The organism is Streptomyces sp. NPDC101234, from assembly GCF_044767525.1.
Taxonomy (GTDB): domain Bacteria; phylum Actinomycetota; class Actinomycetes; order Streptomycetales; family Streptomycetaceae; genus Streptomyces; species Streptomyces sasae.
This window is the reverse complement of the sequence record NZ_JBIWOA010000057.1, coordinates 1-45,019: the sequence shown is the minus strand read 5'-3', so window position 1 is coordinate 45,019 and position 45,019 is coordinate 1. Positions and strand designations below refer to the sequence as shown.

41 protein-coding genes and 1 tRNA gene are annotated in these 45,019 nt (G+C 70.3%); 10 read left to right on the top strand and 32 right to left on the bottom strand.

The window, feature by feature from the left end; all coding sequences use genetic code 11:
• Window positions 1–131: 131 nt before the first annotated feature.
• The 3 genes from ACIRR9_RS51665 to ACIRR9_RS51655 all read right to left on the bottom strand — a co-directional run bounded on the left by ACIRR9_RS51665 (window position 132) and on the right by ACIRR9_RS51655 (window position 4,510).
• Complete coding sequence (locus ACIRR9_RS51665; protein ID WP_403767689.1) at window positions 132–773, bottom strand: IclR family transcriptional regulator; 642 nt, start codon at window positions 771–773, stop codon at window positions 132–134.
• A gap of 358 nt (window positions 774–1,131) precedes the next feature.
• On the bottom strand, window positions 1,132–2,940 hold the full coding sequence (locus ACIRR9_RS51660) for a DEAD/DEAH box helicase (protein ID WP_403767686.1): 1,809 nt from the start codon (window positions 2,938–2,940) through the stop codon (window positions 1,132–1,134).
• Window positions 2,941–3,061: 121 nt separating this feature from the next.
• Window positions 3,062–4,510: an MFS transporter gene (locus ACIRR9_RS51655; RefSeq protein ID WP_403767683.1), complete on the bottom strand. Its 1,449-nt coding sequence runs from the start codon at window positions 4,508–4,510 to the stop codon at window positions 3,062–3,064.
• A 173-nt stretch (window positions 4,511–4,683) separates the two neighbouring features.
• On the opposite strand from ACIRR9_RS51655, the gene ACIRR9_RS51650 reads away from it, so the two are divergent.
• A tRNA-Cys gene (locus ACIRR9_RS51650) sits at window positions 4,684–4,755 on the top strand.
• Window positions 4,756–4,831: 76 nt separating this feature from the next.
• On the opposite strand, the gene ACIRR9_RS51645 is transcribed toward ACIRR9_RS51650, so the two are convergent.
• Window positions 4,832–6,190 carry a beta-1,3-glucanase family protein gene (locus tag ACIRR9_RS51645; RefSeq protein WP_403767680.1) on the bottom strand — a complete coding sequence of 453 codons (1,359 nt, stop codon included), beginning with the start codon at window positions 6,188–6,190 and terminating at the stop codon, window positions 4,832–4,834.
• Between the two features lie 426 nt (window positions 6,191–6,616).
• Between ACIRR9_RS51645 and ACIRR9_RS51640 the strand changes: the two genes are divergently transcribed.
• Genes ACIRR9_RS51640 through ACIRR9_RS51630 form a run of 3 tightly spaced genes read left to right on the top strand, consistent with a single transcriptional unit; the run spans window position 6,617 to window position 9,335 of the window.
• Window positions 6,617–7,453: a lysostaphin resistance A-like protein gene (locus ACIRR9_RS51640; RefSeq protein WP_403767677.1), complete on the top strand. Its 837-nt coding sequence runs from the start codon at window positions 6,617–6,619 to the stop codon at window positions 7,451–7,453.
• Window positions 7,450–8,664: a sensor histidine kinase gene (locus ACIRR9_RS51635; RefSeq protein ID WP_403767674.1), complete on the top strand. Its 1,215-nt coding sequence runs from the start codon at window positions 7,450–7,452 to the stop codon at window positions 8,662–8,664. Before ACIRR9_RS51640 ends, ACIRR9_RS51635 begins: the two co-directional genes overlap by 4 nt.
• Window positions 8,661–9,335, top strand: coding sequence for a response regulator (locus tag ACIRR9_RS51630; RefSeq protein ID WP_403767671.1), 675 nt, complete (start codon window positions 8,661–8,663; stop codon window positions 9,333–9,335). The genes ACIRR9_RS51635 and ACIRR9_RS51630 overlap by 4 nt, the downstream gene beginning before the upstream one ends.
• 28 nt (window positions 9,336–9,363) lie before the next feature.
• Here ACIRR9_RS51630 and ACIRR9_RS51625 read toward each other — a convergent pair whose 3' ends face one another.
• The 11 genes from ACIRR9_RS51625 to ACIRR9_RS51575 form a co-directional block, all read right to left on the bottom strand.
• A complete protein-coding gene (locus ACIRR9_RS51625; RefSeq protein WP_365337935.1) occupies window positions 9,364–10,533 on the bottom strand; it encodes an SUKH-4 family immunity protein in 1,170 nt (389 codons plus the stop codon).
• A 170-nt stretch (window positions 10,534–10,703) separates the two neighbouring features.
• Window positions 10,704–11,237 carry an AAA family ATPase gene (locus tag ACIRR9_RS51620; protein WP_403767667.1) on the bottom strand — a complete coding sequence of 178 codons (534 nt, stop codon included), beginning with the start codon at window positions 11,235–11,237 and terminating at the stop codon, window positions 10,704–10,706.
• A gap of 4 nt (window positions 11,238–11,241) precedes the next feature.
• On the bottom strand, window positions 11,242–13,548 hold the full coding sequence (locus ACIRR9_RS51615; protein WP_403767664.1) for a xanthine dehydrogenase family protein molybdopterin-binding subunit: 2,307 nt from the start codon (window positions 13,546–13,548) through the stop codon (window positions 11,242–11,244).
• Complete coding sequence (locus tag ACIRR9_RS51610) at window positions 13,545–15,386, bottom strand: 2Fe-2S iron-sulfur cluster-binding protein (protein ID WP_403767661.1); 1,842 nt, start codon at window positions 15,384–15,386, stop codon at window positions 13,545–13,547. The genes ACIRR9_RS51615 and ACIRR9_RS51610 overlap by 4 nt, the downstream gene beginning before the upstream one ends.
• Complete coding sequence (locus ACIRR9_RS51605; RefSeq protein ID WP_123976604.1) at window positions 15,383–16,276, bottom strand: xanthine dehydrogenase family protein subunit M; 894 nt, start codon at window positions 16,274–16,276, stop codon at window positions 15,383–15,385. The genes ACIRR9_RS51610 and ACIRR9_RS51605 overlap by 4 nt, the downstream gene beginning before the upstream one ends.
• 272 nt (window positions 16,277–16,548) lie before the next feature.
• Window positions 16,549–18,168: a beta-N-acetylhexosaminidase gene (locus ACIRR9_RS51600; protein ID WP_403767658.1), complete on the bottom strand. Its 1,620-nt coding sequence runs from the start codon at window positions 18,166–18,168 to the stop codon at window positions 16,549–16,551.
• Between the two features lie 13 nt (window positions 18,169–18,181).
• Window positions 18,182–19,027 (bottom strand): carbohydrate ABC transporter permease, encoded by an 846-nt coding sequence (locus ACIRR9_RS51595; RefSeq protein ID WP_384556208.1) that lies wholly within the window; start codon window positions 19,025–19,027, stop codon window positions 18,182–18,184.
• A gap of 5 nt (window positions 19,028–19,032) precedes the next feature.
• Window positions 19,033–20,013 carry a carbohydrate ABC transporter permease gene (locus ACIRR9_RS51590; RefSeq protein WP_403767655.1) on the bottom strand — a complete coding sequence of 327 codons (981 nt, stop codon included), beginning with the start codon at window positions 20,011–20,013 and terminating at the stop codon, window positions 19,033–19,035.
• A complete protein-coding gene (locus tag ACIRR9_RS51585) occupies window positions 20,010–21,308 on the bottom strand; it encodes an extracellular solute-binding protein (RefSeq protein WP_403767652.1) in 1,299 nt (432 codons plus the stop codon). The genes ACIRR9_RS51590 and ACIRR9_RS51585 overlap by 4 nt, the downstream gene beginning before the upstream one ends.
• Before the next feature lie 243 nt (window positions 21,309–21,551).
• The gene (locus ACIRR9_RS51580) at window positions 21,552–21,830 is read right to left on the bottom strand and encodes a DUF3039 domain-containing protein (RefSeq protein ID WP_384556046.1); all 279 of its coding nucleotides are present in this window, start codon (window positions 21,828–21,830) and stop codon (window positions 21,552–21,554) included.
• Between the two features lie 29 nt (window positions 21,831–21,859).
• Window positions 21,860–22,432, bottom strand: coding sequence for a YqgE/AlgH family protein (locus ACIRR9_RS51575; RefSeq protein WP_185149302.1), 573 nt, complete (start codon window positions 22,430–22,432; stop codon window positions 21,860–21,862).
• Between the two features lie 251 nt (window positions 22,433–22,683).
• On the opposite strand from ACIRR9_RS51575, the gene murA reads away from it, so the two are divergent.
• A complete protein-coding gene (gene murA / locus ACIRR9_RS51570; protein ID WP_365337924.1) occupies window positions 22,684–24,024 on the top strand; it encodes a UDP-N-acetylglucosamine 1-carboxyvinyltransferase in 1,341 nt (446 codons plus the stop codon).
• Between the two features lie 265 nt (window positions 24,025–24,289).
• On the opposite strand, the gene ACIRR9_RS51565 is transcribed toward murA, so the two are convergent.
• The 6 genes from ACIRR9_RS51565 to ACIRR9_RS51540 all read right to left on the bottom strand — a co-directional run bounded on the left by ACIRR9_RS51565 (window position 24,290) and on the right by ACIRR9_RS51540 (window position 31,540).
• On the bottom strand, window positions 24,290–24,571 hold the full coding sequence (locus tag ACIRR9_RS51565) for an HU family DNA-binding protein (RefSeq protein WP_046733427.1): 282 nt from the start codon (window positions 24,569–24,571) through the stop codon (window positions 24,290–24,292).
• A 317-nt stretch (window positions 24,572–24,888) separates the two neighbouring features.
• A complete protein-coding gene (locus tag ACIRR9_RS51560; RefSeq protein ID WP_365337922.1) occupies window positions 24,889–26,292 on the bottom strand; it encodes an NAD-dependent malic enzyme in 1,404 nt (467 codons plus the stop codon).
• A 341-nt stretch (window positions 26,293–26,633) separates the two neighbouring features.
• The gene (locus tag ACIRR9_RS51555) at window positions 26,634–28,979 is read right to left on the bottom strand and encodes a HelD family protein (RefSeq protein ID WP_403767646.1); all 2,346 of its coding nucleotides are present in this window, start codon (window positions 28,977–28,979) and stop codon (window positions 26,634–26,636) included.
• A 246-nt stretch (window positions 28,980–29,225) separates the two neighbouring features.
• Window positions 29,226–30,050, bottom strand: a complete 825-nt coding sequence (locus tag ACIRR9_RS51550; RefSeq protein ID WP_403767643.1) for an anti-sigma factor family protein — start codon at window positions 30,048–30,050, stop codon at window positions 29,226–29,228.
• Window positions 30,050–30,571, bottom strand: coding sequence for a sigma-70 family RNA polymerase sigma factor (locus tag ACIRR9_RS51545; protein WP_010039908.1), 522 nt, complete (start codon window positions 30,569–30,571; stop codon window positions 30,050–30,052). The genes ACIRR9_RS51550 and ACIRR9_RS51545 overlap by 1 nt, the downstream gene beginning before the upstream one ends.
• 366 nt (window positions 30,572–30,937) lie before the next feature.
• Window positions 30,938–31,540, bottom strand: coding sequence for a CGNR zinc finger domain-containing protein (locus ACIRR9_RS51540; protein ID WP_403767640.1), 603 nt, complete (start codon window positions 31,538–31,540; stop codon window positions 30,938–30,940).
• A gap of 280 nt (window positions 31,541–31,820) precedes the next feature.
• On the opposite strand from ACIRR9_RS51540, the gene ACIRR9_RS51535 reads away from it, so the two are divergent.
• Entirely contained in the window at window positions 31,821–32,360 is a 540-nt protein-coding gene (locus ACIRR9_RS51535) for a peptidoglycan-binding protein (RefSeq protein ID WP_403767637.1), read from the top strand.
• Here ACIRR9_RS51535 and ACIRR9_RS51530 read toward each other — a convergent pair.
• The 5 genes from ACIRR9_RS51530 to ACIRR9_RS51510 all read right to left on the bottom strand — a co-directional run bounded on the left by ACIRR9_RS51530 (window position 32,342) and on the right by ACIRR9_RS51510 (window position 37,247).
• Window positions 32,342–32,848, bottom strand: coding sequence for a helix-turn-helix domain-containing protein (locus tag ACIRR9_RS51530; protein ID WP_403767634.1), 507 nt, complete (start codon window positions 32,846–32,848; stop codon window positions 32,342–32,344). The two genes, ACIRR9_RS51535 and ACIRR9_RS51530, sit on opposite strands and share 19 nt — an antisense overlap.
• A gap of 279 nt (window positions 32,849–33,127) precedes the next feature.
• Entirely contained in the window at window positions 33,128–33,427 is a 300-nt protein-coding gene (locus ACIRR9_RS51525; protein WP_403767631.1) for a hypothetical protein, read from the bottom strand.
• A 10-nt stretch (window positions 33,428–33,437) separates the two neighbouring features.
• Window positions 33,438–34,610, bottom strand: coding sequence for a uroporphyrinogen-III synthase (locus ACIRR9_RS51520; protein WP_403767628.1), 1,173 nt, complete (start codon window positions 34,608–34,610; stop codon window positions 33,438–33,440).
• Between the two features lie 88 nt (window positions 34,611–34,698).
• Window positions 34,699–36,066 carry a nitrate/nitrite transporter gene (locus ACIRR9_RS51515; RefSeq protein WP_403767625.1) on the bottom strand — a complete coding sequence of 456 codons (1,368 nt, stop codon included), beginning with the start codon at window positions 36,064–36,066 and terminating at the stop codon, window positions 34,699–34,701.
• Window positions 36,067–36,233: 167 nt separating this feature from the next.
• On the bottom strand, window positions 36,234–37,247 hold the full coding sequence (locus ACIRR9_RS51510; RefSeq protein WP_403767622.1) for a hypothetical protein: 1,014 nt from the start codon (window positions 37,245–37,247) through the stop codon (window positions 36,234–36,236).
• A gap of 311 nt (window positions 37,248–37,558) precedes the next feature.
• Between ACIRR9_RS51510 and ACIRR9_RS51505 the strand changes: the two genes are divergently transcribed.
• The 4 genes from ACIRR9_RS51505 (at window position 37,559) to ACIRR9_RS51490 (ending at window position 39,697) form a co-directional block, all read left to right on the top strand.
• Complete coding sequence (locus tag ACIRR9_RS51505) at window positions 37,559–38,350, top strand: helix-turn-helix transcriptional regulator (protein ID WP_403767619.1); 792 nt, start codon at window positions 37,559–37,561, stop codon at window positions 38,348–38,350.
• A 7-nt stretch (window positions 38,351–38,357) separates the two neighbouring features.
• The gene (locus ACIRR9_RS51500) at window positions 38,358–38,540 is read left to right on the top strand and encodes a DUF397 domain-containing protein (protein WP_403767616.1); all 183 of its coding nucleotides are present in this window, start codon (window positions 38,358–38,360) and stop codon (window positions 38,538–38,540) included.
• Window positions 38,541–38,557: 17 nt separating this feature from the next.
• A complete protein-coding gene (locus ACIRR9_RS51495) occupies window positions 38,558–38,884 on the top strand; it encodes a hypothetical protein (protein WP_403767613.1) in 327 nt (108 codons plus the stop codon).
• A 177-nt stretch (window positions 38,885–39,061) separates the two neighbouring features.
• Window positions 39,062–39,697, top strand: a complete 636-nt coding sequence (locus ACIRR9_RS51490) for a hypothetical protein (protein ID WP_403767610.1) — start codon at window positions 39,062–39,064, stop codon at window positions 39,695–39,697.
• A gap of 105 nt (window positions 39,698–39,802) precedes the next feature.
• Here ACIRR9_RS51490 and ACIRR9_RS51485 read toward each other — a convergent pair whose 3' ends face one another.
• Genes ACIRR9_RS51485 through ACIRR9_RS51460 form a run of 6 tightly spaced genes read right to left on the bottom strand, consistent with a single transcriptional unit; the run spans window position 39,803 to window position 44,512 of the window.
• The gene (locus ACIRR9_RS51485) at window positions 39,803–40,399 is read right to left on the bottom strand and encodes a hypothetical protein (protein WP_403767607.1); all 597 of its coding nucleotides are present in this window, start codon (window positions 40,397–40,399) and stop codon (window positions 39,803–39,805) included.
• Between the two features lie 3 nt (window positions 40,400–40,402).
• Window positions 40,403–41,005 (bottom strand): hypothetical protein, encoded by a 603-nt coding sequence (locus tag ACIRR9_RS51480; protein WP_403767604.1) that lies wholly within the window; start codon window positions 41,003–41,005, stop codon window positions 40,403–40,405.
• A 19-nt stretch (window positions 41,006–41,024) separates the two neighbouring features.
• On the bottom strand, window positions 41,025–42,461 hold the full coding sequence (locus tag ACIRR9_RS51475) for a putative T7SS-secreted protein (protein WP_403767601.1): 1,437 nt from the start codon (window positions 42,459–42,461) through the stop codon (window positions 41,025–41,027).
• Window positions 42,458–42,781, bottom strand: a complete 324-nt coding sequence (locus ACIRR9_RS51470) for a hypothetical protein (protein WP_403767598.1) — start codon at window positions 42,779–42,781, stop codon at window positions 42,458–42,460. Before ACIRR9_RS51470 ends, ACIRR9_RS51475 begins: the two co-directional genes overlap by 4 nt.
• Window positions 42,782–42,821: 40 nt before the next feature.
• The gene (locus tag ACIRR9_RS51465; protein ID WP_403767595.1) at window positions 42,822–43,859 is read right to left on the bottom strand and encodes a hypothetical protein; all 1,038 of its coding nucleotides are present in this window, start codon (window positions 43,857–43,859) and stop codon (window positions 42,822–42,824) included.
• The gene (locus tag ACIRR9_RS51460) at window positions 43,847–44,512 is read right to left on the bottom strand and encodes a hypothetical protein (RefSeq protein ID WP_403767592.1); all 666 of its coding nucleotides are present in this window, start codon (window positions 44,510–44,512) and stop codon (window positions 43,847–43,849) included. Before ACIRR9_RS51460 ends, ACIRR9_RS51465 begins: the two co-directional genes overlap by 13 nt.
• Window positions 44,513–45,019 lie beyond the last annotated feature (507 nt).

Genomic DNA, 45,019 nt, shown 5'->3' with positions numbered 1-45,019 from the left:
GGGGGGGGGGGGGGGGGGGGGGGGGGGGGGGGGGGGGGGGGGGGGGGGGGGGGGCCCCCCCCCCCCGCGGGGGGGGGGGGGGCGCCCCCGGCCCAGCGCCGGTAAGCGACACCCCCCGCCCCCACCGCCCCCTACCTCAGCGCGTCCGCGACCTCCCGTGCCGCGTCCATGACCCGTGTCCCCACCCGCTCGGGCACGGAGTCGGCGAGCATCACGACGCCGACGCTCCCCTCGACCCCCGTCACCCCTAGCAGCGGCGCCGCCGCCCCGCTCGCCCCGGCCTCCAGCTCGCCGTGCGTCAGCGTGTAGCCGGGGTCGGCCCTCGGCGAGTGGCGCGCGGACAGGATCGCCCTCCCCGCGGCCCCCCGGTCCAGCGGATGCCGGAACCCTGCCCGGTAGGCCACGTGATAGTCGGTCCAGGTCGGCTCGACGACCGCGACGGCGAGGGCCTCGGTCCCGTCGACCAGCGTGAGATGTGCCGTCGCCCCGATGTCCTCGGCCAGCGAACGAAGCGCCGGCAGGGCCGCTTCCCGTACGAGCGGATGCACCTGCCGCCCCAGGCGCAGCACGCCCAGCCCGACCCTGGCTCGCCCGCCCAGGTCGCGCCGTACCAGCGCATGCTGCTCGAGTGTGGCGAGCAACCGGTACACCACGGTCCGGTTCACGCCCAGTTTGTTGGAAAGCTCGGTGACGGTCAGCCCGTGGTCCGTATCGGCCAGCAGTTTGAGGACGCGCAGTCCCCGATCGAGCGTCTGAGAGGTCTCCGCGGTCACGACGCCCACTCCTTAAGTGGTGAGGTCGGCAACCTCCGACGCGGCGGATGCGTCGCCGAGTCCCGTCAGCGACGCGCTTCAGAGGCCGCCGATCGGCATGGCGGCCCGGCGGCTCCGGGCCCAGTCGCTTCACGGCTGCGCTCCGCGGCGGCGCTGCCACGGGGCGTGTGCGTAGCCGGACAGTAGCGAAGGGGGTTCGCTGAGCGGAAGCCTGCGTCCAGAATCCGGTCATGGACCGGTACGGACTACTTCGGTATGTGCCGTTATATACAGGGCCCAGCTATATACAGAGCCACTTCCGGGGCCACCGTGTACAGGGCCCCTTCCGGGGTCACCGCGTACAGGACCCCTTCGGAGGTCACCGCATCCGGGTGGCCCACTCCTGCACCTTGGCGATCCGCTGCCGCAGCTGCCCCGCCGTGGCCTCCGCGCTCGGCGGCCCGCCGCACGTCCTGCGCAGCTCGGTGTGGATCACCCCGTGCGGCTTGCCGCTCTGGTGGACATACGCGCTCACCATCGTGTTCAGCTGCTTGCGCAGCTCCATCATCTCCTTGTGGGAGACGACGGGCCGCCGTTCCGCCGGCAGTTCCAGCAGGTCCGCCTCGGTGTCCGGCTTCTTGCGGCTGTGCGCGATCTGCCGGGCCTGCCGCTTCTGCAGCAGCATCTGCACCTGGTCGGGTTCGAGGAGCCCCGGGATGCCGAGGTAGTCCTGCTCCTCCTCGCTTCCCGGGTGGGCCTGCATGCCGAACTCGGCGCCGTCGTAGAGGACCCGGTCGAAGACGGCCTCGGACTCCAGCGCCTCGAAGGCGAACTGCTCCTGCTCGCCGGTGTCCTCGTCCTGCTCCTTGTTCGCCTCCTCCATCTCCTTCTCGGACTCGGCGTACGGGTCCTCCTCGCCGTCCTTCTTGGGCTTGTCGAGGGCGTGGTCGCGCTCGACCTCCATCTCGTTGGCGAAGGTCAGCAGATCGGGGACGGTCGGCAGGAACACGGACGCGGTCTCGCCGCGCCGCCGGGACCGCACGAAACGGCCGACGGCCTGGGCGAAGAAGAGCGGTGTCGAGATGGTCGTCGCGTACACCCCGACGGCCAGCCGGGGGACGTCGACGCCCTCGGACACCATCCGGACCGCGACCATCCACCGGTCGTCGCTCGCGCTGAAGTCGTCGATCCGCTTGGAGGCACCGGTGTCGTCGGACAGGACGAGGGTCGCCTTGGTGCCGGTGATCTCGCGGATCAGCTTGGCGTAGGCGCGCGCCGACTCCTGGTCGGAGGCGATGACGAGGGCCCCGGCGTCCGGGATGCCCTTGCGGACCTCGGTCAGCCGCTGGTCCGCGGCGCGCAGCACGGCCGGCATCCACTCACCGCGCGGATCGAGCGCGGTCCGCCAGGCCTGGCTGACGGCGTCCTTGGTCATGGGCTCGCCGAGCCGGGCGGCGATCTCGTCACCGGCCTTGGTCCGCCAGCGCATGTTGCCGCTGTAGGAGAGGAAGATGACCGGGCGCACGACATGGTCGGCGAGCGCGTTGCCGTACCCGTACGTGTAGTCGGCGGACGACCGCCGGATCCCGTCCTGCCCCTCCTCGTACGTCACGAAGGGGATGGGGTTGGTGTCGGACCGGAACGGCGTACCCGTCAGGGCCAGCCGCCGGGTCGCCGGCTCGAACGCCTCCAGGCAGGCCTCGCCCCAGGACTTGGAGTCACCGGCGTGGTGGATCTCGTCGAGGATGACGAGGGTCTTGCGCTGCTCGGAGCGGTTGCGGTGCAGCATGGGCCGCACGCCGACACCGGCGTACGTCACCGCCACCCCGTCGTACTCACGGCTGAGCGGTCCGGCGCTGTACTCGGGATCGAGCTTGATCCCTATCCGCGCCGCGGCCTCCGCCCACTGCTTCTTCAGATGCTCGGTGGGGGCGACCACGGTGACCTGCTGCACGACATGGTGGTGCAGCAGCCAGGAGGCGAGCGTCAGCGCGAACGTCGTCTTTCCGGCGCCGGGCGTGGCCACGGCGAGGAAGTCGCGCGGCTGCTCCTGGATGTACCTCTCCATGGCCCCCTGCTGCCAGGCGCGCAGCCTGCTGGCGGTACCCCAGGGCGCCCGGCCCGGGAAGGCCGGCGAAAGGTGGTGGGACGACGAGGAAGCGGAAGCAGAAGCGGCGGTGGTAGTCACGATCTCCGTAGTAAGGGGGTCGGGCGGCTACGTATGACAACCGGGCCACCCTACCGGCGCCGTACGGCTGTCAACGCGCGGACAAGGCCGCCTCACCCCAGGGTGGGACCCACGTCACAGATCACGAAGCGGTGCGGTCACCGGGACCGTGCAGCCGCGTCGTCACCCAGGCTCCGACGAGCGCGACGCCCGCCATCGGCAGGAACACGGCGGCGAAGGCGGCGGGATGGGCTCCGGAGCCGGCCGTCCCCGTCATGCTGCCGCCGCCAAGGGCGGAGAAGGCCGCACCGGTCGCGGCGAGCAGCACCACATTGGACAGGGCGTCGGAGATCTGGAGGGCGGCGGAGTTGGCACCGGCCTCCTCCGGGGCGGAGAGCCGGAGCATCAGGACGCTGGCCGAGGCGATCACCAGCCCCATCCCGAAGCAGCCGAAGCTCCAGGCGACGGCGACGACCCACACCGGCACGGCGGACACCAGCACGCTGGGGGCGGCGGCTATCGCGCCGGCGACGAGCACCATCCCGAGGGTCATCAGCCGTTCCCGGTACGGCTGTGCGCCCGGCCGTGCCTGCACCCAGGAGCCCAGCGCCCAGGTCACCCCGCCGGCCGCCAGCGAGAACCCGGCGAGGGTGGGCGACAGACCGCGCTGGGTGACGAGCATCAACGGCACGAAGGACTCGGCGGAGACCAGGGCGCCGGCCGCGACACCGCGCAGCAGCACGACCGAGGGCAGGCCGCGGGCCGCGCGGTAGGTGCCGCGGGGAAGCAGCCCGAGCACGGCGGGTACGAGCAGGGCCGCACCGAGCAGTCCGGGTATCAGGGACAGCCACCGCAGATCCTGGGCGGCGTACTGCAGCAGCCCGGCGCCGAGGGAGATACCGAAGGCGAGCCGGATCCGCCGCCGGTCGAAACCGGCGTCCGCACCTCCCTGGACGGGGCCGCCGGCCCGCCGCCGTATCTGAGGCAGCGCAAGCGCCACCGGAAGGAGCACGAGCACCGGGATCCCGAGGAACACCCACCGCCACCCGAGGTGCTCGGTCACCGCGCCGGAGGCGAGCGGTCCCACGATGGACGGTACGACCCATCCGGCGGCGAAGGCGGCCATGATCGCGGGCCGCAGCCGCTCCGGGTAGGCCCGTCCCACGACGACATACAGCGCGACGATGACCAGCCCGCCGCCGAACCCCTGCACGGCCCGCCCCAGGATGAACACCCACATGCTCTGGGCGGTCCCGGCCACCACGAGCCCGGCGGCGAAGGAGCCGATCCCGGTCGTCAGCGCCCCGAGCGGCCCCCTGCGGTCCGACCACTGCCCGGCCAGCACCATCCCGAACAGGCTGGTCGTGAAGTACCCGGAGAAGGCGAACGCGTACAGCGACAGCCCGTCCAGCTCCCGGGCCGCGACCGGCATCGCCGTCCCGACCGCGGTCGCCTCGAAGGCGATCAGCAGCACGACGGACACGATCCCGACGCTCAGCGCCCGGTACGACCGCCCCAGCACGCCCTCGTCATCGGCCCTGTCGGCGGTCTCATCTGCGACAACGGAGTCGCTCGGTTCAAGGGCGGTCATGCAGACCACGGTAAGTCCCAAGCCCCCCTTTGGCCCCTGTCGCGAGCCCCACCCCGCCTCGGACCTTGGTCGTACACCCCCCTTTCGTGAACGCCGTATGGCAGTCGCATTGCAGCCCCACCGATTCCCTTGAGCCCCTCCCCCACCCCGTCATACCTTCGACTCACCGACAAGGCCGTGTGCCCGAGTGGCTTAGGGACTCGCCTGCAAAGCGGGTTACGCGGGTTCGATTCCCGCCATGGCCTCTGCTTGCCTGACCAGGCAGAACGGAAGGGCGGCACCCTCAGGGGGTGCCGCCCTTCCGGTGTGTTCCGGGGTCGGCTACCAGCCGACGGCGACCAGGAGCCATTGCGGGTCGGCGTGGGAGATGAAGGAGGACTGGCCTGCCACGTCGTCGTAGGGGAAGCCGTAGGCGAGGTGGTTGATGGCGTTGTCGTGCCAGAACTTGGCGTAGTAGTTCGCGGGGGCCGCCGTGTAGAACTGGGCGGGGTCGGACTGCTGGGAGGCCGGCAGGGTGGCGACGTGGCGGTTGAGGGCGGCGCACATGTTCGGGTCGGCCGCCAGGGAGGCGGCGCAGCCGAAGATGTCGGAGGTGGCCGCGGTCACGCCGACCGACTGGGCGTACGAGGTGAGGTAGTTCGCGTTGGCGCCGCCCGCACGGAAGCTCGGGTCGCTGCCGGGCGCGATGATCCGGTAGGGGGCCTGGGTCTGGGCCAGCACCTTGAACTGGCTCGGGACGGCGTCGGTGAAGCGCTGGAAGGTGGTGGCGCGGTCCTCGGCGAAGGTCTGCCGGTTCTCGCCGACCTCGGTGTCGTAGCCGTCCTTGCCGTGCAGGCGCATGGCCAGTTTCAGGCCGAAGGCGTCGACCCGGGTCGTATTGCCGTTGAAGACGTTGTTGCCGACCGTGAACTCGATGAAGTCGCAGTACGGGCTGGTGGGTGAGCCCAGGTAGAAGTACATGCGGCCGGCGGAGTTGGCCGGCATGTCGAGGTAGGGCTGCTCGGCGATGGAGTGCGTCTGGCCGTTGAAGCTCCAGTACACCTGACTGTCGGGGTACTTGCCGTTGGTGCGGTTGAGGATCTTCACCTCGACGGCGTTGTTCGCGGCGGGGATGTCGCTGGTGCTGCCCCAGAAGTCGTCCGGCGGGGTGGTGGTGCCGGGGCCGTAGACCTGGAACTCCCAGAGGGAGTAGCCGTACTGGGTGCCGCGTGCGGTGCCGTAGAGGCGGACGTAGCGGCCGCTGCCGGTGATGGTCGGGTTCTGGGAGCCGCCGGTGGCGGTGGTCGTGGAGTAGACGGTGGTCCAGGTGGTGGTGTCGGTGGAGGTCTGGATCTGGAAGGCCTTCGCGTAGGCGGCCTCCCAGTTCAGGGTGACGCTGCTGAGCCGCTGGACGGAACCGAGGTCGACCTGGAGCCACTGCGGGTCGGAGAAGGCCGAGGACCAGCGGGTGCCGGTGTTGCCGTCGACCGCCGCGCTCGCGGGGAAGGAAGCGTTCTCGGTCGAGGAGGCGGTGGCCGGTCTGCCCTGGGAGAGCAGCTGGTCGGCGGCGTGCGCGGGCGACGGTGCGAGGACCGCGAGGAAGGCGGCGATCAGGACGACGACCAGGCCGAGGGCCGTGCGCGGATGGACGGTGGCCGACGGTGGTCTGCGGGTGGGGGGCACGCTGACGGAACTCTGCATGCGGGTCTCCTCAAGCCGGTTCGGCGTGCGTGGGGATGGAGCGACAGCAGACGTGAGAGCGTTCCTTCGGGTTGTAGACCCGCGGATGCCGGCCGTCAACAACTGAAGCCGAAATCAGCGGGGTTGGAGATCCGTGGGCGACCCGGTGCAGGTCCTGGCAGTGACATCGCGCGCGAGGTCTCAGATGCCTTCGGCTTCCGACTGCTCGGGCGGCCCGAAGCCGGGCCTTTTCTACAACCCTTGACACATCTGGTACGGACCTGGAGAGGGGCGGCTGCCAGGAACGACCGGTCCGTCCGGCGGACTTGTCCCCCGTGCGAGCTACGCGCAGGTGTCCACCGCGTGGTGACGATTCCCGGGCCGCCGGTCCATAGCGTTCGGACCGGTCGCGGCGCTTCGGCCGCGCATCCCTGGAAGGAAGTCATCATGAGGCTGGTCTGGCAGCTCCTGGCCGTCGCGGCCGTCTCCTTCGCCGGCGGGCAGGCGCTCGCGGCGGTGGACGGAAACTGGTTTCTCACTCTGCTCCTCGGCCTGCTGACGGCCGTGGTCGCGGTGCCCGTCTACAGGTGGGTGGTACGGCGGACCGAGCACCGGGCGAGCGTGGAGGTGGGGCGGGAGGACGCGCGGGCGGCGTTCGGGCGCGGGGCGCTGATAGGCGTGGCGGCGTTCACGGGGGTCATCGTGAACATCGCCGTCCTCGGGGACTACACGGTCCACGGCCTGGGGTCGGTGACGAGTGCGGTGGGACTGGTCGGGTCCATGGCCGCCGCCGCTGTCACCGAGGAACTGCTGTTCCGGGGCGTGCTGTTGAGGATCGTCGAGGAGCGCTTCGGGACGTGGATCGCGCTCACGTCGACCGGCGCTCTGTTCGGGACGATGCATCTGCTCAACAAGGACGCGACCGTCTGGGGTGCCCTCGCCATCGCGATCGAGGCCGGCGGCATGCTCGGCGCCGCCTACGTCGCCACCCGCACCCTGTGGCTGCCCATCGGCCTGCACTTCGGCTGGAACTTCGCCGAGTCCGGCATCTTCGGCACCGAGGTCTCCGGCAGCGGGGCGCAGAAGGGGCTGCTGGACGCCACGACCTCGGGGGCGCGGCTGATCACCGGCGGCGAGTTCGGGCCGGAGGCCAGCATCTACTCGGTGCTGCTCGGGGTGCTGGTGACGGTGGTGTTCCTGCGGCTGGCCCGCCGGCGCGATCACCTGATGCCCCGTCACCGTCGGGACGCCAGGGCCGACTCCGTCGCTACACTGCCCCGGTGATCAGTCCTCGGCAGCTGTCCGGGTGGTGGCAGCGGCTCGATGTCCGGGTCCGGGATCTGCCGCTCGGGCTGCTGCTCCTGGCCGGGTCGTTCCTGCCGGCGCTGCACGGCAAGGGGACGGAGGTCGGGAATCTGCCGACCCGTCCGTTCGACGCTCTGGCACTGCTGGCGCTCGGTCTGGAGTGCCTGCCGCTGGCCGTGCGCCGGCGGTGGCCGGCCGTCTGTCTCGCCCTGGTGTCGGCCGGCTTCGCCGTCGACCAGCTGCGCGGCTACCACTCGGTCGCGGGCACCGCGCTGCCCCTCGCGCTGATCAGCACCGGGGCCCATCTGGAACGGCGCCGGCGGGCCGCCGCGCTCGTGTTCTCCGCGGCCTATGTGCCGTTGGCGGTCGCGCTGTACCGGCTGGGGGCGGGCGGCGAGACGGTCACCGGGTTCGTGACGTTCTATCCGGTGCTGGTGCTCGCCTGGGGCGCCGGGGCATGGCTGCGGGCCAACCGGATCGCGGAGGCCGAACACCGGCGGCGGGTCGCCGACGACACCCGCACCGCCGAACGCAGCCGGATCGCCCGCGAGTTGCACGACGTGGTGACCCACCATGTGACGGCGATGGTGGTGCAGGCCGAGGCGGCACGGTATCTGACCGCCGCGCCCGAACGGCTCGACCAGACCCTGACCGCGGTCAGCGACACCGGCCGACGGGCCATCGCCGACCTGCGCCATCTGCTCGACCTGCTCAACCCCGACCACGGCGACGGCCTCGGCACGGACAGCCACGGCACAGACCGCCTCGGCACCGGTGCCAGGACACCGCACACGGGCGGGCTGCTCACTCTCGTGGAACAGACACGGCAGGCCGGGCAGCCGGTGGAGTTCACCGAGGAGGGCACACCGACGCAGTCGGCCGGCAGTGCCGACCTGGTGGCCTACCGGGTGGTGCAGGAGGCCCTGACGAACGCCCTCAAGCACGCCCGTGGCAGCCGCACTTCGGTCCGGGTGCGGCACGGCGGGAAGGAGATCACCGTGGAGGTCGGCACGGACGGGTCCGGCAAGGACGGGTCCGGCTCGGCCGCGGCGTCCCCCGGCGGCAGCGGGCGGGGGCTCGCCGGTCTCCGGGAGCGGGTGGCCGTCCTGGGCGGCGAGTTCAGCGCGGGGCACGCACCGGACGGCGGTTTCGTCGTCCGGGCCCGGATACCCGCGGGGAACCCCACGTGACCGCCGCGGGTGAGGCACCGCTGCGGGTGCTGGTCTGCGACGACCAGGTGCTGATCCGTACCGGGCTGGCGACGATCATCGACGCCCAGCCCGACCTGGAGGTGGCGGGCGAGTGCGGGGACGGGCGGACCGCGGTCGACCTTGCCGGCCGGCTGCGCCCGGACGTCGTGGTGATGGACGTCCGTATGCCGGTGCTGGACGGCATCGAGGCCACCCGGCTGCTGGCCGGGGCCGGGGTGGCGCAGCCGGTGAAGGTGCTCGTGGTGACGACGTTCAACCTGGACGAGTACGTCTACGAAGCCCTGCGCGCGGGCGCCAGCGGCTTCCTGCTCAAGGACGCGCCGCCGGACCGGCTGCTGCACGGCATCCGGACCGTGGCCACGGGCGCGGCCCTGCTGGACCCCGAGGTGACCCGTCAGCTGGTGGGCCGGTACGCCGCCCGGATCCGGCCCGCCGACGGCGGCACCCCGCACGACATCCCGCTGACCCCGCGCGAGCTGGAGGTGCTGCGGCTGATCGCGGACGGCCGCTCCAACGGCGAGATCGCCGCGGCCCTCGTGATCAGCCAGGAGACCGTGAAGACCTTTGTGTCCCGCATCCTCACCAAGCTCGGCCTGCGCGACCGCGTCCAGGCGGTCGTCTACGCCTATCGCCAGGGCCTGGTGACCTGACGGCCCGGCCCCCTCACCGGTCGCCCCCTTACAGCACCCCGCCCGCCTCGTCCTGGAACAGCTCCGTCCAGTAGTGCCAGTCGGCGTCCGTCGTCACGGGGGTGGGGTCGATCGTCGCGAGGGTGTGGAGCATGGTGGCGGCGAGCTGGTCGTAGGCCTCCGTGGTGAGTTCGTGGCCCAGGTGCTCGTCGATGGTGCGCTCGTGGTGGAGGAGCCAGAGGGTGTAGGCGAGGGTGGAGATGTCCGTGTTGAGGGGGTAGAGGGTGGCCTCGGGCAGGGAGAAGTTGAGGATCGCGCCCGTGGTGCCGTCCACGACCAGGCTGTTGTCCTCGACCAGGTAGCCGAGGCGTATGAGGCGGTCGGCGTGCGGCGGGAGGTCGTCGAGGGGGAAGCCGCCCGGGTGGACGTCGGTGAAGTACTCCCGGAGGGTGGGGAGCGGGGCGTCCGGGTCGAGCTGGAAGAGGACCGCGTCCTCCGGCAGGCCCGTCTCGCGCAGGAAGCGGCGGGTCGGCTCATGGGTGAGCGTCGGCGGGAAGTCGACCTCCTCGAACCGGGCCACCCGGCCCTGCCCGAACTCCTGGTCCAGCAGCCGGACCGGCAGGTCGACGGTGAGCCCGGAGTCCGTGCCGGGTCCGGCGACCAGGCTGAGGGGGCGGATCAGGGCCGTCGCCTTCCAGTACGGCGGGACCCGGCCGTCCGTGCCCTCCTCGAAGAGCTCCAGGAGCTTGCGGGACGCCTCGGTGGCCGCCTTGGTGCCGTAGATCCCGGCGAGGGAGGCGAAACGGCCGCGCAGGCCCGTCAGTTCCTCGGTGACCGCGGCGAAGCGGAGCAGCGTCTCCAGCGAGGGCGCGAGCGGGCGCGGGTCGGTGGGGTCGATCAGGTAGGCGGTGGTGATCTCGCCGGTGCCGCCGTCGAGGAGGATGGACTCGGTGTCCAGGCCGGCCGGGGCGAGCAGTTCCCCTATCACCAGCCGGTCCCGGAGCTCCTCCGCCAGGCGGGACGGGCCGTCGGTGACGTCCGCGAGCGTGCGCAGGCCGGCCGTGCGCAGCGGCTCGAACGTCAACAGGCCGCCGGTGTCGGGCAGTCCGCGGCCGGTGAGCCAGCTGCGGGTCGGTTCGTGCGTGATGTATCGGTCCATTTCAGCCTCGGTCAGCGTGATCGTCGCCGCACCGCTGCCGGTCGTGCTGATCGTGCTCATCGCTGCCCCCGCGATCAAAGAGTTCAAGAAGTGCAAAGTGGGTCGATCGGTGCGTCGTACGTCGTCCTGAGCAGGGCATGGTGTGCCGTTCGGGCTTCCCCTCCGAAACGGCCGTCCCCACTGCCCAGAACACTACGCCGCACCACTGACAACGCCCCGCTGAGGAGACGTCAGGCGACCCTGGAACGTTCCGTCCCGCGGAGAATCGCCTCCACCGTCTGTTCCACGGTCAGCTCTGAGCTGTCCAGCCACAGGCCCGACGGGGCCGTGCCCGTCCGCAGCCCCGCGTCCAGATCGGCCACCGTCCAGGCCCCGTACCCGGTCTTGGACCGCCCCGCCTCCCGCGCCGCCACCGTCTCCGGACTCGGGGCCAGGACCACGACGTGCAGCGGGCGGGCGCGGATCAGTTCCACGTACGACGTCAGCTCCGGGCCCAGCAGCACGTCCTGGACGACCGCGGTGAAGCCGGCCGCGGCGTACGCGTCCGCGGTCGCCGCCGACAGCCGGTGGCGGAGCCGGAGTTGGGCCGTGGCCTCGGGTGAGGGTTCGGGGGTGTAGTCCTCCCGGCCCGAGACGATCATGCGGCGGAAGAGGTCGCCGCGGACGTGCGCCGCCCGCGGCAGGGCCTCGGCGAGCGCCTGCGCGACCGTCGACTTGCCGGACGCCATCACTCCCGTGATGACGACGACCCCCCGCAGAGTCATGCGGTCACTGGGTGACCACGGCCGCCTGCGGGCGGATCGGGAGGCGGTTGACCGGGCGGCCGGTCGCCGCGCGGACGGCGGAGGCGATGGCCGCGGGGGACGTCACGACCGGCACCGCGCTGACCGACTTGGCGCCGAAGGGGGCGACCACGTCCCGCTCCTCGACCAGCTTGACGATCCGGATGTCCGGGGCGTCGAGGGCGGTCGGCAGGGCGTAACCGGTGAGGTCGGGGTGGCGGATCAGTCCGCGCGGGGTGCGCAGGTTCTCCGTCAGGGCGATGCCGACGCCCTGGGTGACCCCGGCCTCGATACGGGCGTTGAGCTGCGCCGGGTTGAGGATCCGGCCGACGTCCTGGGCGACGGCCAGCTCGACGACCCGTACCGAGCCGAGCTCGATGTCGACGTCCACCACCGCGCGGATCGCGCAGAAGGCGAGGCCGACGAAGGCGTCGCCCTGGCCGTCGGCGTTCAGGGGCTCGGTCGGATGCGGGCGGCACTGGGCGGTGGCCCACAGCTCCTTGCCGTCCAGCGCCTCGGTGACGGTGGTCGACAGGACGCCGTCGTACGACGTGATCTTGCCGTCGGTGATCTGGAGCAGCTCGGTGGACATGCCGAACTTGTGGGCGAGGGGCTGGAGGAGCTGGGTGCGGACCATCTTGGCCGCGCGTTCGACGGCACCGCCGGAGACCCAGGTGTGGCGGCCGCGGCAGCCGGGACCGGCCGGGGGCTGGTCGGTGTCGACGGGGGCCACGTGGACCTCGTCGATACCGAGGGTCTCCTGGACGATCTGGCGGGCCAGGGTGGTGAAGCCCTGGCCGGACTCCACGGCCGCGCAGAGCACGGTCGCGATGCCGTCGTGGACCTTGACCGTGGCGGTGGAGACCTCGTCGGCGCCCTCCGCACCGAGCATGTGCACCATGCCGAGGCCGTAGCCGACGCCCCGGCGCACCGCGCCCGGTTCGCCCGCGCCCTCGGGGCCGCCGGGCAGCAGCCACTCGTCCTCGGGGGTGTCCTTGGGGAGCTGCGGGAGCGGGAAGTCCCGTACCGCCTGGAGGAGCTCGGCGACGGGGGCCGGGCAGGTCACCGTCTGGCCGATGGGGAGGACGTCGCCGGTGGCGAGCGCGTTGCGCAGGCGGATCTCGGCGGGGTCCAGGCCGAGCTTCTTGGCCAGCTTGTCCATCTGCGCCTCGTAGGCGGCGCAGACCTGCATGGCGCCCTCGCCGCGGACGTGGCCGGAGGGCGGGTTGTTGGTGCGCACGGCCCAGCCCTCGATGAAGGCGTTCGGGACGACGTACGGGCCGCAGGCGAAGGAGACCGCGGCGGCCAGGGACTCGGCGGAGGTGTCGGCGTAGGCGCCCGCGTCCAGCAGGACCTGGGCCTCGACCTTGATCAGCTTGCCCTCGGCGTCGGCGTGGTGCCGGTAGCGGAGCAGGGTGGGGTGGCGGTGCGCGTGGCCGAGGAAGGACTCCTCGCGCGTGGCCGTGAGTTTGACCGGGCAGCCGGTCTTCAGGGCGAGCAGGCCGAGGGGGAGCTGGAAGCCCTGGTCCTCGCGGTCGGCGGTCGCGCCCGGCACGCCGGTGACCACGATCTTCACCTGATCGAGGGACAGGCCGTAGCAGGCGGCGGCCGTGTTGCGGTCGGTGTGCGGGTCGGTGGAGGCCAGGTACAGCTCGACCCCGCCGTCCGGGCGGGGCACGGCGAGGCCGGCCTCGGCGCCGATGGGGGCGGGGTCGGCGCGGCCGATGCGGTACTGGCCCTCGACGACGATCTCGCCGGTCGCGTCCGGGTCACCGTGCTGGAGCGGGATGTGCCGGATCAGGTTGCCGTCGGGGTGCAGCGGCTCGGCCTCGAAGGACTGCTCGGGGTCGATGACCGGGTCGAGGATCTCGTACTCGACGATGACCGCGGCGGCGGCCATGCGGGCCGTGTCGGGGTGGTCGGCGGCGACGGCGGCGATGGGCTCGCCGTGGTGGCGTACGACCTCGGAGGCGAACACCGGGCGGTCCGGGGTGCCCCGGCCGTGGCGCGGGGTGCCGGGCACGTCCTCGTGGGTGATCACGGCCCGTACGCCGGGCATCTCGCGCGCGTGGCTGGTGTCGATCGACACGATGCGCGCGTGCGGGTGCGGGGAGCGCAGGACGGCCGCCCACAGCAGGCCCTCGGCCCACAGGTCGGCCGCGTACGGGAAGGTGCCCTCGGTCTTCGCGCGCGCGTCGGCGGCCGGCAGCGACACGCCGAGGCCGTGCGGGGGCTCCGGAGCGGAGGCGGCGCTCTCCGCGGCGGTGGTCGTGGTGACGGTCTCGTTGGTCACGCCTGGCCTCCGTCCGGGCCGTAGGACTGGTCGTCGTAGCTCTGGCTCTGATCGCCGAACGTCTGGTTACCGCCGAACGACTGGTTACCGCCGAAGGACTGATCCCCGCCGAACGACTGGTTACCACCGAACGACTGATCCCCGCCGAAGGACTGGTTTCCGCCGAACGACTGGTCGTACGTCTGCTCGTGCGGGATCCGGATGCCGGCCCCGAAGGTGCCCGGGGAGTCGAACGCCGACACCTTGACGCCACCGGCGCCCGGTCCCGCCTGATGGGGAATACGGGCCTCGTCGCCGTCCGTCTCAGCGTCGGCGGCGGCGTGCGCCTCGCGTTCGGCGACGACCTCCTGGACGGCGTCCAGGACTCCCCGGTAGCCGGAGCAGCGGCAGAGGTTGCCGCACAGCGCCTGGCGGGCCTCCAGCTCGGTCGGAGCCGGGTTGCCTTCCAGCAGGTCGTGGACGGTCATCGCCATGCCGGGGACGCAGAAGCCGCACTGGACCGCTCCGCACCTCGCCAGCGCCCGCTGCACGTCGGAGGGGTGGCCGTCCTGGGCGAGGCCCTCGACAGTGCGGACCTCGCTGCCGGCGGCGGTCACCGCGGGGACCAGGCAGGAGGCCACCAGCCTGCCGTCGACCTGGACGTTGCAGGCGCCGCACTCGCCCTGCGAGCAGCCGTCCTTGGCGCCCGCGAGGCCGAGGCGTTCACGGAGGACGTAGAGCAGGGACTCGCCGATCCAGGCGTCGGTGACGGGTCGGTCGGTGCTGTTGACGCGGAGGACGTACGAGGCGAGGGGGTGGTCGTCGATCGCCTCGGCTTCGCCTTCGGCGTGTTGCTCCCCGCCGGCACCGTCCGTGCCGCTGTCGTCGTCGGGTGCGGGGGGCCCCTGCGGGGCGGACTCGCCGTCGGCGGCCTGCGGGTCGGAGGCGGGAACGGGGTGCGGGTGCGGTGCGCCGTGGCCGTCGGCGGCTCCGCCGTCTCCGGCCCGCTCGCCGATACCCGCCGGGCCACCCGCCACGCCCGGCTCGCGGACACCCCCCGACCTGCCGCTCACTGCCGCTTCGCGGGCGCCCGTCGGCGCGCCGTCCGGGGACGGCTCATGGGTGTCGATGTGGCCGGTGTCCATGGACGGGCGGCCGGCTCCGGAGGGGTCGCCCACCCGGCGGAGTTCGCCGGTTCCGGCCGGATCGCCCGGTTCGCCCGCCGCGCGCCCCGCGGGCCCAGGCGGCGCGCCTGCGGGCCCGGAGGCGGGAGTTGCGGATGGAGTGACACCGCGCCCCGGCGAGGCCCCTGCGGGCGTCCCAGGGGCCTCCGCGGGGTGTTCCCACGCCTGGGCCTCCGTCGCCCACGGCGCGGCCGCACCGCCCGGCAGGGTCGACGGCGGTGTGCCGCCCCACTGCTCCATGAGTGCGGATGTGGTGAACTCGCCGGATTCGTCCGGAACATCCCCGCGCGCGACCGGAATCGACCACTGGCCGGTCACCTCGTGACCGGGTGCCGGCGGAGGCTCTTCGTACGTCCACTGCTGGGTCGTGGCGGGGTTGTACGTGAACCGGTCGTCGGCGGGCTGCCCCTGGGGGACCGCGTTCGGGTCGGGCCACTGGGCGCCGTCGGCCGGCGCGCCCCAGGTCTCGGTGCCGGGGGCGACCGCTATCTGCGGCGGCACATAGCCGTGCCCGGGCGCGGCCAGCGGGCTGTTGCCGGCCAGCAGGGCCTCGATGCCGCCCTCGGGGAGCTTCACGAACGCGGTCGCACCGTCGTCGTAGTCGCCCTGGGGCAGCGGGTCCCAGCGGCCGCCGCCGCCCGAGGGCGCGCCCTCCGCGTGCTGGTCGTCGGTCATGACAGCGCCCTCCCCAGTGCTCGTCGGGCCAGCGCGGCGACGGTGCGCCGCAGGTGCAGTACGGCGGGCGGAAGCGCCGCCACGGTGCCGTCGGGGTCCGGTGCCGGGTCGGGGATGCAGGCGGCCGCGACGTACTCGCCGAAGGCGTGCAGCGCCTCCGGGACGAGCGCGCGGTCGTTGTCCCAGTCGATCAGCCGGGCCACCCACTGCTCGGCGTCCAGCGGACGCAGCGGCATCGGCGCTATGGCGCCGACGGCACATCTGACGCCGCGCCGCGCGGGGTCGAGGACGAGCGCCACGGAGGCCACCGAGCGGCCCGGTCCGGTGCGCCCGGTCGCCTTCAGAAAGACCTGCGGGGCGTGCAGCAGCGGCACCCGCACGAAGCCGATCAGCTCGCCCGCGCGGAGCATCTCCACGCCGGCCAGCAGGTGCGACACCGGGATCTCCCGGCGGGACCCGCCGGGGCCCGCGATGATCAGCGTCGCCTCCAGGGCGGCGAGGACCGGCAGCGCGTCACCCGTCGGCGCGGCCGTGGCGATGTTGCCGCCCAGGGTGCCGGCGTTGCGGATGTGCGGCGGACCGGCGGCCCGCGCGGCGGCGGCGAGCGCCGGGATCAGGGCCGCGAAGTCGGGGCGGCCCATGCGCGCGTGCGTGAGTCCGGCGCCGAGCAGCGCGTTGCCGTCCTGGTACTGCCAGCCGCGGATCTCGCTGATCCGGCCGAGGCCGACCAGGGCGGCGGGCCGGAGCTGCCCGGAGTTGACGGCGGCCATGAGGTCGGTGCCGCCGGCCACGGGGACGGCGGTGGGCATGGCGGTGAGGGCCGCCACGGCCTCGTTCAGCGTCGTGGGCAGCGTGACGGCCTGCGCCGCCTGCGGTGCGTGCGTGGTCAAAACCGGCTGCCCCTTCCCGCTGCCCCACCTGGTCCCACCTGTGTGGCCGTACGGTACGTGCTCACAGGGCGGACGTGGCAACTCTGGCACATCTTCGCAAGCCTCGAACGCACGGGTCCGCTAGGAGGCATTCGCCCACCTCATCGGCGACATGGTCCGTTTTCGTACGGCATCACCAGTGCGTACCGATTGACACTCTTCGGTGACCCTTGAGGTCTTTTTCCATTACGCGTTCGGGGTGGGGAAGCGGCCCGAAGGGGACCGGGGAGGGGCTAGCGGTTCGGGGGCGGGCCGTCGACCGGGCGGCCCGGCACGCCCGGGCGCCGCTGCCACGGCAGTGGTCCGGCCGGCGGCCGGTAGGCCACGCCCAGCGCGTCGAGCCGCCGGTAGTGCGTGGTCATGCGGCGTTCGAAGCCGGCGAAGTCCCGTTCCGGCGGGGCCGGCAGGGCGCTCCAGGCAACCTCCGCGAGGGCGGCGAGCCGGGGGAAGGCCTGGTAGTCCACGCGCGCGTGGTCTTCCATCACCTCGGTCCAGACGTTGGCCTGGGTGCCCAGGATCCGCCGCGCCCCGGATTCGTCGAGCCCCGGTGGAACGGGCTCGAACCGATACACGTCCTCCAGGGTGCGCACGTACCCGATCGGTACGGGTTCGTCCGCGCCGTCCGCCTGACGGTGGTCCAGATACACGTGCTGCTCCGGGCACATGACGACGTCGTGCCCGGCGCGCGCGGCCGCGATCCCGCCGCCGTAACCGCGCCAGGACGACACGGCCGCGCCCTCGGCGATCCCGCCCTCCAGGATCTCGTCCCAGCCGATCAGTCTGCGGCCGCGCGCGGAAAGCCACTTCGCGAAGTGGCCGATGAACCACGACTGAAGCTCGTCCTCGTCGGCGAGCCCGAGTTCCCCGATGCGCGCCCGCGCGGCCGGGGAGGCCCGCCACTGGTCCTTGAGGCATTCGTCGCCGCCGACGTGAATGAACTCCGACGGGAACAGCTCCAGCACTTCCTCGAAGACCCCCTCGTAGAAGCGCAGGGTGTTGTCAGTGGGGGCGAGTACGTTCGGAGAGATCCCCCAGGAGTCCCAGACGGTCAGGGAGGCGGTGTCGATGACGTCGGTGTTGCCGAGTTCCGGATACGCGGCGATGGCGGCCTGCGAGTGCCCGGGTACGTCGATTTCGGGGACGACCGTGATATGCCGCTCGGCCGCGTAGGCGACGATCTCCCTGATGTCGTCCCGGGTGTAGTAGCCGCCGTGCGGCTTCTCCTCCCACAGGGGTGAGGCCCGGTGGCCGAATTTCGTGCGGGCCCGCCAGGAGCCGACCTCGGTGAGCCGTGGGTGACGCTCGATCTCGATGCGCCAGCCCTGGTCGTCCGTCAGATGGAAGTGGAAGACGTTGAGTTTGTGGGCCGCCATGAGATCGAGGTAGCGCAGGACGCCTTCCTTCGGCATGAAGTGCCGGGAGACGTCGAGCATCAGGCCGCGCCAGGGGAATCGGGGGGCGTCCTCGATGATCTGGTGCGGGATTCCGTACCGCATGCCTGGGCGCACGGGCGCACGCCGGAAAGCCTCCGGGCCGAGCAGCTGGCGCAGGGTCTGGGCACCCCAGAAGACCCCGGCCGGACCGCCGCCGCGGATCTCGACACCCCAGCCGGCGATCACGCTCAGCCGGTACGCCTCGGGCTCCAGCGAGTCGTCCAGCTGCAGTCGTACGGAGTCACGGGCGTCCTCGGGCCCCGCCGGCAGCGGCAGGCCGAGCGCGGCGCCGAGAACCGAGCGCAGCCAGCGTTCCGTCCCCTCGGTTCCGGGAGCCGCCCACAGACCGGTGCCCTCGTCGAAAAGAACACCGCACCGCATCGGCCCCTCGACGGCGCGCGGCGCCGGAATCAGATCCACCTCTGAAGTCACCTCAGTCCTTAACCGCTCCGCCCAGCCCGGAGACCAGCCGTCGCTGTACGAGTACGAAGAACACCAGCACCGGAATCGTCATCACCGTGGACGCCGCCATGACCCCGCCCCAGTCCGGGTCGTCCGGCTTGAAGAACACCAGCAGCGCCATCGGCAGCGTGGACTGCGAAGTGTCGCTGATGATGAAGGACTTGGCGAACAGGAAGTCGTTCCAAGCGGAGATGAAGGAAAACACGCTCGTGGCCACCAGGCCCGGCAGGACGAGCGGGAAAAGGATCTGCCAGAGAAAGCGCGACCGGCTCGCCCCGTCGATGTACGCGGCCTCCTCCAGAGCCTCCGGCACCCCTTTGACGAACCCCCGCAGCATCCAGATCGCGAAGGGCAGCGAGAAGGCGATGTGGGGCAGGATCAGCGAGCCCAGCGTGTTCAGCAGACCGAAGTCCCGCATCTGGAAGAACAGGGGGATGGTGAGGGCCTCCACGGGCACCATCTGGGCCACCAGAAACATGATCAACAGGGTGGTCCGGAAGCGGAACCGGAATCGTGTCACGGCGGTCGCCGCGAGAAAGGCGATGAGCGCCGAGACGACCACGACACTGCCCGCGACGACAAGGCTGTTGACGAAGTAACGGCCGAATTCCTGCTGCCCGAAGACCCGCCGGAAGGAGTCCAGAGAGGGCGAGAGGGTCCATGGCCTGGGCCGGTCGGACTCGATCTCGCCGGCCGGCTTGAAGGCGCCCAGCACCATCCAGTACAGCGGAAAGGCGACCAGGACGGCGACGAGCAGCGCCGTCACCTCGGCGGCCGCGCGCCCCGGCCGCCGTACGAAACCGCGCACAGGATTCACCGCGGTCACAGCTCCTCTCCCTGCCGGCGCAGCAGCCGCAGGTGGACCAGGGTCACGGCGAGCAGGACCAGCAGCGTGACGACACCGATGGCGGCGCCGAGCCCGTACTGCGAGGAGGCGAAGGCCTGCTGATAGGCGTAGACGTTCAGCACCAGGTTCTGCCCGGCGATCCCGCCCCCGCCGGTCATCACATAGATCTGTGTGAAGACCTTGAAGTCCCAGATCACCGACTGGATGGTGACGATCATCAGGATCGGTCCGAGCATCGGCGCCAGCACCGACCGCCAGATCCGCCACTGCGAGGCCCCGTCCAGCGCGGCGGCCTCCAGCACCTCGGACGGTACGGAGCGGATCCCGGCGTACACGGTGACCATGACGAACGGGAAGGAGCACCACACCACTTCGAGGAGTACGAGGAGGAACGCGCTGTACCGCCCGTACGTCCAGGAGTGGTCACCGAGCCCGAGCAGCCGGTTGACGGGCCCGAAGTCCGGGTCGAACAGGAACAGCCAGACGGTCGACCCGGTGACGGCCGGCGTCGCCCACGCCCCGAGCGCGGCCAGCATCAGCGCCAGCCGGGGCAGCACCCGCACCCGCGTCAGCAGCACGGCGAGCGCACATCCGACGGCGAGCGTCGACACGACGCAGGAGGCGGCGAAGAGCATGGTGGCCAGCAGGACCGACCAGAACTGATCGTCCCGGAAGACGTCCGAGTAGTTGTCGAGCCCCACGAAGGCGGTCGGTTCCCCACCACTGACCTGAGCCTGGGTGTACCGAAAGACCGAGATCAGCCCGAGCTGATAGATGGGGTAGAGCAGCAACCCCCCGAGAACCACAAGAGCCGGGGCAAGATACAACCAAGGGTGCCACCCAGCGCCCCCGAAGGGGCGCGGGGCTGTGTTGAATCTGCGGCTACCGCCGCGTGGGCGCGACAAGCCCCCACGCACTCGCGCACGAACCGCGACCCCCACCCCATTGGGCGTCATCCGGCGGAGCCGAACGCGTCGTCCATCTTCTTCGCCGCCTCCTGCGAAGCAGCCCCCACACTCTTCTTACCGCTGATGACCTCCTGGAACATCGTCGGCAGCACCAGCGAGGAGTCGACCTGCGACCACCCGGCGGACGCGGGCACGAACTTCGTCCCGCCGGCCAGCGTCGCCACGAACGGCTTCACGAACGGCTCCTTGGCGGCCGCCTGGTCCCGGACATCCTTGAACGTCGGCAGGAACCCCATCGCATCGAACATCGCCGCCTGCGTCGTCTTGGACGTCAGCTCCTCCGTCAGCTGAACCGCCAGCGTCCGGTGGGACGTGCTCTTCAGCACGCCGATGTTGTTGCCGCCCGCGAAGGCCGGCGCGATCGAGCCGGCCGTGACCCCCGGAAGCGGTACGACCGCGTACTTGCCCTTGACGGCACCGGCCTCCACGGCCGCATGGCTGAAGTCGCCCCCGATCGCCATGCCCGCCTTGCCCGCCGCGAACGCGGTGACCGTGTCGTTGCCGCCGAAGCCCGCACACTTGGCGGCCGGGCAGTTGTCGTCGCCGAACAGGGACGTGTACTCCTTGATGCCCTTCTGGGCGGCCGCGCTGTCGATCGCGGAGGTGTACCCCCCGGAGTCACCCTTGGCCGTGGCCAGTTCACCGCCGTCGGCCCAGATGAAGGGCATCGCGCCGTAGGTGTAGGCACCGCCGACGACGAGGCCGTACAGGTCCGGCCTGGCCTTGCGGACCGCGTGGGCCGTGGACACGAGTCCGGCGAGGGTCGTCGGCGGTTTCAGGCCGAGTTCCCTGAAGACGTCCGTGCGGTAGTAGAGGGCGCGGACACCGACGTAGAAGGGGGCGCCGTAGATCTTGCCGTCGACGGTCACCGACTGCTTCGCCGTCGGGTCGGTGTCCTTGGCCGCGGGCCACGCGCCGAACTCCTCGGTGATGTCGAGGAGTCCGCCGTCGTGGACGTAACCGGCGGTGTCGGTGTTGCCGTACTCCATGACGTCCGGAGCGGACTTCGGGTCGTTGAACGCGGCCTTGACGCGCTGCGCGCGCGTGTCGACCGGGATGTACTCCACGTCGACCTTGGTGTCCTTGTGCGCCTCCTCGAAGGCGGTGACGACCGAGTCGACGACCTTCTGCTTCGGGTCGTTGCCGACCTCCTGGAAGAGCCAGACCCGCAGGGTGCCGTTCTTGTCGTCCTTGTCGGACGCGGAGTTGGAGGAGGTCTGCGGGGCGCAGGCGGCCAGGAACAGGGCGGCGACGAGGAATACGGGAGCGGGGAGTTTCTTCATGGAGTGACCCTCCGGGGGCGCGCTCAAGCGACGAGGACGTGGAAGACACGACAAGGCGTTGCAACATGTGCAACGACTGTTTCGCTCTGCACAACACCACGGAGGTTAAGGACAACATGAGCATGCCGACAAGAGGTCTCGACCACTCCGTGACCGGCGGACGCACTCCGTGCAACGCGCGAACACGACAAAGGCCCCGGAGCACGCCAAAGCGTGCCCGGGGCCTTCAGAACCCAGCGGGTGTTACTTGTCCTTGCCCTCGCCGTCGCCGCCGCTGCCCATGGAGTCGAAGATCTCCTTGCACATCGGGCACACGGGGTACTTCTTCGGGTCGCGGCCGGGCACCCACACCTTGCCGCACAGCGCCACGACGGGGGTGCCGTCGAGGGCGCTCGCCATGATCTTGTCCTTCTGGACGTAGTGGGCGAAGCGCTCGTGGTCGCCGTCGCCGTGGGACACCTGTGGCGTCGGCTCTACGAGGGTCCCCGTACCAGTCCCGCGCTCGGGCTCAAGAGTGCTCATGCCGCCAAGGGTACCGAGGCCCGCGCGAATCAGTTGAGCGTAGGGTCGTCCGGGTATGTGGCCACCATCGCGAGCTCGCTGCGCTGGCGGCGCAGCACCTCGCGCCAGAGTCTCTCGGGGGACGGGGAGGAGACGTCGCCGGGTTCGGACTCGACGACGTACCAGGCGCCCTCGACCAGTTCGTCCTCCAGCTGGCCGGGCCCCCAGCCGGCGTAACCGGCGAAGATCCTCAGGGAACCCAGGGCCGAGGCGAGGAGCTCCGGCGGGGCCTCCAGGTCGACCAGGCCGATCGCGCCGTGCACCCGGCGCCAGCCGAGCGGGGCCCGGTCGCCGTTCGCCCCGCCGGGGATGACCGCCACGCCGAGCGCGGAGTCCAGTGACACCGGCCCGCCCTGGAAGACGACACCGGGCTCACCGGCCAGGGATGCCCAGCCCTCCAGGATGTCGCCGACGTCCACCGGGGTGGGACGGTTGAGGACGACACCGAGGGAGCCCTCCTCGTCGTGGTCGAGAAGGAGCACCACCGCACGGTCGAAGTTCGGGTCCGCCAGGGCGGGCGTTGCCACGAGCAGCCGCCCTGTGAGCGAGGACACCTCGGTCATGCCAGACATGATCCCGCATCTTCCCGTCCGATGGGGAGCCAATCGGGGCCCGGGAGTGAATGCAGCTCAGGGCGGAAGGTAGCGCCCCCGGCGCACGGTGACGGGCGGTGACCCCATGTGCCCGATTAGGAACCGTTCGTGTTGTGACACAGCTATGACGCAGCTGGGTGGTACTTGGGCTTATGGAAGGGGGCCGATAGGCGATTACTCTGTCTCTCCGGCCCTGCCCAACTCCACGGAACGCGAGATTCATGACCGTCAACGACGATGTCCTGCTTGTCCACGGCGGCACTCCGCTGGAGGGCGAGATCCGGGTCCGCGGTGCGAAGAACCTCGTACCGAAGGCCATGGTCGCCGCTCTGCTGGGCAGTGAGCCGAGCCGGCTGCGCAACGTTCCGGACATCCGTGACGTGCGGGTCGTACGCGGCCTGCTGCAGCTGCACGGAGTGACGGTACGCCCGGGTGAGGAACCCGGTGAACTGGTGCTCGATCCGACGTACGTGGAGAGCGCGAACGTCGCTGACATCGATGCCCACGCGGGTTCCAGCCGGATCCCGATCCTGTTCTGCGGTCCCCTGCTGCACCGGCTCGGGCACGCGTTCATCCCCGGTCTCGGCGGCTGTGACATCGGCGGCCGGCCGATCGACTTCCACTTCGACGTGCTGCGGCAGTTCGGCGCGACCATCGAGAAGCGCGCGGACGGCCAGTACCTGGAGGCGCCGAAGGGGCTGCGCGGCACGAAGATCCAGCTGCCGTACCCGTCCGTCGGCGCGACCGAGCAGGTGCTGCTGACGGCCGTGATGGCCGACGGGGTCACGGAGTTGTCGAACGCGGCCGTCGAGCCGGAGATCGAGGACCTCATCTGCGTGCTGCAGAAGATGGGCGCGATCATCGCGATCGACACGGACCGCACCATCCGCATCACCGGCGTGGAGAAGCTCGGCGGCTACACCCACCGCGCCCTGTCGGACCGGCTGGAGGCCGCGTCCTGGGCGTCGGCGGCGCTGGCGACCGAGGGCGACATCTACGTCCGGGGCGCCCAGCAGCGCTCGATGATGACGTTCCTGAACACCTACCGGAAGGTGGGCGGTGCCTTCGAGATCGACGACGAGGGCATCCGCTTCTGGCACCCGGGCGGGCAGTTGAAGTCCATCGCCCTGGAGACGGACGTGCACCCGGGCTTCCAGACCGACTGGCAGCAGCCGCTGGTGGTCGCCCTCACCCAGGCGACGGGCCTCTCGATCGTGCACGAGACGGTCTACGAGTCCCGCCTCGGCTTCACCTCCGCGCTGAACCAGATGGGTGCTCACATCCAGCTCTACCGCGAGTGCCTGGGCGGCTCGGCCTGCCGCTTCGGCCAGCGCAACTTCCTGCACTCGGCGGTCGTCTCGGGCCCGACGAAGCTCCAGGGCGCCGATCTGGTCATCCCCGACCTGCGCGGTGGCTTCTCGTACCTCATCGCGGCGCTCGCGGCCCAGGGCACCTCCCGGGTCCACGGCATCGACCTCATCAACCGCGGCTACGAGAACTTCATGGAGAAGCTCGTGGAGCTGGGCGCGAAGGTGGAGCTGCCGGGCAAGGCGCTCGGCTGACCGCAGCCACCTGCCCCCGGCGCAGGGCAGTGCCCTCCGGCTGGGGGTCCGGGGGCCCGCGGCGGAGCCGCTGATGTCACAGCCCCCGGGTAGACACAGCATGGAGAAGCTCGTGGAGCTGGGCGCGAAGGTGGAGCTGCCGGGCAAGGCGCTCGGCTAGCGCACTCACCGACGAGTACGACGATGGGGCGGCCCCCGGTGGAGGGGCCGCCCCATCGTCGTTGTCACGAGCCGTAGGCCGTCCCGTGGCCTACGGACGCCAGGGTCACTTACCCTTGGCGGCTTCCTTCAGCTTCGAGCCCGCGGAGACCTTCACGCTGTAGCCGGCGGGGATGTTGATCGGCTCGCCGGTCTGGGGGTTGCGCGCGGTGCGAGCGGCACGGTGGGTGCGCTCGAAGGTCAGGAAGCCGGGGATGGTGACCTTCTCGTCGCCCTTGGAGACGATGTCGCCGACGACGTCGGCGAACGCGGCCAGCACGGCGTCGGCGTCCTTGCGAGTCACCTCGGCACGGTCGGCCAGCGCGGCCACCAGCTCACTGCGGTTCATGTTGTTACTCCCGTGTTCTTCTTGCCATTGAGGCGTGCCACGCGGCGGAGCCGCATGTTGGGCCGGGACGCATCCTGCCCCCACCTGCGGCGGGAACGCCAATCCGGGTGCCGCGCCTACCCTACGGCTGGGCCGAAGGGGGGGTTTCACGACGCGCCGGTTGTATGGCGTGGCAAGTTTCACAGTTGTTTGCCTGGGGGCTGCTGCCCCCAGACCCCCGCGTTATGCGGGTGCGTCGCTGTTCGGCTGCCGGCCCGGTGGGGGTTGCGCGCGCAGTTCCCCGCGCCCCTGACGGGGCGCTCCGGCGGGGGCGCCTGTCAGGCGCCCTTCGCCGCTTCCCTGACCGCGCCCGCCACCGCGCCCGCGACCTTCTCGTTGAAGACGCTGGGGATGATGTAGTTCGGGTTCAGCTCGTCCTCGGTCACGACGTCCGCGAGGGCCTTCGCGGCCGCGAGCATCATGTCCGTGTTCACCGTACGGGACTGTGCGTCCAGCAGACCGCGGAAGACACCCGGGAAGACCAGCACGTTGTTGATCTGGTTGGGGAAGTCGGAGCGGCCGGTGGCCACCACGGCGGCCGTCTGGCGGGCGATCGCCGGGTCCACCTCGGGGTCAGGGTTCGCGAGCGCGAACACGATCGCACCGTCGGCCATGGCGGCCACGTCGTCGCCGTCGAGGACGTTCGGGGCCGAGACTCCGATGAACACGTCCGCGCCGCGCACGGCCTCCTTGAGGGTGCCGGTGAGGCTCTCGGGGTTGGTGTTGTCGGCGATCCAGCGCAGCGGCGAGTCGGCCGGGGCGTCGACGAGGTCCTCACGGGCGGCGTGCACGACACCGTGGATGTCGGCGACGACGGCGTTCTTCACGCCGGCCGCGATCAGCAGCTTGAGGATGGCCGTACCGGCCGCGCCGGCACCGGACATGACGACCCGGATGTTCTCAATCGCCTTGCCCGCGACGCGAAGTGCGTTCGTCAGGGCGGCGAGGACGACGATCGCGGTGCCGTGCTGGTCGTCGTGGAAGACGGGGATGTCGAGGGCCTCGCGCAGCCGTGCCTCGATCTCGAAGCAGCGGGGGGCGGAGATGTCCTCCAGGTTGATACCGGCGAACCCGGGGGCGATCGCCTTGACGATCTCGACGATCGCGTCGGTGTCCTGGGTGTCCAGGCACAGCGGCCAGGCGTCGATGCCGGCGAACCGCTTGAAGAGGGCCGCCTTGCCCTCCATGACCGGGAGGGCGGCCTTCGGGCCGATGTTGCCGAGGCCCAGCACCGCCGAGCCGTCCGTCACGACCGCAACGGAGTTGCGCTTGATGGTGAGGCGGCGCGCGTCCTCGGGGTTCTCCGCGATCGCCATGCACACACGGGCCACGCCCGGGGTGTAGATCATGGAGAGGTCGTCACGGTTGCGGATGGGGTGCTTGGACTGCATCTCGATCTTGCCGCCGAGGTGCATCAGGAACGTACGGTCGGAGACCTTGCCGAGGGTGACGCCCTCGATGTGGCGCAGCTGCTCCACGATCTGGTCGGCGTGCGCGGTCGAGGAGGCCGCGATGGTGACGTCGATACGGAGCTTCTCGTGGCCGGACGCGGTGACGTCGAGGCCGGTCACCGAGCCTCCGGAGGACTCCACGGCGGTGGTGAGCTGCGAGACGGCGGTTCCGCTCGCGGGCACCTCCAGCCGGATGGTCATCGAGTAGGAGACGCTGGGCGCCGTTGCCATGGCCGACTTCCTTCGTTTTCACCGTGTCGCGGGTTTTGCCGTCCGATCGTCGCACCTACCGCCGGGTAGGCGTTAGCCGGACCTGGTTTCGTACGTAATGTTCGCGCGAAAAAGAGGCCCACGTCACAGTGTGACGTGGGCCTCTTCCGAGGTTCATGACACCGGCCCGCCATGCTCGCCTCGCGGCAAGTGGTCGCTCGTAGCGACGAAGGTTGGGCCCGGGGGCTTGGATCGAGCCGGTGTCACGACAAGGCTAACAAACGGATCCCGTGCGGCCATTCCCGTCCGGACACTTCACAGGAAACCCCGAGCCGAACGGGTCATGCCCGCAGCCCCTGCCCTCAGTCCCGCAGCAGGTCCGGCACCCCGGCCGCGTCCGGCTCGTCCCGGTCGCCCGAGACCACCGTCAGCTGCTGGGTCGCCCGGGTGAGGGCCACGTACAGCACGCGCAGGCCCGCCGGGGACTCGTCGGCGATCTCCGCCGGCGAGACGACGACCGTCGCGTCGTACTCCAGGCCCTTGGCCTCCAGGCTGCCGAGGGCCACCACCCGGTCGCCGAGCCCGGCGAGCCAGCGGGCGGCCTGGGCGCGCCGGTCCATGGCGACGACCACGCCGACCGTGCCGTCGACCAGGTCCAGCAGCCGCTCGGCCTCCGCGCGCACGGTCCGCTCCAGCGCGTCGCCCACGCCGGTGCCGCCGTCCATGGCCACGAAGCGGGGTTCGACGCCGGTGGAGCGGACGGCCGACGGGGACTTGGAGCCGGGCATGGCGAGGGCCAGCACCTTGGCCGCGAGCTCGGCGATCTCCGCCGGGTTGCGGTAGTTCACGGTGAGCTCGAAGCGGCGGCGCGGACGGGAGCCGAGGGCCTCGTCGCGGGCCTCGGCCGCCTCGTCCGGGTCGGACCAGGAGGACTGGGCGGGGTCGCCGACGACCGTCCAGGTGGCGTGCCGGCCGCGGCGGCCGACCATCCGCCACTGCATCGGGGTGAGGTCCTGCGCCTCGTCGACGATGACGTGGGCGTACTCGACGCGCTCCTGGGCGAGCCGCTCGGCGCGCTCGCGCTGGGACTCCTCGCGGACCGGCATCAGCTCCTCCAGGCCGCTGAGCTGGTCCAGCGGGTCCGCCTCGCGCTTCTTCCGGGGGCGGACGGGGGCGCCGAGGATGGCCTGGAGCTCGTCGAGCATGGCGATGTCGTGCACGGTGTGGCCGTCCCGCTTCAGGGAGCGGGCCACCCTGCGGATCTCGCCGGGGTTGAGGATGCGGCGGGCCCAGCGGCCGAGCCGGCGCTCGTCGGCCATCGCGGTGAGGACCGTCTGCGGGGTGAGCTCCGGCCACCAGGCGTCGAGGAACTCGATGAAGGGGTCCTCCGTGAGGATGTCCTCGTCGAAGGAGGAGCGCAGCTCGGCCGCCAGCTCCGGGTCGGTGTGCCGGCCGGCCGCGCCGGAGCGGTTCCACAGGGCGTCCAGGAGCAGCTTGCGGGCGCGGGGGCGCAGCAGGTTGACCGGGGCGGTGCCGCCGAGGGCGTTGTGTCTGATCCGGTCGAGTTCCTCGGCCTCCAGCTCCACGCGGCGGCCGAAGGCGACGACCCTGAGCCGGGTGGGTGAATCGTTCAGCTCCAGGGCTCCGCGGGCGGCCTTGCGCAGCACCCGGAGCATCCGGGAGGAGCCCTTGGCGCGGGCGGTGGCCGGGGTGTCGTAGAGGGCCGCCTCGGCGCCGTCGACGAGGGAGCCGATGGCGCGGATGGCGACCTGGCCCTCCTCGCCGAGGGACGGCAGGACCCCTTCGGTGTACGCCACCAGCAGCGGGGTCGGGGAGACGATCAGGATGCCGCCCGCGTAGCGGCGCCGGTCCTGGTAGAGCAGGTAGGCGGCACGGTGCAGGGCGACGGCCGTCTTCCCGGTGCCGGGGCCGCCCTCGACGTAGGTGACGGAGGCGGCGGGGGCGCGGATGACCAGGTCCTGCTCGGCCTGGATGGAGGCGACGATGTCCCGCATGGTGTGGCTGCGGGCCTGGCCGAGGGCGGCCATCAGGGCGCCGTCGCCGATGACGGGCAGTTCGTGGCCGTCGAGGCGGGCGGTGAGCTCCGGGCGCATCAGGTCGTCCTCGACACCGAGGACCCGGCGGCCCTTGGAGCGGATCACCCGGCGTCGTACGACACGCCCGGGATCCACCGGAGTGGACCTGTAGAAGGGCGCGGCGGCCGGCGCGCGCCAGTCGATCACCAGCGGCGCGTAGTCCTGGTCGAGGACGCCGATACGGCCGATGTGCAGGGTCTCGGCGATGTCGGCCGTGTTGTCGGCGCGGACGGCGCCCTCGGCGGGCTCCACGGCCGTGTAGGCGCCGTCGGGGCCCTTCTTGCCGTCCTTGCCGAGGAGCAGGTCGATCCGGCCGAAGAGGAAGTCCTCGAACTCGTTGTTGAGCCGGTTGAGGTGGACGCCCGCCCGGAATACCTGGGCGTCCCGCTCCGCGAGTGCGCCGGGCGTGCCTACCTGACCGCGCTTGGCCGCGTCGTTCATCAGGAACTCGGCCTCGTGGATCTTCTCCTCGAGACGCCGGTACACCCGGTCGAGGTGTTCCTGTTCGACGCTGATCTCACGGTCCCGAACGGAGTCCAGGACCGAGTCCTGGACCGATCCCTGTTCCGAGGCGTGAGAGCCGACCGCGGATTGCTGAGCCTGAGCGGCCACCGGGCCCCCTTCTGACGTGCTGGGCAGCCGTCAACCGTACGCGAAGGGGGCCCGCTGAAGCCAGGGCCTGTCCGGCGGACCATGCCGCAGACGCGGGGCGTGGCACGCACATCTGCGGCGTTGTCGTCACTCGCCGACGCTCCGCGTCGACTCCCTCCTCCGCCTTGCAGCTGCACGCACCACGCCCCGCTCACCGGCGTCGGCAGCCACCGCTACTTCCCTGCGACTTGATCCGCCGGACAGGCCCTACGCGCTGACCGAGACCAGCTTCTTCCCGCTGAACGTCATGACCTCGAAGTGGTCGATCTGGCTGGGGGTGAAGGCGGCTCCGCCGTGGACGTAGAGAGGCTCCTTGGCCTTCTCCGTCTTGGCGTCCGTGAGGCCGTATCCCCAGTTCGGAACGGACCAGGAGGTCACCGTCTCGCGCTCGCCGTTCTTGCCCACGGCGATGAGCGAGCACTTGTTCGGGCCGGCGACGTTCTTGAGCTGGAGGACCGCGTGGGTGCCCCAGTCCTTCTTCTCGAGAGCGACGGTCGCGGTGACATGGGTCGTCGGGTCCGTGGCCGTCTTCTTGTCGCTCATGGTCTGGAAGGCCGTCTGGGCGGGCCCCATGGCCATGTCGGTGTTGTTGTTGTCCGAGCCGCTGCCGCCCAGCGCCACGCCGGCCGCCGAACCACCGGCGATCAGCACGATCGAGGCGGCCAGGGCGAAGATGTTGCGCCGACTGCGGACCTTCCGCTTCTCGGCGACCTCCACGACCAGCTTCTCCGCCATCCGCGGGCTGGGCCTGGCGGACAGCGACTCACCGATGGACGGTGTGGATCCGGAGCCCGGCAGATCGGCCAGGGCCGCCAGCATGGGCTCCATTCCGGCCAGCTCGTCGAGCTGCTGGGCGCACCATTCGCACCCGGCCAGATGGGCCTCGAAAGCGGTTGCCTCGGCATCGTCGAGAATCCCCAGCGCATACGCGCCGACAGTCTCGTGTTCATTGGGCACCGGAGATTCCTGCATGGCACCAGACATACCCGCACCACCTGTGCCGAATCCGCCGTGCCCCCCGTACACACTCATCACGCCGTCACCCCCCGCTCCTCCAGTGCGAGCTTCATCGAACGCAGGGCATAGAAGACCCGTGAACGGACGGTGCCGCTGGGTATGCCCAGCGTCTCGGCCGCCTCGTTGACGGTACGCCCCTTGAAATACGTCTCGACGAGCACCTCCCGGTGGGCCGGGGTCAGGTCGTCGAGCGCGTCAGACAGCGTCATCAGCCACAGCGCCTTGTCGATCTCGTCCTCCGCGGGGATGACCTCCAGCGGCGACGGATCGACCTCCTGCGGCCGGGCCTGCCGGCTGCGGTGACCGTCGATGACGATGCGGCGAGCGACCGTCACCAGCCAGGGGCGTACCGATCCGGTCGCTCGATTGAGCTGGCCGGCGTTCTTCCAGGCACGGATGAGTGTCTCTTGCACGACGTCCTCGGCGCGTTGCCGATCACCGGCGACCAACCGGAGGACATACGCAAGGAGTGGTCCGGCGTGCTCCCTGTACAGGGCACGCATCAGCTCCTCATCTGGTTCCGAGGGCTGGGACATGCGATGTCGGGCCCTCGATCCATGTTCATTGGCCACGGCCGCATCCTTGCGCACGCCCACCTCCGGTGTCCGGGGGTTCCCCCAGTCGGTCGCTCCCCCACCGGTACGGAAGTGACTCGCGGTGTGTTCAACAAGACCCCACATTTTTCCGCGAGGTGACATGACGACCGGGACATGAGCACACATTCCCACCGCGTGATCTTTACATTTCCGACACAACGTCGACGGCGCGCGGGTTGCCCGTACTCGCCGGTCACCAAACGGAGTGTTGTCGAAATCACTTCGGCGGAGCTTCGATGAAGATACGACAGAAGCCGTGAAAGGGACAGGAGTTGAGCGACGGGTGCCGAAGAGGCACCGCCGGAATCAGGCGCGGGTCAATGCGGCGCGCCGTCGGTGCCGGGCCACCCGCTCGCGGTTTCCGCAGACCTCGCTGGAGCACCAACGGCGCCTGCGACCCCGCGAGGTGTCCAGATACACGAGGGGGCAGTTGTCGCCCTCGCACTCCCGGACGGCCGCCCGCGCGACGGGGTCGGTGAGCAGCTCCACGGCATCCCGGGCGACGGCGGCGAGCAGCGCGGCGCACTCCGGCGGCTCGGCCAACTCCCGCACGAGACAACCGTCCTCGCCCGGTACGGCGCACGGTGCCGGGGGTGCGGCGGCGCGGGCCAGGTCGTTGACGCGGTCGAGGGCGAGGACGAGATCGTACGACCGGGTCCCCACGGTGTTCCGTTCGCGCACCAACTGCGCCACATGTCCTCTCAGTTCGCGGAAGCCGGGGAGCCAGCCGGTGTCGGTGTGCGCCAACGGGGTGCCCGGCGGGACCAGTCCCGAGCCGTGGATCCAGGCCCGCAACGCCCCGGGCGAGTCGAGCCGTTCGCCGGGATGCGCGGTCGCGAGCAGGTCCAGGCAGCTCCGCCCGGCGTCGAAGCGCAGCTCGTAGGGGGCCGCGGCCGTACCCAGTGCCATGTGCCTGTCACCGCCTAGGACAGCGAACCGTGTCCCTTCACAGTGCCCGGCTCGGCGGGCGGCCGGAAGCCCTCGTACCGGTGTTCCACGAGGTTCCCGTACGACCCGCGCCCGCCGGGGACTGCGGTGCGTACGGCGCGGGCCGTCCCCGTTCGGTCCGGGGACCACCGGCAGGCCTCGCCTCCCCCGCTCCCGGCCGTGACCCTGTGTCCTGCGAACGCACAGCGAGCCGCCCCAGGGGGACCCCGCCGGGGGACGGCGGTTCAGAAGGGAGACGTTCATGAGCATGCACACCCGGGTCGTCGCGATGGCGGCGGCCGTACTGCTGGGGGCCGGCAGCCTGGCCCTGGCGCCGGGCGCCAGCGCCGCGGCGGCGAAGTACCACGGCATCGACGGCGACCGCGGCACCGTGACCGACGACTGGCAGGACGAGGAGAACCTCGGCGTCGACGACTACGCCAAGAGCAACGCCACAGCCCTGTGGCAGACCGTCCTGTGGGCGGACCGCGCCGAGTGGCAGGACGAGGACGGCGACTCGCACACCTTCGAGAAGAGCCAGATCGACGGCGAGTTCGGCCCCGAGACCGAATCGGCCACCCAGTGGTGGCAGGACAACTTCGGCCTGTCGGACAACGACGGCGTCGTCACCGAGCAGACCTGGCGGGCCGCCCAGGTACGTCTCAGCGGCCCGGCCAAGGGCCGCACCGTCACGTACAACGGGGCGCAGAAGGCCAGCTTCAAGAGGATCAGCGACAAGTACCAGGTGCGGCTGAAGGGCACCGGCCCCTTCAAGAACGCGTACTACGACACGCTCGGCTGAGCACGCCGCCGGGGCGGCCGGTCGTCGGGCCGGCCGCCCCGGCGGGGCAGCAGCCACAGCAGCCCGGCCGCCAGCAGCGCGGCGACGGCGGACGCGGTGAGCGCGGCGGTCCGCCACCGCCGCTGCCCCGCGGCCGACTCCGGCACCAGCTCCGCGCTCGCCCCCGGTACCGCTTCCGTCCTCGGCTCCGGTACCGCTTCCGTCCTCGACTCCGGCACGCCCTGCGGCCAGGCCCGTTCGGCCAGCTCCCACAGTGCCAGCAGCCGTGCCTGGTCGCCGCCGCCCAGCCGGCACAGCACCTGCGCCGCTCCCCTCGGCGGCAGCCGGTCCCCGCTCAGATAGCGCTGCCAGGACGACTTGCTGTACGCGGTGCGCCGGGCCAGTCCGGCGAGGCTGAGTCCGGTACGGCCCTTCAACAGGCGCAGTTGCTCGACCAGATGCCGGGCCTCTCCCGGCAGTGTGGCCGGCAAGGGCTGCCAGCGTGTCATGTCCGTCCCCCCGTGTGCCGTGGTCCGGCGTCAGCCTGGCGCCCGCCCGGCGGGATCCGGCAGAGCGCACATGCGCGGACCGGGGCACACACGGCCGCACCTGCGCGTCCGCGCGGGACGGCCCGGCGTGCCCGGGGAGGAACGGACCCGAGTGGCGAGCCGGTGGCCGCCCGCTACGGCCCGCCGCGCGGCAGACGATCCCCATAACGTCGTACGACGCTCAGACGGTCCCCGTAACGCCGTACGCCGCTCGGCCGGTCCGCTGACGTCGTACGGCTCTCAACCGGTCCGCTCGTCCCCCGTGGCGAAGAACCGGCGCACGTACTCGCCCCGGGGCAGCTCGCTCTCCCGCATGAGCGAGAAGACCTCCACGCCCTCGCCGGGCACCTCGTCCAGGAGGAACGCCTGGGCGAGCTCCACGTACTCCACGTCTTCGAGCACCTCGCAGTACTCGCGCGCCTCGGTCTCCGCCCGCACGATCGCCTCGTCGAACGACCGCGCGGTCCACAGCGTCACCCGCTCCTCGTACACACCGAGGGCAAGGTGCCGGAAGACGCATCGCACTCCGTACCACTGCATGGCCGCAGTCTCACACGTCGGCGTACTTCGAGTCCGCCGCCGGGTCCAGCGCGAGCCGGTAGCCGCGCTTGACCACCGTCTGGATCAGCTTCGGCGCGCCCAGGGCCGTACGCAGCCGGGCCATCGCCGTCTCCACCGCGTGCTCGTCCCGGCCCGCGCCCGGTAGCGCGCGCAGCAGTTCGGCGCGGGCCACCACCCAGCCAGGCCGCCGGGAGAGCGCCCGCAGCAGGGACATCCCGGCGGGCGGCACCGGCTTCAGCGCGCCGTCGACGAGGACCGCGTGCCCCCGGATCTCCATCCGGTGCCCGGCGACCGGCAACGCCCGTGCGCGCGAGGGCAGTTCCTGGCAGAGCAGCTGCACGAGGGGGCCGAGCCGGAAGCGTTCCGGCTGGATGGTGTCGACGCCGAGGGCCTGCAGCGGCAGCGCGGTGACCGGGCCGACACAGGCGGGTACGACATCGTGGTTCAGGGCGGCGAGCAGTTCGCCCTGCAGCCCCCGGTGCTCGGCGCGCGACAGCAGCGAGGCGGCGGCGGGCGCGCTGGTGAAGGTGATGGCGTCCACCGAGCGCGACACCACGGCGTCCAGCAGCCGGTCCACCGGCCCGAGGTCCTCCGGCGGCATCCACCGGTACACCGGCACCGGCAGCACCTCCGCGCCGGCGGCCCGCAGCGACTCCACGAACCCGGGCAGCGGCTCCCCGTGCAGCTGTACGGCGATCCGGCGGCCGTCGACACCCTCCTCCAGGAGCCGGTCGAGGACCTCGGCCATGGACTCGGAGGACGGCGACCACTCCTCGGTCAGCCCGGCGGCCCGGATGGCGCCCTTCACCTTGGGACCGCGGGCGAGCAGCTCGACGTTCCGCAGCCTTTGCAGCAGCTGCTCGCCGAAGCCCCACCCGTCGGCGGCCTCGACCCACCCCCGGAACCCGATCGCGGTGGTCGCCACGACCACGTCCGGCGCCTGGTCGATGATCTCCTTCGTGGCGGCGAGGAGTTCGCCGTCGTCGGCGAGCGGCACGATGCGCAGGGCGGGGGCGTGCAGCACGGCGGCACCGCGCCGCTGGAGCAGTGCCCCGAGCTCGTCGGCCCGGCGCGCGGCCGTAACTCCCACGGTGAATCCCGCGAGGGGCCCGTGCTGACCGCCACCGCCGTCGTCCGGTCGCTGCTGTTCCTGCTCGTACATGGCTGCTCTCCTAGCTGACCCGCATGCCGAACGAGCCTGTCAACGGTCCGTGACAGGCTCGGTTCGACTTGATGTCACCAGTGTTACGTCACACCTCGGCGTAGCTGAGCTGCGCCTTTGCCTCGGTGGCGGCTGTGGCCTGCCCCTGTGCGGCGGGCCGGCGAAGGTATACGGCCCAGGTCACGGCGAAGCACAGACCGTAGAAGGCCAGGAAGGCGACGAAGGCTCCGGTGCCGCTGCCGTAGGACAGGTACGACTGCCGGAAGGCGAGGTTGATGCCGACGCCGCCGAGCGCGCCGACGGCCCCGATGAGGCCCATGGAGGCCCCGGACAGCCGCCGCCCGTAGGCCGCGGCCTCGTCACCGGTGAGCCCCTTGGCGAGCGCCTTGGTCTGGAAGATGCCGGGGATCATCTTGTAGGTCGACCCGTTCCCCAGCCCGCTGAGCACGAACAGCACGACGAAGACGGTGACGAAGAACGGCAGCGACTTCTCGATGCTGGCGACGATCAGGAGGCCGGTGGCGGCGGCCATGCCGACGTAGTTCCACAGGGTGATCTTCGCGCCGCCGTACTTGTCGGCGAGCCAGCCGCCGACGGGCCGGATGAGCGAGCCGAGCAGCGGGCCGATGAAGGTGAGGTAGGCGGCCTGCAGCGGCGTACGCCCGAACTGCACCTGGAGCACCTGCCCGAAGGCGAAGGCGTACCCGATGAACGACCCGAACGTGCCGACGTAGAGGAAGGACATGATCCAGGTGTGGGCGTCCTTGGCGGCGTCGATCGCGGCGCCGGTGTCGTTCTTCACGGTGGCGAGGTTGTCCATGAAGAGCGCGGCGAGGACGGCGGCGACGAGGATCAGCGGGATGTAGATGCCGAGCAGCACGCGCGGCCCGCCGCTCGCCCCGATGATCGCGAGGGCCACCAGCTGGATCACGGGCACGCCGATGTTCCCTCCACCCGCGTTGAGCCCCAGCGCCCACCCCTTCTTCCGGAGCGGGAAGAAGGCGTTGATGTTGGTCATGCTGCTCGCGAAGTTGCCACCGCCGATACCGGCCAGCAGCCCGACGAGCAGGAACGTGTCGAACGACGTCCCCGGCTTCATCACCGCGAACGCGGCGACGGTCGGGATCAGCAGCAGCCCGGCGGAGATGATCGTCCAGTTCCGGCCGCCGAAGAGCGCGACGGCGAACGTGTACGGCACCCGGACGACCGCGCCGACCAGGGTGACCATCGACGTCAGCAGGAACTTGTCGGCCGGTGTGAGCCCGTACTCCGGGCCCATGAACAGCACCAGCACGGACCACATGGTCCAGATGGAGAACCCGATGTGCTCGGAGAGGACGGAGAAGACCAGGTTCCGCCGGGCGATCTTCTCCCCCTTCTCCTGCCAGAACGCCTCGTCCTCCGGATCCCACTCCTGGATCCAGCGACTACGGGAAGTAGGGGCTGGGGCTGTCATGACGCCTCCACGGTGCTCCGCGTGCTCGGTCTGCCGACTTCGGATGAGTGACTGAGCCCGAAGGTAGGGAGACGGCGTTTCCGCACTGTGGCTGTGGGTGACCGGAAAGGAACGTTGCTCTCACCCTGCGCGGAGGGCGGGTGAGAGGTCCGGGGAGAGGGGGCGCGTCAGGGGCCGGGGTACGGCGGCTGCTGGGGCTGGTGGGACGGCTGCTGGTGGTAGGGGCCCGGGGCGTAGGGGCCGGGGGGCTGCTGGGGCGGGGCGTAGGGACCGGAGGCAGGCGGGGGCGGGGCGTAGGGACCGGGGGGCTGCTGGGGCGGGGCGTAGGGACCGGAGGCAGGCGGGGGCGGGGCGTAGGGACCGGGCGACTGCTGGGGCGGGGCGTAGGGACCGGGAGCGTAGGGCGCGGGCGGCTGCTGACCGTAACCGGCGGGGGCGGGCTGCCCGCCGTACGGGCCCTGACCGCTCTGCCCGCCGTACGGGCCGTAGGGGCCGGCCTGCTCCTGGTACTGGGGCTGTGGCTGATACGGGGGCTGCTGGACCGGGGCATGCTGCATAGGCACGGGCATCGGCGTCGGCATCGGCATCGGCGTGCCGGGCGGCAGATACCGCACCCGCCCGCCCTCGCCCGTCACCGGCATGAACCCGGCGGCCTGGAGCCGCTGCGCGAACTTGGCGTTGCGCCCGCGCGTGACGAAGAACCCGAGCCCCATGACCGCCATGAGGACGACCCACACGACACCGGCGACGAAGAAGACCCCGACGCTCCCGCCGGCGCGCGCCGCGGCCAGCGCCAGCCCGAGGGTGATACCACCGGCCCCGAACAGCATCCGCCGCTCGGCGTTCCTGCCGGTGAGGTCGAACTGGATACGGGCCTTGAGAAGCTCGACGGCGTCGGGGACGAGCGGCGGCAACGAGACCCCGTCGGCGGCGTTCGGGTACTGCGTCCAGTTCTGCGCGGCGCGGGCCCGCCCCTGCGGGCTGTGGTCGGGCACGATCAGCATCTTGAGCACGTTGTTACGAGACCCGGTGTGGCGGGCGTCGGCGTACTCGTACCCGAACTGCTGGGCGACGAAGGCGAGCCGGGCGAGCTTCTTCACGGAGGACCAGGCGTTGGTGAGCTCGACGGGCTCGCCACTGGCCATCAGCTGGAACATCTTCCGTACCTGCCGTGTGCTCACAGCGTCCACTCCCCGTGTCCCACTCTTCACTTGAGCAACCGAAGCAGTTTTTCACACGGCCGAACCCCCTACGACCGAACCGTCCTCACCCACAGGAAACTTGACCGGGCCTTGGCGCGCTCACCTGAAACGGTGAAACCCGGCCGGTGGTTCCCAGCTCCCTGACCGTGCGACGGCAGACAACGACGCAAATCCGCGCTCGCCACGGATGTGCCCGCCCGCGGTGATCGAATCGGCCTCCTCGACGGCCCGGAGTTCCGTCATCGCCGCCCGGAACGCGGGGTCGTCACGGCTACCGGTGGTGTGCACAGATGCGAGTGCGCGCCGGACTCACCGCCACGGGTGCCGGTGAACTGCTCGGCGTCAATCAGGCACGCGTCAGCATGATCGAGACCGGCCGCACTCCGGTCAGCGCCGACCGGCTGCGCTCCATGGCACGCGCTTACGCCTGCTCGGACCAGGACCTTGTGGACGCGCTGGCCGCGATGACAGGCCGGCGTACTCGCGGCTGGTGGGACGGCTACCGCGACCATCTGCCGATCGGCCTCATCGACCTCGCCGAGTTGGAGCACCACGCAGCGGCGCTGCGTGTCGCCCTGGTGATTCACATCCCCGCGCTGCTCCAGACGACCGACTACGCACGGGCCCTCTTCAAGGAAGCCGTGCCCGCACTGCGGCAGTACGAGATCGAGCACCGAGTCAGCCATCGCATCAAGCGGCAGGAAATCCTGCACCGTGAGAGCCCGCCCCGGTACACGGCGGTGATCCACGAGTGTGCATTGCAGATGGGATTCGGCGGCCCCGCCACGATGCGCGCTCAGCTCAGGCATCTGCTGGACATGAGCGAGTCGGGGCATGTGACTCTGCGGGTCATCCCGTTCGGCAAGGGCTCCTTCCCCGGTACGGGACAGTCCGTCGACTATCTGACGGGGCCGGTTCCTCAGCTCGACACCGTTCAGCTGGACACTCACCATGGGTGTGAATTCCTGGACGCTGAGGCGCAGTTGGGGAAGTACGGTCTGGTGCTCGACCGCATGGAGGAAAACGCGCTCGAACCCACAGAGTCCCGTGACCTGATCCGTAACATCGCCAAGACCATGTGAGGGAACCGTGTCCGAACTCCACTGGCAGAAGTCCACTTACAGCCCCGACGCCTCGAACTGCGTCGAGATAGCCCACACCCGCTCGGCCATCCACATCCGCGACTCGAAGACCACCGACGGCTCCAGCCTCGCCATCAAGCCTCCTGCCTGGGCCCACTTCGTTTCCTACCTGGCGCACCCCAAGCTCTGATCCCCACATACCTGCCCATGACAGCGGAATTCTTCATGGAACTCGACGAGGGTATGGTCGAGTATTTCCGGGACATCGCGAACGAGATGATCTCAAGGTTCGGCATCTCCCGGGCGGAAGCCGTGGCCAGGATCAACGAGCGGTATCACGACACGGAGATCTCGGCGTACCCCGATCTCATGTGCCACGAGTTCCCGGAGTACTGGTCGTACGGCCTGTACTACTACCCGAACGAGTCCGGGCGCCTGCCTACCGGCGATGGGGAAGAAGACGACGGCTTCGACCTGCCCGCCCTGCGCATCCGCCCCGCGCCCTTGAAGGACTCCCGCTACTGGACGCTATAGACCTGAGTGCGGCGTGCGCCGTCCGATCCGTGCTTGGCCCATGTCCGTCGTAGTGGATCCCGTCCAGCCAACCGGTGACGCAGGAGTGGAGGAGTGTGCAGCCGCGCGTCGGAAGACTGCGTGCAGGAGGATGCCCGCTGGAGCGAATGCTGACCGCTTCTTGGCACAATCGGGCTCATGGGAACAGACATCCACGGCTGGGTGGAGTGCCGCACCTGGCGGGAGGGTCTGGACTACGAGGAGACGGCATGGTGCCGAGCGATCAGCCTCTCGGTGCTGGGCCTGCCGAGGGACTACGACGGCTTCGCCTGCCTCTTCGGAGTACGCGACCTCCAGGCCATGTGGCGCCCGGTGGCGGCGAACCGCGGCCTACCGCCTGACACCTCTCCCGAGGTTTGCACGGAACACGCAACGTGGGCGGGCGCGGCCTTCGCGGAGACCTGGCTGACCTGGCCGGAGGCGAGGGCGATCGACTGGACGGAACCGGCGGTCCCCCGCACCACCCGCATCTCCCGCCACCACCGCGCCCCAGACGGCACACTCCGCCTGATCCATTCCCACGACTGGAGCCGGGCCTTCGCCAGAACGAGCGGCATCGACACACTGACGGCCTCCCCGACCGACCTCGCCGACCGCTACCCGGAAGGCACGGAATGGACCACGGACACCACGCTCTACCGAGCCGAACGCTCCCGCCGCCGGGACGCGGTCCCCGAGAACGGCCCATGGGCCCCGGTGTGGACGGTGATGGAGACACTGGCGTGGGTGCACGGCGAGGAGAACGTGCGGTTGGTGGCATGGTTCGACGAGTAACTGCTGCCGCCGGCAGTCTCCCCCTTGCGGTCGAAGTACCGGGCCTTGCCGATCCACGTGTCGCCCTTCTCGGTGATCCGGATGCGGCGGTTGGGCGGGCGGTGGTCACTTCCAGTGCAGTGACTTGGCGACCGCCTCGAACAGGTCGACCAGGGCGTCGGCGAACATGTCCAAGGACGTCGAGAACGTCAGCAGCAGGACGGCTTGGGTGTTCGGCACCTTGACCGCGTAGTCGACGACCGTCACGGGCAGTTGGTTGCCCGTCGAGTCGTCGGTGTCCGGCACGGTACGGGTGCACCGCATGGTCGCGGGTCCCACGAAGGGGAGAACGACGTCGGTGATCTCCTGGGACCGGCCCCTCGCTGCAAGGCGGATGCCCTCCCCATCAGGGGCGACAGTGACGAGGAGGGAAGAGGACAGGGGCACCGGGCCGATCGAGGTCGTCGAGATGTAGAGCTCGACGCCGCCGTTCTCGTAGCCCTCTTCCGCACGAGCACGTACGGCCTTGACGAATTCCCGCTTGAGCAGGACGGCATCGTCCTGGCCCTCGAAGACCCGATCGGCAAGTGCGCGAATCGGAGCCTTCCAGCCGTCGGGTTCGAGCGGAATCCTGAACCAGCCGTCAGGAACGACCAGGCCGTAATCACTCGGCGGCGCGTTTTCTCCGTCGGTACGGCCGCCGTCGGCGACGGCATCCGTCATTCCTCAGCCTTCCTTGATCTCGGCAAGTTCCAACGACTCGGCCAGTGTCTGCGCCAACTCCAGCAGCGCTTCGCCGAAGACGAGGTTCGTCCAGGTCATCCGGAGGACCAGGATGTTGTCGACCTGCGGCGGGATCACCGCGTAAGTGACCGTCTCCGTCATCGTCTTCTTCTTGAAGAGCGACCCCGTCTCGACCGAGAGAAGTTCCTGGACGCGAACACCGGGGCCAGCCGGCAGGTTCACCTCGGTCACACTGCGGCGCTCAGGGGACGAGGGCAGGACGCCCGCCAGGAGATCCTGCAGACGGTCCACCGAGCGGTATCCATCGCCGTCGTAGTCGTGGACCTCGTACACGGCGGTCAACGCCTTCGCCGCATCGATGACATAGGCGTAGGCAAAGGTTGGATCCCCCAGCTCGGACGTGGCCGCCACACGCGCCAACGACGAGGCCAGCTCACGGAGTTCGCCTCGCGAAGCGTCCCCGCCCAGGTAGTTCCGGGCAGTCTGCTTGGACCACTCCCCGAACTCCGTGTCCTGGCCCACGGGAAGTCGGATACTGCCCTCGGGCTCGGCGATCAGACACTGCCACGTCACGTCGTCGTTCACTCGGAAATCCCTCTGCCTGTCACGAGCCCACCGTCCAAGCGGACTTCCACTTGTTGTACGGATTGTTCCATTCCATGAGGCCGTGGAGCTTGTCATTCCCGTCGATGACGGTGGCCGCGACGGTGTATCCGAGCCACCTCTGCCCGGCGGACCGCACATAGTCGGTGTACTTCACACCGCCCATGCTTTCGAACTTCCCGAGAATCGGTACCTCTTTCAGCGCCTTGCTGGACTCGACCCACTCCGGGTTACCGAAGGGCCGGGCACCCCTCCAAGCATCCCTGCCGAACAGTTTCCCGACGTCCTTGAAGTCCTTGAGTCCCTTCACCGCGTCCGCCGTGTCGCTGTAGATCACCTTGGGATTCAGAACATGCTGGAACTCTCGCAGTTTCCCGAAAGCTCCGGGCAAGTCGCCCGCGAGCCTCTGCGACGCTTCTTCGGCGGCCTGATTGGCGACCTTGGTGGCCTTGCCCTTCAGCGTGTTGGCCGCCTTCGCCGATCTGCCGGACAGTGTGTTGGCGGCGAGGAAGTCCGCGCGGGCGGAGCAGCTCGCTGTCTGAACACCCCGCACGCCCGCCGCGGCCGCCTTGCCCGCGCTCAGCGCGGCCCGCCCCAGCCCGAGCGTCAGCAGCGCCACGCCGTCCAGGACCAGGTCGGCGATGCTCGCGTCCCCGGAGAAGACAAGCACCAGGTGGCAGGCGAGGGACACCACCGTTGCAAGGAGAGCGATCGCGTCCAGCACACCCGCCAGCGCCCAGCCGATCACCGGGATCCAGCCCACCAGGAGGGAGGCCAGGGCGCAGGCTGTCGCCACCCAGCCGGCGATGTCCGCGACGCTCTTCAGTGCCCCCTTGATGTTCTCCCAGGTGGAGTCCTTCAGTTTGTCGTGGTCGATGAGCGCTTCCAGGGCACGGGCGGCCTTCTCGCCAGCCCGATTACGGGCGTTCTTCGCGGCGTGCACCCGCCTGATGGCGTCCTGGACACGACCGTCGACCTCGTCCCGCTTCATGGTCAGGTCGTGCTTCTTCTGCTCGTAGTCGTCCGCGGACTTGTCCAGGGCGTCGAGCGACCTTTCGAGTCGGTCCCGCTCCTCGCGGTCGCGTTCGGCGTCGTTGCGGGCCTTGTCCGCCGCCTGCTGGGATGACGACAGGACGGAGGCGTACTTCTCATCCGGCAGGTCGGTCTGCTCGCCCAGCAGGTCGGCAGCCGTCTCGAAGCGGTCCAGGACCTTCTTCAGCCGTCCGACGGTCCCCTCGGCCGTCTTGCGGAACTCGTCGGCCGCGTCGCTCTGCCAGCCTTCCACACCGCAGAGGGCTTCGATGTTGCCTGTCTGCTTCCTGATGGCATCGGCCACCGAACGGAAGCGCCGACCCAGCTTCGCTACGGCATCAGGGTCTCCGGACACCGGGTCGGAGTCCAGTTCGACCGGCGACCAGTCCTTGGGTCGGGACATCATCCGCCTTGCTTCTGAGGCTTCGTCTCCTGCTTACGGACCGCGTTGGCGAGATCGGTGTCTATCTGTTCGTACGCCTCGGCCGCGGCCTTCGTGATCCCCGCGAGCTTGCTCAACTCCCCTTCGAGCTTTCCGCGCTTGTAGTCCCAGTTGCCGGCGAAGTCGTCGAGCCGGTCGGTGAGTTCTTCATGACCGATGACCTCGCGGCTCCAGCCGTACTTGTCCTTGTCGTCGAGCCGCTCCAGTTCATCGACGATCTTCGCGATGCCCGAGGAGACGCTCCTGAGCACGTCGAGATCGTCGATCCGGGTCCTGTCACCCACAGGGGCCTCCTAGACCGGGAGGCCCCGGCCGACGTACCGCTCACCTGTTGACGGACTGGATCTCCTGCACGATGACATCCTGGGTGGCCCCGAAGGTGCCGTCGTCCAGGAGTCCGCCCGACCCTCCCGTACCCGTCCAGCTGATCTTCCAGGTGATCGTGGCCTTGAGCGGGTACGAGCCCGTACCCGAGGACCGCAGGTACTTCACCCCACAGGGTGGCGTCTCGTCGGCCTTCCCCTTAGCGTAGGCCTCACCGATGCTGCCGTTCTTGAACTCGCAGACACCCGAGGCGGGATACGTCTCCGCATCCGAGGTACCTGGGTCGATCTTGAGTGAGTACGGCGTGGCGGTGGTGGTGGCACTGATGCCCAGCACGGGGACGGACGCGGTGACGGAGACCGGCTTGAACGCAGCACTGTCCAGCCAGGCCCAGGTGGGAAGGTTGACCTTCGTGTTGTCCGCCGGGGCCAGGGTCACCTTCGTACCGGGGACGCGGATCTCGTTGTAGGCGAGTTGGGAGAGGATCTCCGGGGTGATCGCCTGGGGGATGTCGGCCGGCGGCTTGTCTCCTGTGTCCACCCAGAAGATGGGCTTCGTGCAGTCGAGCGCACCCGGGTCTCCCTCACGGCCCGACGTGACGTACGAGTCCCACCAGTAGCCCTTGCCCGCCTTGTCCTTGTTGAAGTCCTTGTACGGCTTCCCGTTGACGTAGCGGTCGCGCTGCTGGGCATCCCACTCGTAGCCCGTCGAGTCGGCCTCCCAGATCGGTGTCAGATAGGCCTCAAGCGCATCGGGTGAGTACTTGGGCGCGTAGTAACAAGCCGGCGGGGTCCACGTCGTGGTCGGCGTCACCGCGCCGGTCGACGTCCCGGAACCGTTCTTGGAGAGGTCGTAGACAACACCTGCAGTTGCCGAAATATTACCCTTGCCGTCACTTTTGCCGGAAGTGTGCGTATTGGGGTCGCTGTTCGTGCTGCCCCCGTGCCCGTATCCGGCAAATGCCTGGGCCGGACAGGCCAACAAAGTCACTGCAGCAAGTATGACAACTGCCGAGTTCCGGAACTTCATGGCTGGCATACGGAGCTCCCCCGCTGCGACGTCAGCTTCTCGGTGATCCAGACACCCTGCTTGTTGAGCTGAAGCAGGGTGTTGTAAAGAACGTAGTCGTCCTTCGAGGCCTTGGTGACCTCTGTCTTCCCAGTCTTCAGGCTCTTGTTGTAAGCCTTGGTCTGGTCCTCACAGTAGACAAGGCCTGCAGTCCCGTCGCTGTTGATCTGAACCTTGGCATCGAAGTACCGCTTGGCCCCGGTGATTCGGTCCTTGTAGCTCACAAACTCCTGGATGAACTTCTGGCTACCGGCAGCCGCCAAGCCCTCCGAGTAGAAACGGTAAGCCTTGTCGAGCGGAGCCTGCTTGGCGATCGCCATGTCCACGGCCTTGATGAATTGTTCGGTGTCGCCGAGGACAGCATCCTTCTTCTCGTCACCCGTCTTCGCCCACCCGAATGTGTACGTCAGATCCGACGGAAGGGTGATCTCCGGGCGGCCGCTCGCCTCGGACGCCGAAGCCGAAGCGCTGGGCGAAGCCGACTTCGAAGCCCCCGTGTCCGAGCCTGCGATCTTGTCGTTCGAGTCGGACTTGCCTCCGCCTCCTCCGCCGCACCCTGCGAGCAGAAGTGCCGCCGTCACTCCGGCGGTGGCTGTCGTGAGCAGGCGGGAACGGCGGGTCACGGTGAGCTCCTGGTGAGACAAGCGACGTCGAAGAAAGCAGCGGACACGGTAGCCCGGTGCGCCCCGAGGGCACCAGAGCGAATGGTCGGGCTCCGCCCGAGCAAAGAATGCACAACCGGGGCATATTGCGAGTAACTAGCCACTCTTCAGCAGGCATTGGTGCCTTCCTGTGACATTGCCGCAACTGTCCGCGGCGGCGTGGTTGGCCCCTGCAAAGGGTCGCCGCACCGGCTTCCGCCGGCCGAACACCGCACGGACTTCACCTCGAACGACCGTTCCTTGTAAGTTCGCGTGTGCACAGGGTTGTTGACGGGGCGAACGCGACGGGGGTTGCGGGATCATGGCGGGGTATCGGCCAGCGGACTGGCATCCACTCGACCTTGACAGGGACCCGACCCCGGGCGACCCGCAGCGCGTCCGCACCCTCGCCCAGCAGCTGCACGACTTCGCCGACGACGTCTCCGACGCGCTCCGCCTGGTCAAGGGCATGGCCGGCGAGGACACCCT

What these genes read in the sequence shown, in the direction of transcription:
- ACIRR9_RS51655 (WP_403767683.1), bottom strand. Translation starts at nt 4,510, where the DNA reads ATGACCGCCCTTGAACCGAGCGACTCCGTTGTCGCAGATGAGACCGCC.
- ACIRR9_RS51645 (WP_403767680.1), bottom strand. Translation starts at nt 6,190, where the DNA reads ATGCAGAGTTCCGTCAGCGTGCCCCCCACCCGCAGACCACCGTCGGCC.
- ACIRR9_RS51640 (WP_403767677.1), top strand. Translation starts at nt 6,617, where the DNA reads ATGAGGCTGGTCTGGCAGCTCCTGGCCGTCGCGGCCGTCTCCTTCGCC.
- ACIRR9_RS51625 (WP_365337935.1), bottom strand. Translation starts at nt 10,533, where the DNA reads ATGAGCACGATCAGCACGACCGGCAGCGGTGCGGCGACGATCACGCTG.
- ACIRR9_RS51620 (WP_403767667.1), bottom strand. Translation starts at nt 11,237, where the DNA reads ATGACTCTGCGGGGGGTCGTCGTCATCACGGGAGTGATGGCGTCCGGC.
- ACIRR9_RS51610 (WP_403767661.1), bottom strand. Translation starts at nt 15,386, where the DNA reads ATGACCGACGACCAGCACGCGGAGGGCGCGCCCTCGGGCGGCGGCGGC.
- ACIRR9_RS51590 (WP_403767655.1), bottom strand. Translation starts at nt 20,013, where the DNA reads ATGACGCCCAATGGGGTGGGGGTCGCGGTTCGTGCGCGAGTGCGTGGG.
- ACIRR9_RS51585 (WP_403767652.1), bottom strand. Translation starts at nt 21,308, where the DNA reads ATGAAGAAACTCCCCGCTCCCGTATTCCTCGTCGCCGCCCTGTTCCTG.
- ACIRR9_RS51580 (WP_384556046.1), bottom strand. Translation starts at nt 21,830, where the DNA reads ATGAGCACTCTTGAGCCCGAGCGCGGGACTGGTACGGGGACCCTCGTA.
- ACIRR9_RS51575 (WP_185149302.1), bottom strand. Translation starts at nt 22,432, where the DNA reads ATGACCGAGGTGTCCTCGCTCACAGGGCGGCTGCTCGTGGCAACGCCC.
- murA (WP_365337924.1), top strand. Translation starts at nt 22,684, where the DNA reads ATGACCGTCAACGACGATGTCCTGCTTGTCCACGGCGGCACTCCGCTG.
- ACIRR9_RS51565 (WP_046733427.1), bottom strand. Translation starts at nt 24,571, where the DNA reads ATGAACCGCAGTGAGCTGGTGGCCGCGCTGGCCGACCGTGCCGAGGTG.
- ACIRR9_RS51560 (WP_365337922.1), bottom strand. Translation starts at nt 26,292, where the DNA reads ATGGCAACGGCGCCCAGCGTCTCCTACTCGATGACCATCCGGCTGGAG.
- ACIRR9_RS51550 (WP_403767643.1), bottom strand. Translation starts at nt 30,050, where the DNA reads ATGAGTGTGTACGGGGGGCACGGCGGATTCGGCACAGGTGGTGCGGGT.
- ACIRR9_RS51545 (WP_010039908.1), bottom strand. Translation starts at nt 30,571, where the DNA reads ATGTCCCAGCCCTCGGAACCAGATGAGGAGCTGATGCGTGCCCTGTAC.
- ACIRR9_RS51540 (WP_403767640.1), bottom strand. Translation starts at nt 31,540, where the DNA reads ATGGCACTGGGTACGGCCGCGGCCCCCTACGAGCTGCGCTTCGACGCC.
- ACIRR9_RS51535 (WP_403767637.1), top strand. Translation starts at nt 31,821, where the DNA reads ATGAGCATGCACACCCGGGTCGTCGCGATGGCGGCGGCCGTACTGCTG.
- ACIRR9_RS51530 (WP_403767634.1), bottom strand. Translation starts at nt 32,848, where the DNA reads ATGACACGCTGGCAGCCCTTGCCGGCCACACTGCCGGGAGAGGCCCGG.
- ACIRR9_RS51525 (WP_403767631.1), bottom strand. Translation starts at nt 33,427, where the DNA reads ATGCAGTGGTACGGAGTGCGATGCGTCTTCCGGCACCTTGCCCTCGGT.
- ACIRR9_RS51520 (WP_403767628.1), bottom strand. Translation starts at nt 34,610, where the DNA reads ATGTACGAGCAGGAACAGCAGCGACCGGACGACGGCGGTGGCGGTCAG.
- ACIRR9_RS51515 (WP_403767625.1), bottom strand. Translation starts at nt 36,066, where the DNA reads ATGACAGCCCCAGCCCCTACTTCCCGTAGTCGCTGGATCCAGGAGTGG.
- ACIRR9_RS51505 (WP_403767619.1), top strand. Translation starts at nt 37,559, where the DNA reads ATGCGAGTGCGCGCCGGACTCACCGCCACGGGTGCCGGTGAACTGCTC.
- ACIRR9_RS51495 (WP_403767613.1), top strand. Translation starts at nt 38,558, where the DNA reads ATGACAGCGGAATTCTTCATGGAACTCGACGAGGGTATGGTCGAGTAT.
- ACIRR9_RS51490 (WP_403767610.1), top strand. Translation starts at nt 39,062, where the DNA reads ATGGGAACAGACATCCACGGCTGGGTGGAGTGCCGCACCTGGCGGGAG.
- ACIRR9_RS51485 (WP_403767607.1), bottom strand. Translation starts at nt 40,399, where the DNA reads ATGACGGATGCCGTCGCCGACGGCGGCCGTACCGACGGAGAAAACGCG.
- ACIRR9_RS51475 (WP_403767601.1), bottom strand. Translation starts at nt 42,461, where the DNA reads ATGATGTCCCGACCCAAGGACTGGTCGCCGGTCGAACTGGACTCCGAC.
- ACIRR9_RS51465 (WP_403767595.1), bottom strand. Translation starts at nt 43,859, where the DNA reads ATGCCAGCCATGAAGTTCCGGAACTCGGCAGTTGTCATACTTGCTGCA.